Here is a 57,671-nt window from a genome sequence, read left to right as displayed (position 1 = left end):
ACAACGGTGGTTGTAAAGGATGCAACAGCCCCAACAAAGCCTGCTGTTCATGAAGTAACCGACCAAGATACGGCGGTAACAGGAAAGGCAGAAGCAGGTGCAACGATCGAGGTTAAAGCGGGCAGTAAGCTTCTTGGAAGTGGAGAAGCAAAGGCTGACGGAACATTTAGTATAACGATTTCAAAGCAAGTAGCTGGAACGAACTTAACCATAACAGCAACAGATGCTTCAGGTAATAGAAGTGAAAATGCGACAATCACCGTAAAACAAGTGAAAAAATCGGGCTGGTCCTATGAAAACAACAAGTGGTACTTCTACGATTTAACGACAGGAGATTTAAAGAAAGGCTGGCTAAATGACGGAGGCACTTGGTACTATTTCAATCATCAAGGAATCATGCAAACCGGATGGGTTCAAGACGGTGCCGTTTGGTATTACTTTACGAGCTCAGGTGCGATGAAGACTGGTTGGTCTCAAATTGGCTCTACCTGGTATTATTTTGCAGGCTCAGGAGCGATGAAGACCGGTTGGGTATATGATGGTGGAAGCTGGTATTATATGAAAGCCAGCGGTGCGATGTCGGCTGGTTGGGTTCAAGTAGGCTCCAGCTGGTATTATTTTGCAAACTCAGGCGTAATGAAGACTGGCTGGGTTTATGATGGACGAAGCTGGTATTATATGAAATCCAGTGGTGCGATGGCGACCGGTTGGGCGAAGGTAGGCTCCAGTTGGTATTATTTTGCAAGTTCTGGAGTCATGAAAACAGGCTGGCTATTAGAGGGTAGGACCTGGTATTACATGGATGCAGGTGGTGCCATGAGAACCGGTTGGGTGTTAATCGGCGGCAAATGGTATTACTTTAATGCAAGTGGAGTTTGGGTAAGTTAATGATAAAAATGAAAGGCTCATTTCTAAAAGATTGTTGCTTCTATAAAAAGCGCGAACCATGTTGATGGAAGCGGAAGATGGCGACTCTTCGAAATTGAATTCGTATTTTCTTCGTGCGTGGTCTTTTTTTAAGGAAGATATTCAAAGTCCTGCGGTAAAGCGTGAGACTTGAGATCCCACTGGAGTGAAAGTGACGAGGAGACTCAAGCCACGCCCGCGGAAAGCGTCCGCCTCCTGTAAAATGCATTCGCATTTTCTTCGTGCGGTGCAAATTCAAGGAAGAATTTTCAAAATGCAGCGGAAATCAACCGTGTGTAAAAAGCAACAAAGCTTGCGAAAACAGCCAAATGAAAAGACGGTGTCTCCCCAAGGGAGGACCGTCTTTTTGCATATAAAAAAACTGACTAAGCCTCTGCTTAGCCAGTTCTTTTATATTAATTAGCGAATCCAAGCACCGTTTGCTCCAAGCTTGTATCCTTGAATTGTAGTGTTTGCTGCCATAGCACCACTGTTGTATAAATAGTACCAAGTACCATTAATATTTTCCCAACCAGTTTGCATAGCACCGCTGCTAGCAAAGTAGTACCAAGCACCACCAATGTATTCCCAACCAGTTTGCATAGCACCACTATTAGCGAAGTAGTACCAAGTACCATTAACATTTTCCCAACCGGTTTGCATAGTACCGTTACCAGCGAAGTAGTACCAAGTACCATTACTATTTTCCCAACCAGTTTGCATAGCACCGTTACTAGCAAAGTAGTACCAAGCTCCACCAATGTATTCCCAACCAGTTTGCATAGCACCGCTACTTGCGAGGTAGTACCAAGTACCATTACTATTGTTCCAACCAGTTTGCATAGCACCGTTAGTTGCGAGATAGTACCAAGTACCATTAACATTTTCCCAACCAGTTTGCATTACGCCACTATTATTAAAGAAGTACCATTGACCACCAGTAGATGCCCAACCTTTTTGCATAGCGCCATCGTTACCTAGTAAGTACCAAGTACCATAGTTGCTTAACCAGCCTTTTTGCATAGCTCCACTATTAGCAAAGTAATACCATTTACCTGTGCTGTCTTGTGCCCAGCCTTTTTGCATAGCTCCATCGTTATCGAAGAGGTACCATTGTCCACCACTGTAAACCCAATCGGTTTGCATGAGGCCAACATTGTTAAAGAAATACCATTTTCCATTATTATAGAACCAATCAATTTGTGCAGCACCGCTATTAGTGAAGTAGTACCAGTCAGAACCAAGCTCTACCCAACCTTTATTGTACATAGCTCCATTTTCATTAAAGTAATACGTTTTATTAGCGATAATTTTAAGACCTACAGCCATTTCACCGCTATAAGGATTTAGGTAATACCAGTTACCATTGTCAAGCCAACCAGTTTGCATAGCGCCATCTTGTTTTGCGTCAAGATAATACCATTTACCTCCATCATCGTACCAACCAGTAACTTTGTTGCCTGAATGGTCATATACGAACCATTTACCGTCTTCCTTAGACCAGCCTTCGCTCTTGATTGTTAAAGTGATGGCTGATTGATTTCCATCCGCATCTGCAACGAAACCATTAAATACATTTGATAGATTCAAGTGTAAAAGATCACGGATTTCTTGGACTGTTGTAATATACATCAGCTCTTCAACAGGAATACCGAGTTCATCAGCTAATTCCTGATAATCTTCAACATTGATGTTTAATTTTTCTAAATCGATTGTTGCCACACCATCAACAAATGTTAAGTCAGCTTCATCTTTATAAAGATATGAATCCTTCGTAAAGATAGACGCAGTTGCTGCATTATCGGAATATAACTGGATTTCGTCAATTTGCGTGTTTCCAGGGATTCCTACAAGATTAAGTGTAAAATGATTATTTGCGCCAGTAGCTACAATGTTATCACCAGTATTAGTAACGAGTGTAATTCCACTAAGGCTAACCTGACCATTATCTGAAATCTCGGGTGAATAGTTTTGTGAAATACTAAATCCTAGTATATCTAGGCTTTCGTTTTCATATGTAACAGTAACTTCTCCAAATGCTTGATTTCCAATAGGATACAATAGCTGACGAAGGTTGCTGATTGCAATGCCATCTTGACCCTTGTCATATTCCCCTAAATTTTCGCTAATGATATATTCCGCTTTATTATTAACAAGCTCCACATCTTTAGTAAGTAAAACTCCGCCTAAGGTACCAAAATTGAAGGAAGCTTTTTCTGCACCCTCAGGAACAGTTACGGAAATTTTTTCAAGCTTATCGTTTTCTTGAATTTCATTTTCGCTAATAAATTTGTCTACATCAAAATTGAATATATTACTACCATCGTTCGCGATTGTGAATTCTTGCCCACTAACCGTGACAGAAATGGTAGGAAGTGTATTTGCGCTACTTACTTGTGGTGCAACAAGTACTAGTAAGAGAGCGAATACGGTGAATAAGACACCAAGCTGTTTTTTCATACGAATCCCTCCTAATAAATTTTTTAGTTGTTAATCTAGCTAAATATAAGTAGCAGATTACTAGATTTAGACAGTACCTATTCATTTTACAAAATTCTACAGTTTTTTACAAAGGATTTTAGAAAATATTTCAAGTTAATTAGGAGTTTTTTCCTAGTAACCTATTTTAAGTGTGCCATTGCCTTTGATAGGAGAGCATCGCGACGGGATTCTTTTGAGCTATTGTATTGATCAAGATATGGTTTTGCATAACTTTTATCTAATCCATTTGCTACTAATTCATTTGTTAATGCCTTGTAAACAGTTTGAAAGGCTTCATCTGTCTTAGCTTCAAGTACATTTCCTGCACGAGAATACTTTGAATAGAAATAGAAATAGGAAACATCCTCATCATTGCTTTTCTTTGTCTTGTATTCTTCAATTCCAATAGAAATTAACGAATCTATTTTTTGAATTGCTTGTGTTTCTATTTCCCTAAAAGAGGCCTCATATTTTGACGTAATGGAAGTTGCCGGGTTGGTATCTTCTTTTTGGGTATCCGTTTGAGCTGTCTTTTTATCTTGATTCTTTGTTTGAGTTCCGTTTGAAGTCGTGTTCGTTTGAGTTGAGTTCGATTGAATAGGGTTTGTTTGTTCTTCCTGATTCTGGCTGTTGACCACTTCGTTTTCTTCATCTATTGTATGGCTAGATTCTAAGTTTGTTTCTTTGTTAGTCGCTTGTTCATTTGAGTTTTCTGCTTCATTATCTATTTGCGGATTTTGAGCAGGAAGTGAGATCTCATATTCGGTAGCTATGATTTTATCGACATTTTCATCGGCTGTATCGTACTCTTTTACTTCCAATAAGTAATAGAGTATGCCTCCAGCTACAACTAATAATACAATGATAGATAAAATTAACTTTTTTTTCATGCTTACGTATGCCTCCAAGATTTCGACAAGATTTTTTGTATATCGATAGTACCACAAAAACGATGATTTGAGGCTTTTAATATTAATTAAAATGTGAAAGGTCATTTTATATAGATTGTTAATTTCTAAAAAAAATGGTAATTTCATAGACATTTTGTCGTATTTTTGCTTAAATTTTTATAAGAGATAACTAGTTTGGGAGGGGGGAATTCTGTTGTTCAAGAAATATTTTATCGTTATCGCGGTTCTGACTATGCTTCTATCAGCGATACCATTAAATTTGGCACAGGGAGCAACGCGTGTTGGCTGGAGTTATCAAAATAACGAATGGTATTACTATCAAAGTAATGGATCGTTGGCAAAAGGCTGGCTCTATAATCAGGGTGCTTGGTATTACATGGATAGTTGGGGAACGATGGAAACTGGCTGGGCTTATCTTGGCGGTAAGTGGTACTATCTCTATCCGAATGGGAAAATGGCAACCGGCTGGGTGCTTAATCAAGGAAAATGGTATTATATGCATCAAAGCGGAGTGATGGCAACCGGCTGGGTGAAGGACCAAGGGAAATGGTACTACATGCATCAAAGCGGAGTGATGGCAACCGGCTGGGTGCTGGATAAAGGAAAATGGTATTACATGTATCCAAGTGGAGTGATGGCAACTGGCTGGGTACTGGACAAAGGAAAATGGTATTACATGTATCCAGGTGGGGAGATGGCAACTGGCTGGGTGCTGGACAAAGGAAAATGGTATTATCAGGATTCAAGTGGAAAGATGCTTACCGGCTGGGTCACAGTAGGAAATAGTAAATATTATTTACATTCAGATGGTACGATGGCAACCGGCTGGTTTGAAGATGATAACAAGAAGTATTTTTTACAATCAAGCGGAGCAATGAGAACGGGTTGGTTATGGTATGAAAATCATTGGTATTATTTTGATCAAAACGGTCACATGCAAACCGGCTGGATCATGGATAAACAAGACTATTACTTTTTAAATAATGATGGAGTTATGCAGAAAGGATGGCTCGAGCACGAGGATTCAACGTATTATCTGACTGATAGTGGGATAAGGGTTTCTGGAAATGTGTTAATTGATGGAAAGCCGTATACATTTTCTGATGAAGGTGTGCTATTGGGCAACGAGGTTGTAGGTTGGTTTGAGTATCAGGATCATCTCTACTATTTTGATGAAAACGGAATAATGAAGACGGGCCTTACAGAAATCGAGAACAAGCTTTATTATTTTGACGAAAACGGGAAGATGTCCATTGGACTGATCCAGGTTGAAACGGACTATTATTATTTTGCTGAAGATGGACAAGCTGTTATTGGCTTGCATCAAATCGGAGAGGACCTCTATTACTTTGACCAAACAGGAGCAGCGAAAAAAGGCTTGCACCGAGTAGAAGAGAATCTCTATTATTTTGGTGACAATGGAGTAGCGGTAAAAGGCTTCTATCAGGTAGGTGAAAAACATTACTATTTTGACGGAAACGGCAAAGCAGTAACTGGTTGGCAACAAATCGGAGAGGACCTCTATTACTTCGACCAAACAGGAGCAGCGAAAAAGGGCTTGTACCAAGAAGGAGAGAACCTCTATTATTTCGGTGACAATGGAGCAGCGGTAAAAGGCTTCTATCAAGTAGGTGAAAAACATTACTATTTTGACGGAAACGGCAAAGCAGTAACTGGTTGGCAACAAATTGGTAGTCACTATTATTATTTTGATGAAAGTCATGCTATGGTGATAGGCTGGCTACTCGAGAATGGAAAATGGTACTTTTTTAATACAAATGGCGAAATGGCGACGGGGTGGGTCACTGAAAAAGGAAAAACCTATTATTTACTAGGTAGTGGTGTGATGCACACGGGTTGGCTATTTAGGGATGGGTATTGGTACTATTTTGCTAATAGCGGTGCGATGCTAACAGGCTGGTATGAGGAAGAGGGCAAGAAATATTATCTTCATAATGATGGAAAGATGGCTATCGGAGAAGTAGAGATTGACGGTGTCACCTATTATTTCTTAAGTAGTGGTGCCCTTGTATCCGGTCCTGTGATTACCTACACACAATACAATTATTCGATTGAGGAAATACTGGATATTCAGTTTGGGTTAAATCCACCACCACAAACTGATAAATATCGGAATGATAAATCCTATGTTCATGGGGATTATCTACAATTTGATGAAAAAAATCCGAATCTGGCGATCGTGACAACAACTAAGCTCAATGTACGTGAAGGTCCTAGTACAGATTATCGAAAAGTAGGATCGTTCAAATACAATGATCAGGTAAAGGTTCTTGCAAAGTCTGGTGATTGGTATGAGGTTGCCTACGGTCCATGGAAGGATGCAACAAGAGACGATGCACGATACTATGTTGATCCGGGAAACTTCAAGAAGGATCACTTTCAGTTCCTTCAGCTATCTAAGTCAGCAGGAATTTCTGCTGAGACAATTGATTCGAAGATACTGTCTGATAAAGGGATTTTAAAGGGCATGGGGAAATATTTCGTTCAGGCTGGTAAGGATTACCAAATCAATGAAATCTACTTACTTGCTCATGCCATTCACGAAACCGGCAATGGGACCTCATCGTTAGCGAAAGGTGTACTTGTAACCGAGGTTGATGGTAAGCCAGTTGAACCAAAAACGGTTTATAATATGTTTGGATGGAAAGCATATGATTGGTGTGCGCTAAAATGTGGCTCTGAGGCGGCTTATAAATTGGGGTGGTTTAGTCCTGAAGAGGCCATTTTAGGTGGTGCTAAGCTGATTGCCAATGACTATGTTCATCATTCAACCTATAAGCAGGACACGCTTTATAAAATGAGATGGAACCCTGCCAAACCAGGTAATCACCAATATGCATCAGATATGGGTTGGGCTGTCAAACAGATTAACAACATTCAAAATCTGTATAACTTACTCGATAAAGGAACGTATACACTATTTTTTGATGTTCCGGTATATAAATAGAAATTAAACCAATTGGTGTCTCATTATGAGGCACCAATTTTCCATTCTTTACAAAGTCTTAAAAAAGATTTTACAATCGTAATTTTTGTTGATAACATAAATACGCTAACACATTCAAATAGTGAATATGAATTATATATAGATAGTAGGTGTTCAAATGGATTCCAAGTTTAGAATCCTTGAGGTCATTAATCAACAGTCTAATCTTAGTCAAAAGAGAATCGGTGAACTATGTGAAATCTCCTCGGGAAAGGTGAATTTCATTATAAATCAATTAATAAATAAAGGTTATCTTATAAGTAAAAAACACGGACGAAAAACCAATTACTTTCTTACGGACAGTGGGCTGAAATATTTAACACAAGGCATCGAGTCCTACCAGAATAAAAAGGTTAATATTCATATCGAACCAAAGCTGGATATTAAACAAGCAGTTATTTTGGCTGCAGGTCAAACTAAGGATTTTGACATTCCCGTAAGCTTGCTTCCATTGGGTGAGCAAAACCTATTGAATCGGAATCTGACCTACCTAAGAAAATATGGCATTGAGAAAATTGTGCTTGTGACCGGCTATAAAAAAGAAGCATTTGATTTTTTACGTGATGTCCATGACGTTTGCATTGCTGAGAATAAAAAATATAAATGGACTGGCTCCATGGCGTCCCTCGCAAGCGCATATGAATTTATTTCAGAAGACTTCCTATTAATTGAACATGATATCTTAATAGAGGAGGATGCCTTTAAACAATTGATAGAATTCCCAAACCGGGATTGTATCCTTTTGACAATGGAAAGTGGTTCTGGTGATGAGGCATTTGTTGAATTAAGAGACGGATATCTTTACAAAATCTCGAAGGATATTCACCAGTTTAATCGAATTGACGGCGAAATGGTTGGAATTAGTAAGCTATCTTATGAGGTTTTTACGAAAATGATGGAGGCTTATAAAGATAATAAAAATCCTTATTTGAATTATGAGTATCTGTTATTGGATGTTGCTAGACAATATAATATCGGCCATATAAAAATTCATGATCTCGTCTGGGCGGATATTGATATAAAAGAGCATTATGAGCGTATTGTCGAAACAACTTTTCCACGTTTGCGGCGGAAAGAAGCAGAGTTTACGAAAAATACGATTAAGGGTCTTTTCGCAAATGGATTGTCGATTGATACAAATGAGATTGTTAGTATCGAGCCATTTGGCGGGATGACGAATAAGAGCTATCGGGTGAAGCTATCCAATCAAAAGGAATACGTTTTACGTACCCCTGGCGAAGGTACAGAAAAAATGATCAATAGATATGAAGAAAAATACAATTCAAGCCTGGCGAGTTCACTTGGAATCGATGCAGAGCTTCTATATTTTAATGAAGCAACAGGAGTGAAAATTTCCGCGCTCATTCCAAATGCAGAGGCACTTAATCCAAAGACGGCAAGACGTGAAGATATTATGTTGTATTCCACCAACATTCTACGCACCCTTCACAACTCAGGGGTTAAGATGAAAAATGAATTTGATGTTTTTCAAAAGATAGAAGAGTATGAACAATTTGCGATTGAAGCAAACGGAGAGTTTTATCCAAATTACCATGAAGTAAAAAAACAAGTGATGAAAATAAAAGAAATGTTCACAAAAATGGAAGTTCCAATTGTACCATGTCATATTGACCTTGCCCCTGAGAATTTAGTGAAGAGTGGAGAGGACAAGCTGTACTTAATTGACTGGGAATACTCAGGAATGAATGACCCAATGTGGGATATAGCTTCTCACTCATTGGAATGTTCTTTTACTCCAGAGGATGAGGAATTGTTCCTGTCATACTATTTCGAACAGCAGGAACCAACAAGTGAACAGAAGCTCCGCATTCTTATGCATAAAATTCTCCAGGACTTCCTGTGGAGCACATGGACGGTTATCAAGGAAGCTAGAGGAGTAACATTCGGAAACTATGGGATTGATCGTTATAACCGCGCAATCAAAAATATCAATTTGCTATTTGACCAAGCGAGAATCCATAACTAAGGATGTTACAAAAAGGTGTAAAACGAAAGTGTTTTACACCTTTTTTATGTTGAAGGACAATTCATTCTCGTCGGGGGAATGAAGACCCAATCGTCCTTGACTTCGAAGGGAAAAGCCCTTCATCGGGGTTATTAAGACCCAATCGTCCTTGATTTCGAAGTAAAAAGTCCTTCATCGGGGTTATGAAGACCCAATCAACTTTGATTTCGAAGGAAAAAGTCCTTCAACGGGGTTATGAAGACCAAATCAACTTTGATTTCGAAGGAAAAAGTCCTTCATCGGGGTTATGAAGACCCAATCGTCCTTGATTTCGAAGGAAAAAGTCCTTCAACGGAGTTATGAAGACCCAATCGACTTTGATTTCGAAGGAAAAAGTCCTTCATCGGGGTTATGAAGACCAAATCGTCCTTGATTTCGAAGGAAAAAGTCCTTCATCGGGGTTATGAAGACCAAATCGTCCTTGATTTCGAAGGAAAAAGTCCTTCATCGGGGTTATGAAGACCCAATCAACTTTGATTTCGAAAGGAAAAGTCCTTCATCAGGGTTATGAAGGACTTTTCGTATGTGTTTATTATGAAGTTATTGCATAGCTCCGCTTTCGCCGAGTTTGTAGCCTTCAATGGTTGTGTTTTTAGCCATGACACCATTGGAATAGAAGTAATACCAGTTGCCGCTGATTAGCCTCCAGCCAGTAACCATGCCACCCCAATTCTCTAAATAGTACCAGGTGTTACCCTCAAGTAACCAGCCTTTTGCCATTCCATTAGAAGTTAAATAGTACCAAGTGCTTCCGTCAAAGAACCAGCCAGTTTTTATTAGACCATTTGAAGTGAAGTAATACCATTTGCTATCAATTTGCTTCCAAGTGTTTGACAGCATTTCTCCCGCATTATTTAAATAATACCAACCACCATCATAAACCCAGCCGGTATGCATTCCATGGTCGGTCATATAATACCATGTGCCGTTTGAAAATACCCAGCCATTACGTAAATCACCGTTTGAGTTAAAATAGTACCATGTACCGTCAATTAATTTCCATCCTGTTGTCATTGCGTTAAAGTAGGATGGATTCAAGTAATACCAGGCACCTTGCTTGGACCAGCCTGAAATAGATTTTCCGTACGAATCATATAAGAACCAGGTACCATCAAAGTTTTTCCAGCCTTTTTGAATCGTTTTATCAAAGTCCTCAGCTAAATAGTAGAGATCGATTTGTTTATAATCTAGTAAATACACGATCATTTCCTCTGCCTTTGCATTCAAAGGGTTGTTTTCAATCGCCAAACCTTCTAGAACAGGCATCGTTAAAAATGGTTCAACTGACGATATCTTGTTATTGTCAAAGATTGCAAATTTTAACGACGGATGATTTTTTAACGGTTTGACTGATGTTATTTGATTATAAGCAATGGTCATCATTTCTAATTTAGGTACGTTTGCTAGTGGTGAAACATCGCGGACCTGATTACCATCAAGAGACAAAAATTCTAACGCCGGTAAGCCGGATAGTGGTGCGAGGTTTGAGATTTTATTACCATCAGCTACGAGTCCAGCGAGTTTATTTAGGTTTTTTAACGGAGTAAGATCCGAAATTGGATTCTCACTAATATATAAAGCGAGCAGTTCTGACAAATTTTCAAGACCAGCTAGGTCAGAAATATTATTCCTATCAAGGTAAAGACCCTGTAGATTTGTTAAACCTGAAAGAGGCTTAAGGTTGGAAATATTGTGTCCTTGGAGCGATAAATACTTTAAATTTGTAGCGTGTTCAATCCCTTTTAGAGAAGAAATTTTTCCATTCGTTTGGACATTGTAGCTTAAAGAAGTCAGCTGTAGTAAATCATCTTTTGTTAAAGCACGACCTTCAATCTTTAATTGTTTTTTAATTGCTAGTTCAAGGACTGGATCCTCAATGACGGCTGAAGCAGCAGATGCGGATCCCACTATCCCTTTTCCGGAAATTGGGAATAGTAATGCAAATACCATTAATAGACTAGTAAGTAATAGTAACTTTCTCAAAAAAATAATCCTCCTTTTAATAGATTCCAAAGTCTATTATACTCTTGAGAGCCTTGGTTGTATGATACATTTAACATATATGTAAAAAATAGTAAAAAGGTTGTAGGGCTTCAGTATGGCTTTACTGATGGAAGTTTCTCTTTATGTCCAAGAATGTTATAATGGGGTGAATATAACAATGTAGGTGAATAATTATGACTGAACGTATTAAAGTAATGACCATTTTTGGAACGAGACCAGAAGCGATTAAAATGGCTCCACTTGTACTCGAGTTAAATAAATATCCTGATGAAATAGAATCAATTGTGACTGTTACCGCTCAGCATCGCCAAATGCTAGACCAAGTATTAGAGATTTTTGAGATTAAGCCTGACCATGATTTAAATATTATGCAGGACAGGCAAACACTGACAGATGTAACGACCCGTGCGCTTGAGGGATTAGACCGTGTGATGAAAGAGGTTAAGCCTGATTTAGTTCTTGTTCATGGAGATACGACAACGACCTTTGTCGCTGGCTTGGCAGCCTTTTATAATCAAATTGCTGTAGGACATGTTGAAGCGGGATTACGTACGTGGAATAAGTATTCTCCATTCCCAGAAGAGGTGAATCGTCAGATCACGGGCGTTATCGCTGATTTGCATTTTTCACCAACTATTCAATCCAAAAACAATCTATTAAATGAAAACAAAAAGGCAGAAACTATATTTGTTACTGGAAACACTGCGATTGATGCACTGAACACAACCGTTTCTGAAAGCTATTCTCATCCAGTGCTTGATAGGGTAGGCGATGACCGCTTATTATTGGTGACAGCACACCGCCGTGAGAATTTGGGTGAGCCAATGCGAAATATGTTTAAAGCAATAAAGCGAATTGTAACCGAGCATGACGATGTGCAAGTCGTCTATCCTGTACACTTGAACCCTGTTGTTAGAGAACTTGCCGATGAGATCTTAGGAAATGATGAGCGAATTCAATTAATCGAACCACTTGGTGTGCTGGATTTCCATAACTTCGCATCAAAAGCTTGTTTGATTCTGACCGATTCAGGCGGTGTTCAAGAGGAAGCACCTTCATTAGGGGTGCCCGTACTTGTGCTTCGGGATACAACTGAACGTCCTGAAGGAATTGAAGCTGGAACATTGAAACTAGCTGGAACCGATGAAGAAACAATTTATTCGTTAGCGAAGGAATTGTTAACAGACCCGCATGAGTATGAAAAAATGGCGAAGGCCTCCAATCCATATGGAGACGGAAAGGCATCAAAACGAATTGTTGAAGCAATCCTGTACCACTTTGGAAAACGTGAAACAGTGCCCGAAAATTTTAGTTAACAAAAAAAGCGACCCATTTGGGTCGTTTTTTTGTTGTTGGAGTATTTAAAAATTTTGATATCGTCAAAAAGTTTAGCGGCATTTTGTGTCTAATTTTGTTATGAAAGTATGAAAAAATAATCGGACGTTGTCAAAATTTGTGTTATGATATGAAATAGAATTATAGAGATACTTATAAAAACTAGATTCAAAGGAGTTGTAATCTAACTTGGGGAAAGCTTCATTACGCGTTCTATTTTTAAGTATATTAACCCTATTGTTCCTGTGTCAAACTGCATTGGCGAACGGGAATGTAACCTATGTGGCAACCGGGAAATTGCCTCTTTATCGAACTCTCGATGAATTAAAGGATTATCGTCAGCACTTATCGTATTATAACCCAGGCTATACGAGATTAGGAGAATTGTATTTTGGTAATCAGGTTACGATTCTTCAAGAGGATCAATATGCTGTAAAAGTTCGTACTACAGATGGCCAGGAGGGCTGGGTGCAAAAGGATTACCTTAGTCAAAATCCTACCAGTCACGATTGGTTGGTAAAGGATGAACGTGCTCTAAAAAGCGAACCTTATATGAAAGCTTCTACCATTGCAACAGTACCTTCAAAATCAAAAGTAAAAGTACTAGATTTTAAGTTTATTAGTACTGAACAATATAAAGATTGGTATAAGGTTCAGACTGCAAATGGAAGTGTGGGCTGGATTTGGGGAGCTCATTATATTGATAGCGATTGGGTGAATCGCGGCAGCAACATTATTCGCTATGAATTTGAAAAGAGCGGGACAATTTCCAATTGGCTTTCTGTTTTTGCTCCTTTAAATACGTATGCCAACATCACTGCAGGGGAACTAAATGCATTCATTGCTTCCAAAGCAAATGGAAGCAACACTCTTATGACAGGAATGGGTTCCTCCTTCATTGAAGCGCAAAACACGACGGGCTTAAATGCCATTTACTTAATGGCCCACGCGGGTCACGAAACTGGTTGGGGTAAATCGGCTATTTCTCAAAATAAATATAATTATTACGGAATTGGTGCGATTGATTCCAAGCCTGCTCAAGGCGCATACACATTTAACAATCCGCATGAAGGGATTGTGGCTGGTGCGATTTGGATTGGCGAAAACTATATTATCCGAGGTTGGGATACTGACCGTAATTATCCATTTTATCAATCAACCCTGGATAATATGAAAAATGACAATGGTGGCTGGCATCAATATGCAACTGATGAAGCATGGGCTGTCAAAATTGGTAACTTCATTGATCAGTACTATGCCTTTACGTATCCAAATGGCTTTGCCATGAAAAAAGGCTGGTACCAAGAAGGTACTGAATATTATTATTTTGATTCCAATGGAAAAATGGTAACAGGATGGCTTCCATGGAATGGCATCTGGTATTACTTGAAACAGAATGGTTATATGGCAAAAGGCTGGGCCTGGGATAAAGGTTCTTGGTACTACTTTAATGCAGATGGAGCCATGCAAACAGGTTGGGTACTAGATAAAGGTATTTGGTACTATATTAAGCCTGATGGCAAGATGATGAGTAACCAATGGTATTATCAAAATGGAAATTGGTACTATATGAAAAAAGATGGTGCGATGAACACAGGCTGGGTACATGATGGTGTTGCTTGGTATTATCATAACCAAAATGGCTACATGCAAACAGGCTGGATTAAAGATAAAGGACTTTGGTATTATTTAAAGCCTGATGGTAAGATGATGAGTAACCAATGGTATTATCAAAATGGAAATTGGTACTATATGAAAAAAGATGGTGTGATGAGTACTGGCTGGTTAAATGATGGTGCCAATTGGTATTATCATAACCAAGATGGTTATATGCAAACAGGCTGGACTAAAGTTAATGGTACTTGGTATTTCATGAATGGTAGTGGTGTGATGAAAACCGGCTGGCTTTATGATGGTGCTAATTGGTATTACCTATCAGGCGGCGGTGCAATGCAAACAGGCTGGAAGTATATTGGCGGTAACTGGTATTACTTCCACAGTAGTGGAAGCATGGCTGCTAATACGACAATCGATGGATTTCGATTAGGCAGTAGCGGTGCTTGGATTCAATAAGAAAACACAAAAAAGTGAGCTCTGTTTTTAAGCTCACTTTTTTTGTTGACCAGAATAATTATTTACGGTTATATGATGTTAGTGGAACCCTCTGTCCTTGGATGTAGTTGTTGACTTTTTGGTAGTCGTCGACGGAGTCGATTTCGAACCAGTCGTCTGATTCGATGGGTGAGACGAGTATGTTTAGGTTTTTTAGGTTTTGTTTTACGATGTCGTCCCAGTATAGGTCTTTGAATTGGCCGTTATTTATGACTTCTTCTAGTTTTTCTGTTATGAATTGGCCATCTTTTTTTGACCAGTAGGAAACGCCGGACATGATATAGTCTGTTCCGCTGCCAATGATTATTTCAGTTACCTTTTTATTCGTATCAAACTGAAGAATCCATTCGTCTTCGAAGTCCGTTTTTACACCAGTGAAGTACGTCGAGTTCTCTAAATCAGTTCGGAAGAAATTACGATTCATATAAACATCTGCTTCTGTTATAATCGCATCCTCAAGATACTCTCTCACTAAGTACATCGTATATACATTGTTATAGATGTCATATTTGTCATTATGGATGAGCTTCACACCGTATTTTTCTTCTAGGTAATTGAACTTTTCATGTAGATAGCCTGTTACAACGATGATATCTTTAATTCCTTTTTCATGTAGGAACCTGATTTGTCTTTCGGCCATTGGTTCGCCGCCAACCTCGACTAACGATTTTGGTGTATGTGTGGTTAAGGGTCTTAGTCGTGTTCCCATGCCAGCTGCTAGGATAATTGCTCTCATTATATTCTCAACCTTTCTTATACCTTTACATGTATACTATACCAAATAAAAAACTAGAAATTATAGTAATTTCTAGTTTTTTTATCTACTTGTTATGCTATTTTTCCCTCTAGATCTTTAATCGATACGAGTTCTTTTGGATTACCAGCGACAAGTACAGCTCCTACGATTACGATAAGGGAACCAGCAATAAGCTGTAATCCGACAGGTGTGCTCATGAAGATTATTTGTAGGATAATTGCCCAAACCACATATGTGATATTTAAGGAAGTACTTCTTGCTGCACCAATTGTATTAATTGCTTTATAGTAACAAATATAGGAAATTGTACCAACTAAGGCCGTTACAGCAATAAGTATACCTATAGGTGAAGCCACAACACTTAGTGCCAAATCATATCCGTTAATAAAAGGAATAATAACGATTGCATATAATAATCCTGATGTTGCTTGACGAATGTTGATTGCATGTTCAGGGTTCATATCTCCATCTTTCATCCCTAATGCACAAATAATTCCCTCAAGGCTCCATGCAAAAACTGTACCAATGGCAAACATTAAACCTAATGTAAAGCTGCTTCCGATTGAAAACTCTGAAGGCATATACCCTAGAACAAATACACCAACTACACTTAGTCCAATTCCTAGCCATACCCTTGCATTGATTTTTTCCTTCAAAATGGCCCCTGCAAGCAACGCACTTACAGCAGGAAATACAGCCGTAATGGCAGCGGTATAGGCAGGGCCAATATATTTAACACTTAATAAATAACATGTCATCCCAACAGGCCCACCAATAAGGGCACCTAGTACGATAACTCCTCCATTTTTTGTTTTTAATGATTGAAGTACATTTTTAAACTGCCCTTTGATGATCATATACAGAGTTGCCCAAAGTGCAGAGAAAAAGTCATGCATAAAAGTAGCCACAAATGGTGCTAAGAAAATGGCCTCAGTTGAGGTAATAAATGGAGTGCTTGCCATGATAATTCCAACCAATACTGTATCGACGCCCCATGTTGCACCGGCAATAAGTCCATTACCCAATCCTAATTTTGCGTCCCTAAGGCTGTTAATTTTCAAAAGAATTTCCCCTTTGTATTTATGTTTTTGTTTTATAAAAATTCTTAGACGTTAGCTTTTTGTTCAAGTAACTGGTATTCCTTCACGAACCCCTTCGTTCTGTTAAAACGGCCCATCGCATAGGAATAGAAGTCATAGCCAGTTGCTACTTTCATTAATCCCCAAAGTGTCCATAAGAAATCAACGAATATCTTATTCATTAATAATCTTTTTGCAGTTATAGTGTCCATTTCTCCATTAAAGTATTGGAGTACAAACAATCTTTCTTCTGCAGGCGATAGCTCTGATTCAATAATAAAGGCTGCAATGTCCCAGAATGCATCGTTCATCCCGCCATATTCCCAGTCAATCAGATACATTTTGTTTGCTCCACTTTTTACAAAGTTTTCAGAAAGTGGATCAATGTGACAAGGTGATAGGGGAACATTCATTGAAAGATACTGATTCTCGAGTTCAAGAACCTGTTCTTTCAAATCGGAATAATCTTCAGGTAATGTTACATTCCCACTTGCTATCACATCTTCATATTCTGTTATTTTTTCAAATACATCAAAACGATCTTTAAAATCTACTCCTGAGTCATGCAATTTTCTAAATATGTCTGCAATCATAATCAGGTTTTCTTCCCTTTTTCCGGTCTTCGGATTGAGCGTCTCCGCTTCAGGGATATACTCAACAATTTTCAAACCTGTGTGTTCATCAAAAAAGAGGATTGGAGGGTTAATCCCCAGTTCACTGACTGTTTCTGAAATCAGCTTTTCCGTTGAACGATTAAGGAATTTTTCTGTTCCTTTGCCCGGGAAACGCACCGCATAATCTTTACCGTCAATCGTAATTTTGTAATTTCGATTTGTTAACCCACCAAGGGATTGGATTGTTGTGATTAGATCTTTATCAATTTGTAAAGCATTTGAAATGGTTTCCTTTATTTCATTTACCTTAATTTCTTCCTCTTTCACCTTAAGTAACGGGAAGATTTTATCGACGACTTTAAAATAATCCGCATAATTATCGACTTCGGCCCAGATAATATTTGGTAATTTTAAGAAGCCAAGATTCACTGTGCGTCCGACATCAAGAAGGGTATACTCATAATTAATATAAGGATTTTGGTTATCCTTAAAGATATTTAGCATCTCCTGATAAACTTCACAGGAAATTTTTGTAATTCCGACCATTTCTCCATCAATGCGGTTTAAGCGATGTATATCCTTTGAAATTTGATAAATTTGGTCGTTTCTAATTTCTACAAATGCCTCGTCGCCTGAGCCGCTTTCCTTTGTCATTAGAATGCAATCTCTCTCGCCAGTCTCCAAAAGTTCTTCAATTGCAGCCTGCTCGATTAATATATCATCCTCTATCAAAATGAAATCATCTGTAATGTAATCGGAGGCTAACGCAAGAGAAGCCATGCTTCCAGTCCATAAATAGCGAGTATTCTCGACAAACGAAACGGTTCCCTTTCCTTTTAGGACCTCGGATTGCTCAAGCATTTCTTTCAGATATCCTGTTACAATCACGATTTTTTCAATGCCATTTTCTTCAAGAATGTTAACTGTTCTCTCGAGTAACGTAGTGCCGTGGATATCAAGTAAACCTATAGGTCGATCAAAAGATTTTCTTTCTCCCGCAGCAAGAATAACTGCTTGTGTGATTGGTTTGTATTCATTCTTATATAATGACACTTTTGTTTCTTGTAATTTTTCTAGTTCTTTGATTAAATAATCTTTTCCTTTTTCGGATACAAAGTAATGTATTGTGCTTCCCGTTTTTTTAGTTTCAATAAAATTTTCTTCTATTAATTTATTAATTGTATAATTTACTTTGCCGATTGAAATTTTGCAAATTTTTGCCAATGTTCTTTGAGTAATTTCTGGATTCCTTGAAATTTCCGCTAAAATATCGAACATGTACAAGTATCATCACTCCTCTGTTCAATTTTTGAACAACGTAATATTAACACTAATATAATCATTTGTAAATATATTGTAACAATATATTTTAATTTTATGAAAAGTGAAAGAGGTTGAGCGATTGAACTAAGCTGTTAAGAAAAAGAAGGACTACTTAGTGTGCTTGGATTCACTAAGAATATACAAAAAAAGTGAGCATTTCAGCTCACTTTTTGTTATCTTTTAGTATTCACCTATATATTCTTCTAAAGTAAGTCCACTTTGAGTAATACTTTTTGCTAAGTTAACTCCGACGTAGCGGAAATGCCATGGTTCATATTTGTATCCAGTAATATGTTCCTTCCCTTGAGGATATCGAAGGATAAAACCATAATACTGTGCATTGCCTGCTAACCATTTTCCCTCTGACGTATAGGCAAATTCGTCCTCAGCCCATAGTGAAGAATTGCTCCCGCCAATATCAAATGCTAATCCGGTTTGATGTTCGCTTTTTCCAGGTTTTGCAGAGAATGTATCTGCTGCTGTTTGGCCGTAATTGGACACATATCGGTTATATAAAGTAGATTGATAGCTATACGAACGATAGGTGCTAAATGCACTCAATGTTAGTCCTTGCTTTTTTGCATCAGCTTTCATTGCTTCAAATGCACTACGAGCCTCTGCATTCTCTCCAGGGTTATAAGTGGAAGGTAATGAATGAACCTTATTCACAACGAGGATGCCGTTCTTATAGTGATAGCCAGTTGTCGGCTCAATCCATGCACCATCTTTATTCACATACGACCCATTAATCATTGTGCTTGTTGCCAATATTCCACTTGAGAAGGAATAATACCATTTAGAATTTACTTGATACCATCCAGTCATCATTTCACCAGAAGACTTGAGATAATACCACTTATTGCTGGATAATTGCCAACCTGTTTTCATTGCACCATTTTGCCCTAATAAGTACCAATTGCGATTTTTATACAACCATCCCGTATTCATAACACCATAATCATTAAGATGGTACCATTTATTCTGGTCAAATACCCAGCCCGTTTTCATCCTACCGGTATGGTCAAGGAAGTACCATTTGTTTTGGTTGTATACCCAACCGGTTTTCATTGCGCCACTTTCGGATAAGAAGTACCAGTTGCTATCGTATACCCAACCCGTTTTCATAGCACCTGAACCGGTTAAGAAATACCATTTATTTTGGTTGAATACCCAGCCAGTTCGCATTGCGCCACTTTTATTAAGGAAGTACCATTTGTTTTTATCTAAGACCCAGTCTGTCTGCATAATTCCATCTTGATCAAGGAAGTACCAATTATAATTATCAAGAATCCAGCCGCTTTCTCTGGCACCAGATTCTTTATTAAAATAATACCATTTCCCATCAATGAGCTCCCAGCCAACCACTTTTTGATTATGTTCATCGTAATAGAACCAGGAATTGTCTACTTGCTCCCAGCCAAGCTTCAGCTCGGGTAATTGAGCTGGGGTTTCTTCCTCATCAGTAACTTCTTCCCTATGTAGGATTTCTTCACTATTTGAAAAAGCTATGAGAGGGATAATAAATATGAGTAATAGAAATGCAATCAGTTTTTTCATAGAATAACTCCTTATTAAAATAATAGAATAATATTATTATAGCAGAATAACTTGAGTGATTTAATGCTTTTGATAGATAAATTGGAAAACTACTTCAAAAATTATAGGTAAAAGGTCTATTCATATACTTTTTACGGATAAGAATTTCTAGTATACTTATAGCGGTATCGACAATGATCGGGAAATATAAAGTGTTTGTCGAAGATAAAAATTCAGGTGGTGCCGGGCACCGTTTTGGAGGATATATATGAAGTGGTTTGTTTTTGTGTTCGTTTCGATTGTGTTCTTGGTGTCACCGTATTTTACAGGACTTTATTCAAATTCTAGTTTTTATAGCTTGGGACTGTTACTATTTACGCTTTTTCTAATTGTCGTGATGACGCTCCTATTTAAGAGGGAGATTAATCAATTAAAACAGGTTACGGTTGTGCTCTTATTGCCAGTTTGTTATATCCTTTCACTTCCAATGGCCGAAAATCCTTTAGGGGCATGGGATTCGATTATTCAATGGTTTACCTTTAGTACTTTTTTTATTTTAGTATATTGGTGCTCGTTGACACCCAAGATTCGAAAGTGGCTACCTATTGTATTTCAAACAACTGGGGTTTGGATTGTTATCTATTCAATGTTACTTTGTTTAGATTTCATTCAACTTCATAATGGGTTTATAGCGGGAAGATTAGGAAGTATTTTTAAGTATCCGAATACCTTTGGAATGGTGATGATCGTTTTCTTTTTCTTTTCGTTGATAATGAGTTTACGAGATCATCAGTCCAGTAAAGAAAAAATACTCTACTCGGCACCTTTAGTCGTGTATTTATTAGGTTTCTTTCTTTCTTATTCTCGAGGAATGATGATTGTCTTTCCAATTGTTTGGCTGGTAGGGATTTTAATGGTAGCTTCAAAAAAACAGGTGAAATACCTTCTATACTCAATGGTCACTGTCGGGGGGGCTTTGTTCACATTTGTTGGATTAGAGAATATGAACGGTACCTATTCAAAAACGGCTCTCATTCTAGGAGCGATTATTGGTTCGGTTGCACTATATCTTGTCTTAGATAAGCTGCTTAATAAATGGAAAGAAAAATTAGAGTTTCTTCAAAAACGAAAGCTTTATCAATTGTTGATTCCGATTACGATAATTGTGATAGGTCTTTTAACAATTTTGGATTTTGCGAATCAGGGGCTTGTTTTTAAGCAATTGCCGGCTAGTTTGCAGGAGCGAATTGAGAGTATTGATATTTATAGCGGAACGGCAAAGGAAAGGCTCATTTTTAATGAAGATGCTTTAGAGATGAGTAAAGGCTCGCCAATCCTTGGCTTAGGGGGAGAGGCCTTCCGAGTTTTATATAAGAAATACCAACAGCTTCCTTACCAATCCAATAAAATCCATAATGGGTATGCAGAATGGCTCGTAGATACGGGATGGGTAGGTTTATTGATTCTCTTATTTGTGATTTTTTATTTGTATAGTCAGGTTATAAAGGGATATCAAGAGGAAACGGGAAGAGAGCCACGTGTGGCTGTTATTTTAGCAACACTTGTGATTTTTATCCATAGCTTTCTTGATTTTAACTTTTCATATGGAACAATTTGGTTTCTTGTATTTTGGTTATTTGCAATCGGGATTACAATGAATACCCATACGCTTCATGGCAAAAAGAAAGAAAAAACGAAACAAATTCGACCAAAACAAAATCAAGCACTGCTACTTATTTATAGTATCTTTTCAATATTGGTTTTGTGCTGTGCCGTTTTTTCCTATCGGTTTATGGAAGCAGATCGGTTGAGTCGAGTGTCAGCGCAGTTAAAGGATCCAAATGAAAAGCAACAAACTTTAGAGAAGGCAATTGCCCTTCATCCAACTCAAGTAGAGTATTGGAAGGATTTAAGTGATGTCCTTTTAATAAATGATAGGGAAAACAGAGAAGGAATCAAGGCGATTATCGCTCATATTCTAGCTTTAGAGCCCAATAATCCAGATAGCTATCTGAAAGCTGGTTTTTTATCAGAAGAAGTAGAGGACCCTGTTTCCGCAATTCGATATTATTCAAAAGCCTTAGAGCTAGACCATTTCAATTCTTCGTTATATGTAACAACAATTAAAGTGAAGGTCTTATTTGCTCTTGAACATAAGGATTCTCAAGATTATTTAAAATCGGCCATTCGTGATTATGAACGAAACACAAGATTATATCAGAAATTTATGAGTCTGCCCCTTGATAACCATGCTGCTTTTAATGGAAGAGATTTTTCAGTTAGGTTTGAATCTCACTATTATGCTGCTTTAGCTTATTTTCTTTTAGACGATTACAACCGAGTCGTTGAGTTATATAGACTCATTGATCATGATCCAGAAGGGAAGTTTACAGCGTTGAACATTGTGGCACTTGAAAAAATAGGCTCATACCAAGACTCTCTTGACTTGTACAACGAATCGAAGGATGATTATGAGAACCTTTTCGAACTGGTTGAAACTATTAAGACAGATTATGGGACGATTGGAGAACAATATGAATCGAACAATCATTAGTTTATCTTTGCTTCTGTTTTTTTTCTTATCCGGATGTAGCCAAGATTCTCAATATGAAATGGAATATAAGGATGGATTGGATCGGCACATCGTTGAGCAAATAAATCATCTTAGCCTTGAGGAAAAAATGGGCCCAATGCTGATGTCGTGATGACAGCCCATATTTTATTGCCAAAGCTCTATGCGTCGAACCCGGCAACGATGTCAAAAGCCGTGATTACGGAGCTTTTGCGTAAAGAATTGGGTTTTGAAGGAGTCGTCATTACAGATGATTTAACAATGGGAGCAATTGCAAAACATAATACGGTAGGACAGGCAGCGGTGAAATCTGTATTTGCTGGAAGTGATATTCTCTTAATTGCCCATCATCAGCCAAAGGCAAAAGAAGCGATTGAAGCATTGGGAAAGGCTGTTGCGGATGGAGTGATTTCTGAGGAGCGGATTAATGAGAGTGTGTATCGAATCTTAGCACTTAAGAAAAAATACAAGCTTGATGAAAAACAAAACCAATCTTCGACATTAGAGGAAATCAATCAAAAAATTGATGAGGTTGTAAGGAAGTATTTTTAGGGGTGGGACAGGGAACCTGTCCCCGTGTCCCATTAATACCCTTCCGGATTTTCTGACTGCCATTTCCAGGAGTCTTGGCACATTTCTTCAATTCCTTTTTCTGCAACCCAGCCAAGCTCTTCTTTTGCTTTTGTTGGATCTGCATAGCAAACAGCAATATCACCAGGTCTGCGATCCACAATTTTGTATGGAATTGTCTTTCCAGCCGCTTTTTGAAAGGCAGCTACCATTTCGAGTACACTGTAGCCGCTACCGGTTCCAAGGTTATAGGCTTCTACTCCTGTAGTAGACATGATTTTCTCAAGTGCTTTCAAGTGTCCTTTCGCTAGGTCTACGACATGAATATAATCCCTTACACCCGTCCCATCAACAGTCGGATAGTCGTTACCAAATACACGTAGTTCCTTAAGTTTACCAATTGCAACCTGTGTAATATAAGGCATTAAGTTATTAGGTAGCCCATTTGGATCTTCCCCGATTCGTCCACTATGATGGGCACCAATTGGGTTGAAGTAACGTAATAATGAAACACTCCACTCTTGATCTGAAACATACAAATCACGGAGGATCTCTTCAATCATTAACTTCGTGCGTCCATAAGGATTAGTCGCACTTAATGGGAAATCTTCTGAAATGGGTACCCGGTCTGGCATTCCATATACAGTTGCCGAGGAACTGAAGACCATCCTCTTGACTCCAAATGCTTTCATTACCTCACATAACACCAAAGTCCCCGACAAATTATTACGGTAATAATGTAATGGAATTTCTACTGATTCTCCAACCGCCTTCAAGCCAGCGAAATGGATAACAGCTTCAATTTTATGATCGGAAAATACAGATTCCAAACAGCCTTTATCTAATAAATCTATTTGATAAAATGGAAAGTCCTTGCCGGTAATTTCTTTTACTCGCGTTAAGGAATCTATTTTGCTATTTGATAGATTATCTACTACAACAATCTCATAACCAGCATGTAATAGCTCCACACAAGTGTGACTGCCGATATAGCCGGCTCCACCAGTTATTAATACAGCCATGATGGTACCCCCTTATTGTGCCTTTATATATTTCCCTTACACAATCTTTTTATATCCACTAGTTTATCATATTTTGAAAAATGGTGAAATGACAGGAATCGTCTACATTGAGGGAGAAAAATCTGAAATATTGGTGAGGTTGTAGGAAGGATTTAGGGGGGACAGTGAACCTGTCCCCTTGTCCCACCGGAGGACAGCCCATTGTTCCGTTTATATGTGCTTGTTGACTAGTTCGGTTAGGTAGCGAAGGAGATCCGGGCGGATTTCTTCGTTTTGTAGTGCGAATTCGATGGTTGTTTCGATAAATCCGAGTTTTTCCCCGACATCATAGCGTGTTCCTTCAAATTGGTAGGCAAATACTCGCTGGATTTCATTAAGCCTTTGAATGGCGTCTGTTAATTGAATTTCTCCACCCGCACCGACTTCTTGGTCCTCCAAATACATGAAAATTTGAGGTGTTAAAATATATCTGCCAATAATCGCTAGGTTGGAAGGTGCTGTACCTTGTTTTGGTTTTTCAACGAATTGATTGACTTGATAGAGTCGGTCCCGATTTGTTGATGGTTCAATAATTCCATAGCGATGGGTTTGATTTTCAGGTACTTGTTGAATCCCAATTACAGATGATAATGTTTTTTCGTATTGATCCATTAATTGGCGAAGACATGGGGTTTCGGCCTGTACAATATCATCGCCGAGCAATACAGCAAATGGTTCATCCCCGATAAAATTACGTGCACACCAGATGGCATGTCCTAATCCTTTTGGCTCCTTTTGACGTATATAATGAATATCAACCATATTTGTGGATGCCTGTACCTTTTCAAGTAAGTCAAATTTCTCTTTTTCGATTAAGCTCTGTTCAAGTTCAAATGCATGGTCGAAATGATCCTCAATGGATCTTTTTCCTTTCCCAGTGACAATAATAATATCCTCAATTCCAGATTGAATTGCTTCTTCTACGATATACTGAATCGTTGGCTTATCAACAATTGGAAGCATTTCTTTCGGCATTGCTTTAGTTGCAGGTAAAAAGCGTGTTCCTAAACCTGCAGCGGGAATAATAGCTTTTCGAATTTTCTTCATTTGAATGCTCCTTTTCATTTAACAAACAAAAAGCAAGAATCATGTTGTTTCGAGATTTTAAGAATTATAAACATGAATGGTTTTATCAATCATGTTCGTTTCAGTAAATAGTTTGTTAAAATGTCGTTTTCCATTCTCTGAAAACATTTTGTAAATATCATGATTTTGAATTAGAAAGACAATTTTTTCTGCAAGCTGCTTCGTATCACCATAATTCACAATATACCCTGTTTCGCCATCTACAACAATCTCAGGGATCCCACCCACATTTGTCCCGATAACAGGAATGCCATAGGCAATCGCCTCTATCCCAACATACGGAAGAGCATCATTGTTCGATGGAAGGACGACAATATCGGTATTTACATACATTTCATCTTTGTTAGACACATGTCCTTTAAAGTGAACTCTTTCATCCATTCCCAATTCACGGCTGGAATTCTTTAGTTCTTCCATCAAAGGTCCTTCTCCGAAAAGATTACATTGCCATTCTAGTTCCGGATGCTCTCTTTGAATATAAGCTAAACTTTCTAACAGGAACGCATGTCCTTTCTCTTCCGTAAACCTACCAATGACGGAAAGAACGGGAATCTTAGAGGTCGTATCATTTCTTTGAATAGACGGCTGTTGAATCCCGTTATATATAAGCTTTACTACTTTTTTGGATACACCTTTATTCGTAATTTGATTTTCCATGAACTTTGAAACTGTAATGACTGCTTTGTTATAGCTTGTCATCATTCTGTTTAATAACTGTAAGGTTGAGTTCATAGGAACATCTACATGGTATGTCCAAATAACCTTTATTCGGGCTCCAATCAATTTAGCTAAGATTGCTATATAATTTTCCCTTAGAAACTGTGCATGGACGATATCAATCTTCTCATTACGAATAATTGTTTTGATCGCTTTTGCAGCTTTTATATCAAAAGGATGATTCATATGAACTTGATACATTTTAATGTTTAATGATTTAAATCTATCAATCCCTGGACCATCTTCAGAATATACTAAAACACAATTTTCTGGTCCAATTGCATTCATTAAGTGAAACACATAATTTTCTGTACCACCATTTCCTACATAATTAAGCATATACATGATTTTATTCAAAATGAATCTCTCCGATATATAAAATATTTAAAAACAACTTATCTTTTCCTTAGCTTATTCAAAACCCTACTTATCATATCCTGAAGCAGATCATCTTTACTAATTAATAGTAATAGTACATATAGTCCTACATTAACGGTAATTAAGAGTACAAACTGAGTAAAAATCCCTGAAACAAAGTGTTTGATGATCATTGACACAGGGAAGAACGATAAAGAAAACAATAAGTATTTTAGGTTTTGAAAAGACAGGATTCGAAAAGGAACTCGAAGTTTCTTTCTTATATAAATATATTCCATTATAACCAATACGAAGGTGGAAATGGCTGTGGTTAAAATAGCTGTTTCCGGACTAAAGATACCGAAATAAACGCAGCCAATATTCAATATTAAATTCAATAGACCACTAATGAAAATAAATCGTACAAGTATGTTTTCTTTTTTCTTTATGTAAATAACTTGATTGGAGAAAATGGAATCAATCCCTAGTAGGACCATATAAAAGGAAAAAATAGATAAAACAGGTCCTGCGGCGGCAAATTCTTTCCCACCGTAAACCACTACACCGATATCGGATATAATAAATAACCCTACTGCGGCAGGGAATAATACCAAGAAGTAAACCCTGGCAACCCTATGAATGAGTAGTAGATACGATTCTTCATCCTCACTGCCCAGCATATGTGACAGACGAGGAATTGTAACCTGGACTATACTTAATAGCAGTGTGCTAATAATCATCATCATTTGCTGGGACATAATATAGAAAGAAACCGAGGCTTCTGATACAAAACGTCCAAGCATAAATATATCAAGCTGGGTATATAAAATATTCCCGTTCATAAAGATAACGACTAAAAACATAGGCTTAATATGAGGCAGTATTTCAATTTCTTTGAAATTAAATGCAATTTTCTTTTTAACGTACACAAAACTAATGATGTTATTTAGAAAAGTCGAAATAACAAGTAATACCGCAAACCACATATAATCATCTGAGTTTTTAATAAATGAGATCAAAAGTATGACATATATAAGTTTAACAGCGATTGTTTTAATTGTAATAAAGTCATAGCTTTCGAAGGCTTCATTCATCCACTCTACGTAAAAAACATTTAGGACGAAGTTAATCCCAAAGATAAGGAGGACAGGGAAGATAACATCTTGACCAAAACCCATAAAAGATACTAAGACAAAAATCGCAAAAACAATAAGGTTGGTAAGCAAACTAATAGTAAATAAACTCGTGAATACCTTAGTAACCTTCTGTTTGTCATGCTTGATTCTACTAATTTCCCTTAAACCATATTGATATACCCCGAATGAAGCAAAGATGAAAAAATAATTGAAAATGGACTCCGCATATTTTACTCTTCCAATTGATTCAGAACCAAGTACACGGAATACATATGGACCAATTAATAGCGGGATAACTAGATTAAAGAAATTTAACGTGATTTTATATAGTGCATTTTTTAAGATTGATTTTTTCATTCGCTAAATCCCTTTTATAATTATTTGTAAACAAAAATCACCTCTAAAAGAGGTGTTTGTAATCATTAAATAAACTCTTTCACGGAAATCACATCGTCTAAAAGTTGAATGTTTTTAGGTGAACTTCCTGTAACCCAACTCTTATCCACTACCATGTAGGTTTCTCCATAATTATCGATTAAATACTCAACATAATTTTTGGGAATATGGAATTCTTCACCTTTAAATAAATACGTGGTTAGACCATCAAATCGGTTTGTTACTTTATGGTTAATATAACCAACAGTAAGTTGATAATTTTCATGATTTTCAAAACTCATGTTGGTGCCTATATCACAGAAATAACACCATATTTTCCCCTCATCGCCATGGTGGTAATAAAATATGTCGATGTGAGCACCCTTATAATTATATGCTTCTTCAATAATTTTACCATTCAATTCATACTGTTTGTGCTTCGTAAACCCTTTTTTTAGCAGAATTTTTTCTAATTCCTTCTTTTTATCATCAGGAAATTCAAATGTTCCAATATCAAGGTCTTTATCATGTCCAATAAAGTCTTTTTCACGAACAGCACCTAACAAGGTACCGTAATCTAACCAAAACTCATGTCCGATTTCTTCAAAAGCTTCTCTCATTAAAGTCAGCGTCTGAAGTCCATAGACATGAACATTTGCTTGAGCCTTACTAAACTCTTTCTGATCATAACGATCCTTAATTAATCTTAAAACTTTATTTGTTTTAATTGCATCGTATATCTTTAGTGTTCTAACATATTTAAGTGTTGAATTTACGAACGGTTTCATTTGACGTTCCCCTTCATTCTAAATTAATAGTCAATATTATACCAAACAGACACTTTACTTTCAATTTCGACATTGCTTATTTAAAAAATTGTAGAGATTTGTCTTTTAATCGGATTTTTCATACTATTCTTCATTGATTTATACAAAAAGAAACGTTATAATTCCTAAGTGTTGTCTGTCGAAAAATAACAATTAAATTACTATAAAATAAAAATTCTTATTTCACAAATACAGATTCGAGGTAAAAGATATGAAATTTTCAACTAAGGATATATTATTACTCGCTTTTACTTTAATTTTGGTAGCTTTATCATTGATAATTGGTAATAAATACGTTGGTATTTTTGTTGTTGTAATCCTGTCACTAATTGCATTATACAAAAAAGAATTAGGACTATATATGCTTCTATTATATGTTCCAGTGAGACCGTTTCTTACTTCAGTAAATCCTGGTCTTAAAATCATTAGTGATTTAATTATCTTTTCTTTATTAATAAGAACTATTTATGAAAATAGAACGAATATAAAATCATTATTAAAATTTGATCTGTTTGAAATAGCTTTATTTATCTATCTAGCTATCGGTACAATTTCGGGACTTATCACTGGAGTTAGCATAGTTTCAATCATCTTTCAAATTAGAGCTTATATCTTATTGTATTTTGTTTACTACGTCGTGAAAAGAATGATGATTTCTCAAGAAACTTTAAATAAAATATCAATTATAACTTTTATCACTGCAGTAATTATTTCTTTACACGGTTTTATCGAAAAAATATCTGATAAAACATGGTTGATGCCTCTTGAATGGCAAAATTGGGGGCTGGCGCCGACAAACCAAGTAAGGGTTTATGGGTTATTAAAAGGTCCAAATGAATTGGCACTTTACTTAATTGTTTCATTCTTAATATCGCTCTATCTACTTAAAGTGATTAAAGGAAACAAAATTTGGCTGATATACATTGGTCTATCGATTATAGGAGCAACATTTGTATTAACTTATTCAAGAGGAGCTTCTTTAGCTTTAATAACATTTGTGCTGATCTATCTTGTTCTGTTCCGAACTCTTAAAGGATTTAAAAAGCTATTACTAATTGCAGGTGCATCATGTCTTTTGTTTTTCGGTGTGACAAGCGCAGCTGGTTTGTATGAGGATTATGTTACTTCAGTGGAACAAAATGAAGATAATGCTCAAAATGGTTCAACTAATAAGGGGCAAACTGGCTTTAGTGGCGGCAAAAAATCAGAGGGTGCCAACCGTTTTAAAGAAGCTTTTTCCGAGGATACAGTTGAACTAAGTAGTCAAGATGGACGTATTTACTATGTGACAAAAGCAATAGAAGTTTTTAAAGATTATCCTATCATTGGTGCTGGATTTGGTACTTTTGGTGGTGCGGCGACACTTGCATACTCGTCACCTATCTATAAAAATTATGGTATCCAAACAGATTTTTACTCAGATAATCAGTATATTTTAACTCTTGCTGAAACGGGTATAATAGGGGTTCTAATTCTTTCAGTATTTGTCTTTAGCCTGTTGTTCATTACAATAATGATCTTTAAGAGAAAAGAAATTGAATACTCAATCCTAGCTTTATTTTTCTTCATCACAATGATAGTAGGAGGATTGGTGTATAATATATTAGAAATTGATACCTTTATGATGTATTATTTCTTATTGCTTGGGATAATTTACCCTCGTATAAAAGCAGAAAAAATATAATAATTAGTTCATAAGCCCTGCATATACATGGTCAGGGCTTATTTTTTTGGAGACAAATATAACCATAGAATTACGAATTAAGATATGATAACGTATTTATGTTATTCGAAAGGAGTTTTGTTATGTTACTTGGGGAAAACAAACCAATATCCAAACTCATTTATTATTTAATATTACTATTTATTCCTTTCTTCACATTGTTCATTTTGGAGACAATTCATAGGGGCTCACCAACTGCTTTCACATCTTGGGTATTATCTAGCCCTGTGTCTGTATTGGTGACTTATCTGTTTTTATTGTTCATAACAGGGATCCTGTTTTTATTACCAAGAAGAGTTTTTTTACTGACGATGATTATTCAATTATTCATCTGGGCTCTGATTGCTTTTATAAGTTATAAAAAGTACCAACTAAGAGGGGATTACCTTTCTCCGTATGATTTTTATTTAATAAAAGAAGCAGCAGGTATAACAGAAAACATGGGTGGCCTTATTTCGGTAAAGTGGCTGATTGCGGGTATCGTTTTCGTTGTAGTGAGCATACTGTCTTACATTCTACTCAATCGGATAAGCATAACCGTTTCTTTAAAAAAGAGACTAATTATTGCGATTGTTGGGGTCTTAGGTTTAGTCTTGTTTTTTTATAAACCAACGATATTAAGCAGTGGGGCAAGCGAAGAAGGTACGTTACAAACAAAATATGAAAAACTAGGCTTTATTGGTGGATTTCTAACGATTCTTAATCAAAATCGCCTCGCAGAAGAGTTAGATACTGAAAGTATTAGAAACGTATTGCATTCTGATAAATATAAAGTAGATAATTACGAAGTAGACCCCGACTTTAAACCAAACGTTATTGTGGTTTTAGCCGAAGCATTATGGGATCCACTTTTATTAACAAATATAAAATTCGAAGAAGACCCTATCCCTTATACGCGCAGTTTAATGGAGAATTATACGTCTGGTGAATTGGTAACGCATATTTTTGGAGGAGGAACGATTAATTCGGAGCTCGAAACCTTGACTGGATTATCTACTCGATTTTTACCAGAAGGTGCAGAAACCTATAACCATTATATTAATCGTCCTATTGATTCCTTAGCACACAATTTTAGAAATCAAGGCTATCATACTACTGCAGTTCATACATTTAAAAATTGGTTCTACGACCGAAATAAAACGTATGAGTATCTAGGCTTTGAAAAGTATGTCAGTATGGAATTCTTTAATAACCCTGAGATGGTTGGTCCTTATATTGATGACCGAGAACTGATGAGACAAAGCTTAAGTGAGATAAGTAAAACGGATGGCCCGGATTTCCTTAATGTCGCTACAGTTGCAAGTCATGGACCATATGATGACATTCGATATGAAGAGAAGTTGGAGTATACAACTGAGGGAAATTTAACAGAAGTTCCTGAGTATATTTTGAATTTATATCTAAGAGTACTAAATGAACTGGATGATTCCATTAAGCTATTAATAGATGGCATTAACGAATTAGATGAACCGACTATGGTGGTTATTTACGGTGATCATCTGCCTATGCTTGGTTATGATTATGCTGTATATCGAGAGGCTGAATATTTTTCCGATTTTAATTCATTTGAGGACTATAAAAAAATGTACACAACGCCTTTAATTGTTTGGGATAATTTCTCTGCTCCTGAAGATAAGGAAGACCTTCGTATGACTCCAAACTTTTTAGGTTCCTATATACTTGAACATGCAAAAAAAGAAAAGTCACCGATATTTAAAGTATCTGGTCATGTATACGATAGTGGTTTAACGGTCATTCCGCAAAAACAATTTTGGGGGAATGAAGGTGTTAATGAGACTGAGCTAGTAGACTACCAAATATTGCAGCAAGATATCCTATTTGGAAAGCAAAAATCCTATGAGGAATATCCTGTAGAAGTGGCGCCAGGTTATTTTCTAGGAAGCGAAAAGATGAAAATAAAAGACATTTCTATAGGGAAAAACAACAAGGGAAAACCGGCATATATTCTAAAAGGAAAAGGTTTCGTATCTAACGCAAAAGTATATGTTAACGGAAAAGCTCAACAATCAGTTTTCAAGAGTTCTTCGGAAATTATATGTGATATACCTAAAGATCTGATTGGCAAAGATAAAGAAGTAACGATTGAAGTAAAACTTATTGATGATGAGGATCATGTTATCGCTGAAAGTGAATATACGAAGAAGAAATAAATAAGGCAATTCATGTATTTGTTACAAACGGCTATCACGAAAGTTGGTAAAAACCGACTATCTTGATAGTCGTTTTTATATTAAGGAGAAGTATGTTTTCAAATGTGTGGACAATATTATTATATAAATTGAACTCCTTCATACTTAAATGATATATTAACAAGGGAGATAGGGAAACGATGGAATTTAAGGAGAATAATATGGATAACCGACATGTTGATATATTAGGTGTACATTTTACAAAAACAACTGAGCAGCAATTAGTAAGCGAATTAACCGACCGGATCACATCTCAACAAAAAACATTTGTTGTGACTGCAAATCCTGAAATCGTCATGTATAGCTTGAATGATGAAGAATATAAGACCATTTTAGATAAAGCTTCCTATGTCATTGCAGACGGAATTGGTGTTGTAAAGGCTGCAGCCATGTTAAACGACCCACTGCCTGAGAGAATTGCTGGATTTGATTTAATGGTGAAGATATTAGAGGTCGCAAACGAAAAAAAATGGAAGATCTTCCTGCTAGGCAGCCAAGAGCATGTATTAGAAAAGACGGTGGAGCATATTAATCAACATTATCCCGGCTGTACAATCGGCGGATATCATCACGGCTTCTTTGATTGGAGCAATAATGAAATTGCTGACAAAATTGCAGAGGCTAGCCCAGATATCGTGCTTGTTGCATTAGGAGTTCCGAAACAAGAACAATGGATTTCTCAAAATATAGAACGTTTTGAGAAAGGACTATTCATGGGTATAGGCGGCAGCTTTGATGTTTTAGCGGGTACAGTAAAAAGAGCCCCAGAGGTATGGCAAAAATTAAATGTGGAGTGGCTCTATCGTCTTATCAAACAACCATGGCGCTGGAAACGAATGATGTCGATACCGGTATTTGTGATGAAGGTAATCGGACAAAAGACAAAAGGGTAAAGTAAAGGAGTTTTGTTATGAAGGTTCTTCACTTAAATGCGGGAGCTGAAACGGGTGGTGGAATGATACATATTCTCTCCCTGCTAGACCAATTAAACCGCGAAGAATTTATATTAGGTGTGTTCGAAGAAGGAGAAATGTCAAAGCGTGCCAGGGAAAAGGGGATCCAAGTTGAAGTATTTCAGCAAACATCCCGATATGACTTGTCCATTTTAAAAAGAATCATCGATTATATAAAATTGAACAACATCGATATTGTTCATACACATGGGCCCAGGGCTAATTTATATGCTGTTCTGTTAAAGCCCTTTACGAGCTGTAAATGGGTGACAACCATCCATAGTGATCCTCGTGATGACTTTTTAAACGGCGGCTTCAAGGGGACTGTCTTTACAAAGCTAAATTTCTTTTCATATAAAAGGATGGATCACTTCTTTGCGATATCAAACCGATTTAAGGACATGCTCATTGAATTCGGAATCAAAGAAAATTCAATTACGACTATTTATAATGGAATAAGCTTTACTGAACCAAGGTATGAACGAGTGACAAGGGAAGAATTAGGTCTCACCAATAATGATTTTGTCATCATCATGATCGCGCGATTACATCCAGTTAAAGGACATACGATTGCATTTGAAGCAGTAAAAGAACTAAAACGTGATCATCCAAATGTGAGGCTAATGCTTGTTGGGGATGGACTAATCAGACAGGAATTAGAACAAAAAACAGCAGAATTAGGGATAGAAAATGAAGTCATGTTTTTGGGCCATCAGGAAAATATTCATGGGTTATTACTGAATGCCGATGCCGAAATACTTGTATCCTTTAGCGAAAGCTTTCCATTGGTTATTCTTGAAGCTGCTAGAGCGCATGTCCCAGTTATTTCAACCGATGTTGGTGGGGTGAAGGATTTAATATCAGACTATAGCTTAGGCAGGGTTATTCCTTCAAATGATGCCCAAGCCTTAGTCTCGGCATTAAAGGAATATATGTCTTTACAAAAATCAAATCAGCTACATGAAATTGCCGAAAAACTATATGAAAAAGCATCAACCAAGTACTCAATTGAAAACTTTAGCCAAAGCGTTTACAATGCTTACAAAAAAATCTTATAAAATAATTGCGGGTAAATCCTAAGGATTTCTCGCATTTTTTTAAATTTATTCAGGAAAAGACCTCATTATGGACTTTGTAAAGAGTAAGTAATATTTGTTAAATGGATTTTATGTAAAAAAACTTTTAGTTCTTGTAACCAAATCCGTTCTTCATACGTCTATATTCTTGGAATCTATTATTATTGTAATGTAAAAAAATCTTGTTATACAATTTCGATAGATTGTGATATAATCCACTTTGAGTGTTTACCTTATGGACAAAATCTTTACAATGAAATCGAATAAATTTTACAAAAGATATTTAGAAAAGAGATAAAATGGTTAAAGTAAGGATGAGGAGGATAATATTCTATGCTATATATCATTTCGTTGGTCTGTTTCATTGCTTCTATCCTCATAACCCCATTTGTTATCAAGCTTGCAATTAAAATTGGGGCGACAGATCAACCGAATCAACGAAAAGTACATCAAAAGGTAATGCCTCGACTTGGAGGATTAGCAATATTTATTAGTTTTGTCATTGGATTTTTAATCTTACAGCCCGAAAGTGAATATAAATGGCCAATCTTGATAGGCAGTTTTATTATTATTATAACTGGGATATTAGATGACTTGTTTGAGCTATCTGCAAAGTGGAAGTTATTTGGTCAGATATTAGCTGCATTTGTTGTTATTTTTAACGGTGTAGATCTTGAAATGGTTAACTTGCCATTCGGTGCAGGACAGCTTGAGCTTGGATATTTGACAATCCCACTGACTATTATCTGGATAGTCGGTATTACGAATGCCATTAATTTAATTGATGGTCTAGATGGGTTGGCTGCGGGTGTATCTTCAATTGCACTTATGACACTGTCTGGAATGGCCATTATTAAGGGCGACGTGTTTGTTGTAAGTATTGGCGTGCTATTGTTATTTAGTACATTAGGCTTTTTAATTTATAATTTTCACCCAGCTAAGATTTTCATGGGTGATACAGGTGCTTTATTCTTAGGTTATATGATTGCCGTCCTATCTTTGTTAGGATTCAAAAACGTTACCTTAATTTCGTTCATTGTGCCGGTTATTATTTTAGGAGTTCCAATTTCCGATACATTCTTTGCAATTATTCGCAGGATTGTTAACAAACAGCCATTATCTGCTCCGGATAAGTCACATCTTCACCACTGTTTATTACGCTTAGGCTATAGCCATCGTAAAACAGTGTTAATGATTTACGGTATGAGTGCAATCTTTGGTCTAGCTGCTGTGGTTTTCTCACAAGCAACTGTGTGGGGTTCGCTTGTTGTGATTATCGTATTATTAATAGGAATCGAGCTGATTGTAGAAAAAATTGGCTTAGTCGGCAAAGAATATCGACCACTGCTTAATATGTTCAGCATCATTAAGGTCCAACAAAGAATGAAATAAAAGAAGTAAGAAGGCTGTCTGCAAAAGTCGTTATTCATGACTTAGCGGTCAGCCTTTTTTGTAGATCCATAACACAAAAAAAGCAAGAATGCATGGCACATTCTTGCTTTTTTTTAATTTGTTTTAAACGTTAAATCATCTTCTTTAATGGAATCTGAACTATCATCAATACGCTGTCCAGTTGCAGTGATTTCTAAATGCTCCTTTAATGATTGCGAAAGAAGCTGTAATTTGTTTTTATCAAGCCTATAATAGTAGCCATGGTCTGACCACCAATCACTGCCTTCTAATACTAATGATTCGATTTGCAGCTGTTGTCCTGACGCTGCGTAATCATACAAGCTAAGCATTTCTCCAAATGAAAGGTTTGTGGCAATGTTATTTCCTAAAGCATCAATTACACTTCCATATTTTGTGATTGATCCAACTGAAATAGCTTTATCAATTATTGCCTTAACGACCAATTGTTGTCTTTTACCACGTTCAATATCACTATCAATTTTTCTTGTTCGTGCTAAGGCTAGTGCTTGTTCACCATTTAAATGCTGGAACCCTTTTTCTAAATGAATTGCATCTGCTCGGTCCTTGCTGTCTTGTTCGGAGAAGGAAACAGGAACATCAACTTCAATACCATCAAGTGCTTCAACAACATCAATAAAAGCTTCAAAGTTCATTTTCACAAAATAATCAACGGGTATATCGAATAATTCCTCAACAGTTTTTATTGTACCTTCGTCCCCATAATAATGGGCATGGTTTATTTTATCTTCTTTCTTTTTATCTGGAATATAAACAAGTGAGTCACGTGGAATACTTACCATTTTAACTGATTTATCTTTTTCATTAAGTGTTGCAAGGATTAAGGCATCGGTACGTGTTGCCGTTCCCATATTACGAGTTTCACTATCATCAATCCCCATGAATAGAATTGAAATGTTATCATGTTTCGGATCAACAGGTTCAACACGCTTTTCTGACTTTTCTCCCCTGCTTAATTCAGTCTTCGAATCAGCAACCGCATTGGAGGCTTTGTTTACAAGGTAACCGCCATATAAAGCCACACCTGCTACAATTATCAATAACGGAATAAAAATATACAAAAGTACTCTTTTTTTACGTTTCTTTTTCTTTAAGTGATATCGATTATTTGCCATTTTTTTGCTCCTCAAATGTAATTAAAATACGTCTTTTTCTAAATATGTCGTATCCCCGAATGAAATTTGACCCTGTCCATTTGTTAGCTCGGTCATCCATTCGGTGAATTGTGGTGTTTGGCTTTCTTCTACATAGGTTTCTATTTCTACAACATCAATATACTTGATTTCTTTAATTTGGTAAATAGACGAGCGAAGTTCGTTCTCTACTTTGCCAAGCCAGGTATAATCAATTTTTGTATGCATCACTCTCATGAGTTTACGTTCAACAATACCAGTTGCATGAAGGCCTTCTGAGGTTGATTTGCCGTAAGCACGGATAAGTCCCCCTGCACCTAATTTTATTCCTCCAAAGTACCTAGTTATGACAACAACCGTGTCTTTAAGGTGTTTTTTCTTTAAGACTTCAAGAATTGGCACTCCGGCAGTTCCGCTCGGTTCACCGTCATCGTTTGCTTTTTGGATTTGATCGTTTTCTCCGATGAGATATGCGGAACAATTGTGGGTTGCGTCCCAGTTTTGCTTTTTTATTTTTTGAATGAATTCCTGCGCTTCCTCTTCGGTTGTAGCGCGGTCAATATATGCGATAAAGCGTGATTTTTGAATATTTATTTCATGCTCGCCATACCCTTTTACTGTATAATAGGAATGAAGCATTACGTAATACCTCCTAACGGGGCTCTTACGAAAAGGCTAGTGCGACTAAATTCGACACTGACCGACTTTTTCAATAAAAATTTTTGCCCATTCTTCTATTATAAAACGACATAATTTTTACATCAATGGTTTGTTTTTGGTATAGGTAATATGTAATACAAATGTAAATGATATGAAATGCTGTGAAAAACAAATCAGTATATAATTTAGATGGAGGTGGAAAACATGGCCACCAAAGGGCTTGATATTAAAGTTCTTGATTCAATATTGGAAAAAATGGTACACACCGTTGATCATAGCAAAGAAGAAATTTTCCGGATTGGTGAGCAATCTCGCAATGAATTTGTAACCTTAACGGATGAGTTAAAGGATATCAAGGAACGTGTTGGAACGATTATCGATGAGGTGGACCGTTTGGAAAACCACTCTCGTTTTGCAAGAAAGCGGCTTTCTGAGGTGAGCAGCCATTTTAAAAAGTATTCAGAAGAAGAAATTCGGAATGCGTATGAGAAGGCTCACGACTTGCAGATGCAGTTAACTGTAATACGGCAGGAGGAGAAGCAACTGCGTGAACGTCGTGATGAGCTTGAACGACGATTAGTTGGTTTAAATGAGACAATTGAACGTGCAGATCATCTTGTTGGTCAAATTTCCGTTGTTCTCAATTATTTAAATAGTGATTTCAAGATGGTTGGGGAAATGATCGAGGACGCAAAGCAAAAGCAGGCGTTTGGTCTGAAGATTATTGAGGCGCAAGAAGAGGAACGTCGTAAGCTTTCACGTGAAATCCATGATGGACCAGCTCAGATGCTTGCGAATGTGATGCTTCGCTCGCAAATTATTGATAAGGTCTACCGAGAGAGTCCAGATCAGGGTGTAAAGGAAATTCATGATTTACGTAAAATGGTTCGTTCCGCGTTGTATGAAGTGCGTCGGATCATATATGACCTGCGTCCAATGGCACTGGATGATCTTGGATTAGTTCCGACCCTCAAAAAGTACCTATCTACCATCGAAGAATATAATGGCGACACTACGATTTCATTTAGTTTTATAGGTTCGGAGAAAAGGATTCCGTCAAAATTTGAGGTGGCTTTATTCCGAATGGTACAAGAAGCCGTCCAAAATGCCTTGAAGCATGCGGAAGCACGAGAAATTGTCGTTAAGCTTGAGATAAGTAGAAATCATGTAACAGTTATCGTAAAAGACAATGGAAAAGGCTTTGATATTCGAGAGAAGAAAAAAGACTCGTTTGGGTTAATTGGAATGCGTGAACGAGTAGATTTACTCGATGGAAATTTAACGATTGATTCTAGTGTTGGTGCAGGAACAATTGTGATGATTCAGGTGCCGATTGAGGTTTAACTATATCAGCCCAGGCTAAATTAGGCTAAAGCCTTCGGAGAATGCCACGATTTTTCAGTGGAAACTTTTTGATTGTGCTTTAAAAGAATCGGGCTTAATACGCTAAGGAGCATTTAAATATTTATCCCTTTTCTATCTGTGAGAATATTTCGGTTATTCGATGATACGTTACAAGAAATGGTTAAACTACTATATGCTACTTATTTATATAGGAAAAATAAGAATAATCTTACAAACATGTTCTGTTAATACTGCTTATGGAGTATTGACCGAAATTGCCTCGATTGTCAAAATGAAAGGGGGAGGCGTTATTCATGAAAACAAGCATAGTTATAATTGATGATCACCAATTATTTCGCGAGGGTGTAAAACGAATACTAGATTTTGAACCAACCTTTCAAGTGGTAGCAGAGGGTGACGATGGGGAACAGGCGGTGGCGCTAATTGAGCAGCATAAGCCTGATGTTGTCATCATGGATATCAACATGCCTAACTTGAACGGAATTGAAGCAACTAAACAATTAATTGACACTTACCCTGATACGAAGGTTATTATTTTATCGATTCACGATGATGAAAGCTATGTGACGCATGCCCTTAAAACTGGAGCAACTGGTTATTTATTAAAAGAAATGGATGCGGATTCTCTAGTCGAAGCGGTAAAAGTCGTTGCAGAAGGTGGATCATACTTGCATCCAAGAGTCACACATAATTTAGTGAAGGAATTCCGTCGCCTTGCCGTCGCAAGTGGACAATCCGGAGCATCACATTCACATTTAGCAACGGAAGTTCGTCGTCCACTACATCTGTTAACAAGAAGAGAGTGCGAAGTTCTTCAACTGTTAACGGACGGAAGAAGCAACCGCGGCATTGGTGATGATCTATATATCAGTGAAAAAACGGTTAAAAACCACGTAAGTAATATCTTGCAAAAAATGAACGTAAACGATCGTACCCAGGCTGTTGTTGTAGCTATTAAGAATGGTTGGGTAGAGGTTAGATAAATTAATAGATTGATTGGAAGCTGAGTTCTCTAATGGGGGCTTGGCTTTTTGTGTTTTTATGGGAATGCATCCAAGTTTATAGTAAAATTTAGCTACTAGAAATTAGGAAGTGATAATCGAATGAAGAATAGTATATATCATTTTATTGGAGATTTTTCTAGCCAATTAGAGGAGTTGGCATTACGGGTTGAGGCGCTTTTATGGGATCAACCACAAGCGGCGATGACACAGGCGCGCTTGTTTGGAGAGCTATTGGTTAATATGATTTTTGAGCAAGAAAATATGAGTGAAGTGTATCCGCTGAAATTAGTAGAAAAGATAAATCGATTATATCGACATGATGTGATTCAAGATGATATTTATAAAAAACTAGAATTCTTAAGGAAAAATGGTAACATTGCCTCTCATAAAGTGTTAGAAATGGACCAAGAAGTGGCGAAGGAAGCACATCGAGCCATTTTTGATTTAGGTGTATGGTATTCAGAAGTCTATGTTAGCCATACCTTCAGTGCACCTAGATATGAATTACCTTCTAAACAAAATCAAGATCTTGATGTTATGAAACAATGGATGGATGCGTACATAAAAGAAACGCAGGCTAGGATTTCGGAAATAGAAGAACAGTTGAGTCAGTTGAAGGAAGAAAAGAAACAGCACCCTGTTGTTAAGGAGAAGAGGATTTCTACCCAAAACCGGGCTAAAAACAGAATTGTTCCTTTAGAACGTTTCCAATCAACCTTTGAAAATGCAAACTTTATTTATAGGAACCTTTCAAAAAAGGCTGCAGAATTTCAATTCGAAAATTTTAAAACTGGGTATGTTTATTTATTAGATAATGTTACGCCTACTATTGTCATCCATCCCTGGTTGGTGGAGCAAACAAAGTTATTTGGAGAGGTGGAGATAAAGCCAACTAGAAGTACTGCATTAAGAAAATTTCCTAGACCAGATGAAGACGGGCAACTTAAGTCCAATTATGGATATCCGTTCACATTCCAAACGAAAGGTGAACTTGAGGTTTTATTGCAACGAATTGCAGAAGAATATGAATCTAAATATATAATTAAATAGTATTACCTTAGGCTAACTTCCAGAAGGAGGTTGGCTTTTTTGTTGGTTTGGATGGTAAAGTAATTGTCAATCTTTTCAACTTAAACATCCCTATAAGTATGCCGATAGAATAATAGGGAGCATATAGTGCGCAACGAGATATAGCTTGTTGTGCTTTTCTTTATTGGTTTACTTGAATTATAAATTAGAAAGGAAATCATCTATGAAAAACAACCAAGAAAAACGTAAAAGAAAGAGTTTATTTAATTTTACTATTGGTAAGAGGTTGTACATAACCTTTATCTTAATCATCCTATTACCAAGTTTTATGATTGGTTTTATGTCTTACAATAATGCACAAAAGGAAATTAAAAGCCAGATACTTGCAAGCTCAACAGCAAGTGTAAATCTTCTAGATGGTTATATTACAGATAACTTATCTTCAAAATATAATGATGTTGAGTATTTCGCATCCAAGCTAAATGCCGGGGCCTTTGCTGAATCAGAAACATCAAACACAATTAAGACATTTACACAATATTCGCTGCTTCATCCTGATATCGTGACGATCTTTTCAGGAACCAAAGATGGAAAAATGTTTTTGTATCCTCAAGCAAATCTACCAGAAGATTTTGATCCGAGAGAGAGGGACTGGTATAAACAAGCCATTGCTAACCCAGGAAAAGCGATTATTACAGAGCCATATGAGGATTTGGCTACCGGTGGCATCTTAGTGACCGTAGCGCAAACGATAAAGGATGGTTCAGGGGTTATCGGTTTAGACATTAATTTAGAATCTCTAAAGAAAACCACATCGAGTGTGAAAATCGGTGAGAAGGGTTATGCGTTTATTCTTACTGCAGAGAGAAAATATTTAGTCGATCCAGTTCAAGAAATTGGTTCTGTTCCACAAGGGGAAACCTACAGCAAATTAATATTTGAAAAACAAAGTGGAATTCTCCATGATGAATTTCAAGGTAATGAATATGAAACTGCCTTTGTGACGAATGAACTTACTGGGTGGAAAATTGCAGGTGTAATGGAACAAAACGAGATTAATGTAGCCACTCAAGGAATTCTTCTTTCAACATTTTGGGTAGTAGCTATTTTTATTGTGATTGGAATTGTCATTGCCATCTTAATTGTTAGAAGCATTACGAAACCTCTGAATACATTAGTGGAGGTTACAGACAAAGTAAGTAATGGAGACCTTACTCAATCTATAAAAGTAAAAAACAATGATGAGGTCGGACAATTAGGGAATAGCTTTAATAAAATGTTGGAATCATTGAGGGAACTATTAACACATGTAGAAGAAAAATCACAGACCTTGGCTGCATCCTCTGAGCAATTAACTGCAAGCTCAGAACAAAACACCAAGGCGACTGAACAGGTGGCAAATGCGATCCAAGAGGTTGCGGTCGGAACTGAACAGCAGACGGAAATGGTAAGAAAAACGACTGAGGTCGTAACAGAAATGAATATTGGCATTCAACAAATTGAAGTGAATGCTCAAACTGTTTCCCGTACTTCAGTTGAAGCGCTAGGTATTGTAGAGAATGGTGAACAAGCAATCAAGGAATCTATTCAACAGATGCAAAATATTAATACGTCTGTATCAGATTTAGGAAAAATCATTTATTCATTAGGAGAACGCTCCGAAGAAATTAATCAGATTGTAAATGTGATTTCAGATATCGCGAGTCAGACGAATCTTTTAGCGTTGAATGCAGCGATCGAAGCAGCAAGAGCGGGAGAGCATGGAAAAGGCTTTGCGGTTGTAGCAGATGAAGTAAGGAAGTTAGCTGAGCAGTCAGCAAAATCGACTGAAAGCATTCGCCAACTGATCGCGACGATCCAAGAAGATACAAAACAAGCGGTAGAGTCGATGAATCATGGAACAGAAGAGACCGAAAAGGGAATAAAAGTGGTTAACAATGCTGGTTCATCCTTTAAGCAAATTCAACAATTTGTAGACGATGTATCTTCACAAATACAAGAAGTTTCAGCGTCAATTGCACAAATGACACAAGGTGCGCAACAAGTAGTTGAAGCAGTAAGTGAAATTGATGAGATTGCGAGAAAGACAACTGGACAGGGCCAAGAGGTATCAGTAGCCACAGAAGAACAATTAGCTTCTATGCAAGAAATTGCGTCTTCAGCTGCATCGTTATCCTTTATGGCAGAAGAGTTACAAGATGCGGTTAGGAAGTTTAGGTTGTGATAATTAACATGGCTTTACGTAAATGTATTCTAAATAGATAAATGTAGATTTCCATACAGCGGGTTGCTTAACAGCAGCTCGTTGTTTTTTTTTGAATTAGGATAAATTACCTATGATTAATAGCGGAATTTTCGAATAATTATTGACCGATGGTTTCTTAATGTTTAAAATCTATGACATAAGACCTAAGAAGGTGGATATAAATTGAAAATCGAAAGCGCTGTCCGTTTGGTTAACATAATGGTTTCTGAAAAAAATTACCCTAATGCCAGAAGAATGATAATAAATGAATGGAATCGATTAACAGAGGCTCAAAATTATGTTCTGTTAAATTCTAATGCACAACAGTTTTTAAAAATAATTAAAGAGGAACTAGAGCAAGGTACCTTTGGAACTCTAACGGACTCAGATAAAAAAGTCTTGATTTTGGTCAACAGGTACATTAAAGATCTCCAGTTCCGTACTGCAAAAAGGATATGCGAAGAACACCAAGCACTACTGGAAAGACCTGAAGCCCAACAATGGCTTACGTCAGAGGCTAGGTACATATATGAGGTTTGGAAAAAATCTGTCTAGGAATATTTGGAGATAATCGTAGAATGGAATTTTAAAAGCTTTCTCAATTATTAATGAAAATTTGGATCTGAGAATTCAAACACTTCCCTCTGTATAAACACTTATCTATAAACAAGTGACATCCCCGTCCATTTCATTTAAAATGGAAATTATAAAGAATCAGGACAGGATGGTAAAAACTATGAAAACGGCGATTGTAACTGATAGTACAGCTTACATACCAAAGGAACTTCGTGAAAAACTTAATATACATATGATTCCGCTAAGTGTTGTATTTGGCGAAGAAACCTATCGTGAGGAAGTCGATATTACGGCAGAGGCATTCTATGACGAGCTTAAGGTTCGTAAAGATTTGCCGACCACATCTCAGCCTCCGATTGGTGAGTTTGTTGAGCTTTTTGAAAAACTAGGTCAAGAGTACGATGCTGTCATTAGTATTCACTTATCTAGTGGTATAAGTGGGACCTATCAGGGATCTGTAACAGCTGGCGATATGGTCGAGGGTGTAAAGGTGTATCCGTTCGACTCTGAAATTAGCTGTATTGTACAAGGCTTCTATGCGCTCGAAGCCGCTGAGATGGCGAATGAAGGAAAATCAGTTGAAGAGATTTTGGCAAGGTTAGAAGAGATGAAAATGTCAATGAGAGCCTATTTTATGGTGGATGATCTCACAAACCTTCAGCGCGGGGGTCGCTTGAGTGGTGCTGCTGCTTTTGTAGGTAGTTTGTTACAAGTGAAGCCAATCCTAAACTTTGAAGACAAAGTGATTGTTCCTTTTGAAAAAATTCGTACACGTAAAAAAGCATTGAACCGCGTGTTTGAATTGTTTGATGAGGATGCAAGTCGAGGTATGCCAATGCGTGCAGCGTTGATCCATGCTAATATCGAGGAAGAAGCTTTAGAATTGAAAGCAGAATTAGAAAAGAAATACCCACATGTTGAATTTTTGCTAAGCTATTTCGGGCCTGTTATTGGGACCCATCTTGGTGAAGGTGCGATTGGGTTAGGTTGGTATAAAAAGTAATATTGAGCGCCGTGCCTTGGGTGCGGTGCTGTTTTTAGGCAAAAAAAGAAATTAGGATTTACTCCTAATTTTTTAATAATTGTTCATTTTGAGGGGTTTCATCTTTTTTTTCTTCTACAGGAGCTTTTCTGTACTCATAGCTACTGTACAGGCTGAGAACCACAAAATATAGTAACAACAGAACTGTCCAAGTTGAGGACGTAATTTGAATTTTCTCCTGAAATAAAACTGCCATTGCTCCAATGAGTAGAATCGAACCGATGCAAAGCAATAACCCATGCTTTATAACCCATTTCATCATGTCCATCCCTACCTTTCACTATCTAATCTCCCCAATAAATGGATTCCTAAACATGAAATAGAAAGAATGTTTTTAAATTGTTCTTGAATACTTTATTAATAAAATTTTGGAGGTCATTCATGCGATTTTTCCTAGAAAGTGAAATATTAATCCCCGAACCATTTTTGGCCAAGCCTGGTGCCAAGCGTATAACTGATTTTGAATCATGCTACCCACAGCCACTGAATCCCACATTTGATTACCCCTCTGAACTCCAACATCTACTCTACGGCAAACAACTCCTACTTGAAGAAATTCCATTTTCGCTTGAAGACATACATCTACACTATTTGAATGGCTATTTACAATATCAAAAATGCATCTCCAAAACGAAGGACGGTTACTCGTGTGTTCGGTGTGGAAATTTTGATCAAAAGCTTTTCGCTTCGTTTGGATGTGCAAGGTGCAAAAATGAATGTACATACTGCAGGAAGTGCATCAATATGGGGAGGATGAGTGAATGTTCGGTTTTGGTGAGTTGGACCGGTCCTAGTCCGAAAGTTGAGATTCCGGATAAGCCACTCGTGTGGGAAGGAACGCTTTCTCCAGGACAACAAAGGGCTTCTACAGAACTAATAATGGCTGTTCAAACTAATGACCAGTTGCTTATCTGGGCGGTCTGTGGAGCAGGAAAAACGGAAATTCTTTTTGAAGGGATCGAAACTGCACTTCAAACCGGTAAAAAGGTTTGCCTCGCTACACCAAGAACTGATGTTGTAATAGAGCTAGCTCCACGGATAAAATCTGCATTTCCAGGAATTGATGTCATCGCCTTATATGGTGGAAGCGAGGACCGCGACAAAACAGCCCCCATCACACTTGCCACAACCCACCAGCTGCTTCGTTTTTATAAAGCCTTCGATATGATCATAATCGATGAAGTCGACGCCTTCCCATATTCAGTTGAGCCAATGCTACAATATGCCGTTAACCAAGCGAAAAAGGATATCTCCTCGACCATCTACCTTACCGCAACACCCAATCAAACCTGGAAAAAGGAAATCCATGCGGGGAAAAGAAAGGCAGTAACGATTCCTGCGCGTTACCATCGTCATGCATTACCGATTCCGGAGTTTATATGGTGTGGGAATTGGGAGAAGATATTGAAAAAGAAGAGGCTTCCGCGGAATGTGCTGGCGTGGATTAAGGAGCATCTTGATATTGGCAAACAAGCCTTCTTGTTTGTGCCAAGAGTTATCTATCTAGAAAGCATCGTAGAAATTTTACGAACTCTCGACCTAGGAATTGAAGGTGTCCATGCCGAGGACCCGGACCGAAAAGACAAGGTAGCACGCTTTCGCTCTGGTGAAATCCCCATTCTTGTGACAACAACGATTTTAGAAAGAGGCGTAACCGTCCCAAATATTGATGTCGCTGTCTTAGGCGCAGAGGATAAAATTTTTACAGAAAGTGCCTTAGTCCAGATTTCGGGCCGTGTTGGCCGTAGTGCCCAATTTCCAACCGGCGAGATTTTATTTTTCCATTACGGCAGAACAAGAGAAATGATTAAGGCAAAAAAGCATATCGAAAATATGAACAAAGAAGCCATTCAAAACGGCTTCATTGATTGATTTCACAATCTATTTTGATTATGATAAAAAGTAACAGATAAAGAACGGATAAGGCGGTGATTCCAGTGAAAAAGGTTGTTTATACAATTGCACTATTATTCATCATCGGCGGTGTTTCATTAACAGGTTACTCGATTTTTCAAATTTGGGATTCGAATCAGGCACAAAAAGAAGCATTGGTTCAAGCAGAAGAACTCATTTCCATACCTCCAACCAAGGAGAAAATTGAAAAGGAAATTGTCATTCCTGTCTTTGAGAAGGGCGAAACAATGGGTGTTTTAGAGGTTCCGAAGCTCGGTGAGAAAATGCCAATCGTCGAAGGAACGGATGAAGAGGAGTTAGCAAAAGGGGTAGGACATTACCTTGGCACCGCGCTACCGAATCAAAATGATCAAATCGTCCTCTCAGGTCACCGCGATACCCTATTTAAACGATTTGATGAGCTGGAAATAGGCGACACCTTTGTTGTGAAATTAGAATACGGCGACTTTATCTATGAAATTGTCGATACAAAAATCGTGGATGCGGACGATCGAACCATCATTAAATCAACCGCGCCAAACGAGGAGCTTGTTGTAACCACCTGTTATCCATTCGGATACCTTGGTGACGCACCATATCGATACATTTTTTATGGAAAAAAAGTAGAATAAATTGTGACCCCTAGGTTGGACGAAGAATCCAGCTTAGGGGTTTTATGTAGTACAAAGGTATTATTGGTCATAGGGTGAAAGGGGAATTTACAATTGTTTTAAATCTATTAATGTTAATGATGGGATAAGTAAAAAAATATTTCCAAATTATGTTTATTATGTGATAATAAAAGAAGAAAGAGAGAATGGAGAGGTTCGTGTGAAGGTTTTTAATGCAATGGAGCCGCTAGTGGCTGAAGCTATCAATGAAAACTGGTCTGAATACAACTTACCCTGCAAATGTGAACAATGCAAAAATGATGTATTTGCCCTCACGCTAAATAATCTACCACCGCGTTATGTATCGAAGGAAAATGGAGTGGCGTATGTCCGCGCCCAATATTTTAATAAACAAATGATGGCCAATATCTACGTGAAAATCGCAGAGGCTGTGAACATCGTCGCGAAAAACCCTCAATGCGATCATTTCAAAAGGAGCTGAAGTATGTCTACATGCCTACTTTGCCACACTTATTTTGAAGATGTGGATTCCTGGTCGACATTGTTTTCGTTGACCGAACCGGATCCACTCTGTTCTACCTGTAGTGAAAAATTTGAAAAGGTGGATGGTGAGCTTTGTGAAATTTGCGGTCGACCATTTTCGGAGTTGTCCGACGAGTATCGCGAAGGCAACCTCTGCTACGACTGTGTTCGCTGGGAAAAAGAAACGGAATGGCAGGGTGTACTCACAAAGAACCGGTCAATTTACCTCTATAATGACTTTGCAAAAGATGTAATTTCCCTCTATAAATTCCGTGGCGACTACGCGATTTCTTCTGTTTTTAAAACACCTCTAAAAAAAGCTTTCAAAACTCATTTTAATTCTTGCTATTTTGTTGTTCCAATCCCTTTAAGTGACGAGCGTTTGTATGAACGAGGGTTTAACCAGGCTAAGGCACTAGCGGTATTTTTAGATGTGCCTGCACATGAAGTTTTGGAACGAACTCATTTGGAAAAACAATCGAAAAAGAGCCGGGATGAACGGATCTCAGGAGAAAATGTATTCCGAGTGATTGATATTGTTCAGGACAAGGATATTTTATTAGTAGATGATATCTATACGACGGGTTCTACTTTACGACATGCGGGTAAGGTGCTGACAGATGCGGGGGCGAAGTCGGTATCATCGTTGACGTTGATTAGAGGATAGTTATTTCAAAAATCTGTCACTATAAACTCTCCTAAAAACACCGATATAATAGAAAGAAATAAGGTGTTTGAGGAGAGAATTAACATGGGAGAACTAATGAATTGCCCGAATTGCGGTGCTTTATTTGTAAAAACAAATCTTCGTGATGTATGTGAAAAATGCTATAAGGAAGAAAATCAAGCATTCGAAACTGTCTATAAATTTATTCGTAAAAGAGAAAATCGCACAGCGACTATTTACGAAGCTGCAGAGGGGACGGGTGTAGACGAGGAATTAATCATTAAATTCATCCGAACAGGAAAGCTGAAACTGGCTCAATTCCCAAACCTTGGATATCCATGCCAAAAATGTCGCACCATAATACGCGAAGGGATTTTATGTGATGACTGTTCCAAGGACCTTCGCAGTGAATTATCAATTTTTAAACAGGAAGAGGAACGAAAGAAAGAAATACGCGAACGTGAAAAAAGAACGTATTTTGCAGATTAAATTTCTAAACATTTTCATGCCTTTGCCGATATAAAAGAAAAAGACATGAAGTTCGGATAGAAAGTGAGGTTTTAACATGAAAATAAACCAGTTCGGACCCGTTGGAATGAATCCATATAAAAAGCAAATGAACAAGATTACGGCAACAGAAAAGTCAACTCAGACAGACAAGGTTGAAATTTCTTCTGCAGCTAAACAACTACAGGAAACTTCACCGATTACTGTTGCGCGCCAGCAAAAGGTAGAAGCGCTCAAACAACAGATTCAAAGCGGGACCTATAAGGTGAACGTTGAAGACGTTGCGAAAAGCGTTTACGATTTTTATTTAAAAAAGTAATGTGAAAACGGAGGGTCAATATGTCAGCTGATAACTTAGTCGTGTTGCTCAAAAAAATACTTACTTTACATCAAAATTTACTTAAGCTAGCTGAGCGAAAAACAGACATTTTGAAAAAAGGCGACATTGATGCCCTCAACGATCAGATGAAGGAAGAACAGAAATACATTTTAGCAATCAAACAATTGGAAAATGAACGGATTGCACTTGTTGATAAATGGCTTGGATCTCGTGTTAAAGATAAAACATTATCAAAGTGTATTGAGATGGCGAGTGAACCGGTTCGTTCAAAGTTAGAGGAAATACATGAGGAATTGGTTAAAGTGACTCAAGATTTAAAGTCCCTAAACGACTTAAATCAGCAGCTCACACACCAATCCTTGCAATACGTAAACATGTCGTTGGATATGCTTCTCCCACAGGAGCAAAACGCGGGTTACGGCAACCCAGCGGGAACAAAAGGGAAAAAGCAGACTCGCTCTATGTTTGATTCGAAGGCTTAAACAACGGAGGATGGAAAAATGGTATCAACCTTTCATGGATTAGAAACAGCACGTCGTGGCATGGTCACCCAGCAAAGTGCGTTATATACAACGGGACATAACATCGCAAACGCGAATACACCCGGATACACAAGGCAGCGCGTTAATTTCACCCAGACAAATCCATACCCTTCTCCTGGTTTAAATACGGCAAAAATTCCTGGACAGGTTGGAACAGGTGTTGAAGCTGGTACGATTCAACGTGTTCGTGAAAGCTTCTTGGACGTTCAGTTTCGCGGGGAGCAAACAAAAACAAGCTACTGGGAAACACGAGCGAACGCCCTAGGGAAAATGGAAGAAATTATGAATGAACCGTCTGAAACAGGACTTGCGAACACTCTGAACCAATTCTGGCAGTCTTTACAAGACTTAGCTGCTAACCCAGAGGATCAAGGTGCGCGTTCGGTAGTGCGCCAACGTGGCGAAATGGTAGCAAACACATTCAACTATCTATCAAACTCATTAACTGCAATAAAAGATGACTTCGGCAAACAAATCAGTGTAACTGTGAAGGCAGTAAACTCGCTTTCGGACCAAATTAGCAGAATCAATAAGCAAATTTCTGAGATTGAACCGGTTGGATACCTTCCAAATGATTTATACGATGAACGTGATCGACTTATTGATGAGCTTTCAAAATACGTGGAAATTAAGGTTCATCCTCCTAGAAGCAGTGGCGGCGATTCCTTACCAGTTGCAGAAGGTATTTTAGATATATCAATAGTTGGTGACAACGGGATGGAAACCAAGTTGATTGATGGTAGTACATTTAAAAAGCTTTCAGTCGTTCCTGCAACTGATTCCGATGGGGACGGAGTAAATGACCAGCCAACAGGTGCTGTAACTGGTTTTCAATTAGATGGACAGGATATCCCTTTTATTCGTAGTGGAGAAATGAAAGCCTTAGTAGAAGCGTACGGATATGTGGAAAATGGTCAGGAAAAAGGCATATATTCGAAAATGCTAGATGATTTGGATAAAATGGCTTACTCGTTTGCGACAGAGTTTAACAATGTTCATAAACAAGGTTATACGTTGAAAACTTCTACTGATGCTAGTGTAAAAGGTGGAGATTTCTTTAAGCCATTTACAAATGGGTATAAAAATGCAGCTACAATTATTAGTGTTTCCTCTAACATTGATAATCTTAGCCATATTGCAGTTTCGACGATTCAGGGCGAATCTGGAAATGGCTACAATGCAACTAATCTAGCAAATGTGAAAAATACTGATTTCGGTACAATAGCTGGTTTCCCAATTACAGCGGGTAGCATCCAATCATTCTATGAATCTCTCATCGGTTCTATGGGAGTAGATTCACAGGAAGCCTCTCGTATGGCAGATAACTCAGGAGTACTGAAGGATTCAGTAGAAAATCGACGCCAATCTGTAAGCGCGGTTTCCTTAGATGAGGAAATGACAAACATGATTAAGTTCCAGCACGCGTACAACGGATCTGCAAGAATGATTACGGTACTCGATGAAATGCTAGACAGAATCATAAACGGTCTAGGTACTGGTGGAAGGTAGGTGTAAAAAATGCGCGTAACACAATCCATGCTAACTAATAATATGTTACGGAATTTAAGCAACAGCTATGAAAGACTTGGGAAATATCAGGATCAGCTAAATACACAAAAAAAAATTACAAAACCATCTGACGACCCAGTTGTGGCAATTAAGGGTATGCGATATCGTACAGACCTTGCTGAAATTGAACAGTATCAACGAAACCTATCAGAAGCATATACGTGGATGGAATCAGCAGATGATGCGATGGATAAGATGACAAGTGCTCTTCAAAGGGTACGGGAATTGACAGTTCAGGCAAGTACCGGAACAAATGGTCCTGATGAAAAAACGAATATTGCTTTAGAGGTTGATCAATTAAAAGAACATATTGCAACTATTGTTAATACAAAGGTTGGAAATAAGTTTATTTTTAATGGAACAAACACAACAGAAAAACCAGTAGATTTAACTACTAATAATATTCCTATCACTAGTAATGATGTTTTACTTGAAGTTTCTAAAGGGGTCCATATTAATGTCAACGTAAGGTCTACTGACCTTTTAAAAGGTAATAATCCTACTGATATTTTTACAGAGCTTGAGAATTTGGTAAATGATCTCAATAACGATGGCGATATTGGAAAATATCTCGATTCTTTAGATTCACATTTATCAAATGTTGTTGCAAATCGCGCAGATCTTGGCGCAAGATATAATCGTATTGAACTTATTGATGATCGACTTGGCTCACAAGAGGTAATTACAAATAAAATTATTTCTGAAAATGAGGATGCCGAAATGGAAAAGGTTATCATCGGTTTAACAACCGCTGAAGCTGTCCATCGTGCAGCCCTGGGGGCTGGATCTAAAATTATTCAACCAACACTTATGGACTTTTTACGTTAAGCTATCTTTTTATGAGATAGCTTTTTTGATAGGAGAGATTTGATGGAACTTGCTCAAATACGGCTAGAATCTCAAAATGCTAAAAGAGGAATTCATACAATCAAAGCTGTTCAAGAAATACAACAACCGAAAGCAGAACTATCGATTGAACAGCCAAATGCTGAATTAACGATAAAGACAACACCTGGGAAGCTAACGATTGATCAAACTGAGGCTTGGGCAGATATGGACTTAAAACATATCTCTCGCCGAATAGCTGAAGCTGCCGACAAAGGTTACCAGGATTCACTTGAAGGAATAGCAAGGAGAGCACAAGAAGGAAACGAACTACTGAGGATTGAAAATGGTGGAAACCCAATTGCTCAAATTGCAAAAAGAAAAAGTGATGGACCCGAGCTTCAATTTAATATTGGATGGATACCGTCATACTTTAGTGTCAAGACTAATTATGTCCCAGCAGAGGTGGATATCCAAGTAAAGGTGAATAAGCCAATCATTAATGCTGGCATTAATAAACCAATTCATGAATATACACCTGGAAATGTAGACATATATTTAGATCAAAGACAGTCTCTAAAAATTGACTTTGCTAATTTGAAATATAAAGGCATAAACTATGAGCAGGAGATTTAAATTATAAGGTTGTGAAAAAATGAAAATTGATACGAAATATCATGGCGAGATACATATTGATGAAAATGAAGTTATTTCTTTTATAAATGGAATTCCTGGCTTTTTAGATGAAAAGAAATTTGTTATTCTTCCATTTGGCGAAGATACAGGAATTTCAATTATGCAGTCAGTAGGCAATGCTCAATTAGCGTTTGTTGTGACAAATCCATTTCTTTTTTATAAGCAATACCATTTTATTATTGATGACCAGGTGGTTGAACAGCTTCAATTAGAATCCGAACAGGATGTTTTGGTTTATGTGATTTTAACTGTACAAGATCCGTTTGAGAAAACAACAGCTAACTTACAAGCACCCGTGGTTATAAATAACAAAAAGAACCTTGGTAAACAGGTGATATTAACGAACACGCTATATCAAACAAGACATAATGTTTTTGAAAATGTGTCTTCAAAATAGGAGGTGGGAGAATGCTTGTTTTAACAAGAAAAATGAACGAATCAATCATAATTGATGGAGATATAGAAATCACCATTTTATCGGTAAGTGGAGATCAAATAAAAATCGGAGTTGACGCACCAAAACATGTTGAAATTCACAGGAAAGAGATTTATCTAGAAATCCAAAATGAAAACAACCAAGCCTCCCAGACTCCAAAGGATTTATTGAAACAAATTAATATTAACTTAAAGAATACCCGTTAATCTAAAAAGATTTTCGGGTATTTTTATAAGCAATAAATATGTAGAAAAAAATCGGAAAATCTATTAAACAATTTCAAAACGTGTCGATATAAAGTATGTAAAACAAATAAGTACAAAAGGCGGCCGACTTTCGTGCTATTTGTCAATATATCAAAATTCCACAAGGAAGTGGAATTTCAAAACTCAAGGAGGAAATAAAAAATGAGAATTAATCACAATATTGCAGCACTTAATACTTATCGTCAATTAAACACTGCTACAGGTGCACAATCAAAATCAATGGAAAAATTATCTTCTGGACTACGTATTAATCGTGCCGGAGATGACGCAGCAGGTCTAGCAATTTCAGAAAAAATGCGTGGACAAATTCGTGGATTAGATATGGCTGCAAAGAATGCGCAGGACGGCATTTCATTAATCCAAACAGCTGAAGGTGCGTTAAACGAAACACATGATATTCTACAACGTATGAGAGAATTAGCAGTACAATCTGCTAGTGATACAAATACTGATGACGATCGTGCTGAATTACAACGTGAAGTAGCTCAGTTAATTGAAGAAGTAGACCGTATCGGTAAAAATACTCAATTTAATACTCAAGATATCTTAGCAGCTGATCAAACACTAGATATCAACATTGGTTCAAACTCAGGACAAGCATTATCAATTACATGGAAAGCTCAAACTAAAGCAGCTTTAGGGGAAGATGCAGTGGCTATTGATGCAGTTACTGTTGCAACTAAAACTGATGCACAAGCTGCAATTGATACAATGGATGAAGCAATTGCATCTGTATCAAAATCACGTTCTCAAATGGGTGCATACCAAAACCGATTAGAACATTCTATCAATAATCTAAATACATCTTCTGAAAACCTAACAGCTGCCGAATCTCGTATCCGTGACGTAGATATGGCGAAAGAAATGATGGAACAAACTAAAAACTCTATCCTTTCTCAAGCTGCTCAAGCTATGCTGGCTCAAGCAAATCAACAGCCGCAAGGAGTTCTTCAGTTACTTCGTTAATGGAAGAATTTTTAGCTTAAGACCTCACTAAATAGTGAGGTCTTTTTTAGTAAATAAGTTTTTGAGAAGGGGATTTTATGAAAAAGATAAGGAAATTATTGATTTTATTAGTAGTATGTCTGCTTTTTGTAAATTTAAGTAGCGGCTTTGCTTATTATGGAAACCAAAATGTTTCTAATGAATTTATTGAAATTGCAGTAAATGATACCGGACGATTTACAATAGGAACGACAGGCGGGGATATTGAGAATTTACAGGATGATAATAAAAAACTTTTATATGGGCATCCTTCACCTAATACTTCCTACACAACAGTTAGGATAAATGGTACAGACTATTATTTTTCAGGTAATGTCCAAAGTCCGGTTTCTAATGGTTTCTATAAAAATATTATAACTGAAGGAACGTTTTCGGGTATAAAGGTAAAACAAATCCTTTCAATTGTTAAAAATAATACTACACAATTAAAGGACACAGTAGAGGTTAGGTATATAGTATCCAATACAAGCAGTGTTGCTAAAAATACAGGTATAAGAATAATGATGGATACAATGTTAGGAAATAACGATAGTGCACCATTTAGGATCCCTGGGATAGGTGAGGTAACAACTGAGACTGAGTTTGTTGGGGAAGAAATACCCCCTTATTGGCAGGCGTTTGATAATTTAAATAACCCTACAGTTATTGCACATGGAAGTTTATTAAATGTACCAAATAAACCTGATAAAGTGCAGTTTACAAATTGGGGTAGAACTTATAATTCTCCATGGAACTTTTATATAATGCCTGGTTCCCCTAATGGAGATAGTGCTGTTAATATATATTGGAATGAAAAAGCCCTTGAACCTGGGGAAACAAGAGAGTATGTAACTTATTATGGATTAAGTAATTTTATTTCAGAACAAAATCCTCCGGTAAGTTTGAGTATAGCAGGACCATCTGAGATTAACTTTGATGGCGATGTATTTATGCCTAATCCGATGACCCTTACTAGCTACATACAAAATATTAGTGATGTGCAAGCTGAAAATTTGCAATTGGAATTAAAGCTTCCAGAGGGAGTTACCCTAGTTACAGGTGAGGCGGTAACGGAAATAGGAGATTTAACGCCTAATCAAGAAAAAATGTATTCTTGGGATATAAAAATTGAAGATCTGAAGGATAATGATGAATTTATTATCGAAACTGTGTTGACTGGCTCAAATATTGAAGAAAAAAGTGTATCAAAAACTATTCATATAAATGATATTAGCAATCCTGTACTAGAGGATATTCAAATTATCCCGAATGAAGTAACTATATTTAAGGGACAAAAAAGAAGCATAAATGTCCTTGGTTATTACTCAAATCAAAGCATCAAAGATCTTACTTCAGCTGAATCTGGAACCACTTACTCGATAGATAATGGACAAGTGGCTTCGGTCAATGATGAGGGTGTAATTGACGTACCGATTAATTCTTCTGGTGGATCTGTGCAATTAACAGTTTCAAATGGGGAACTTTCTGCTACAGCTACAATTATTGTTGAAGAAAATATAGAGGATACACCGAATGAAATTATTGTTTTGCCTGGTGAAATCAGCTTAGAAAAGGATCAATACTATCAATTAGAGGTATTTGCTTACTATGAAAATGGAACTAGGGAAAATATCACATTCAAGGAGAATATTCAATATTCAAGTTTGGATGAAAGTGTTACTAAAGTTAACAATGAAGGACTAATAACAACGTTTGGATCGATACCTGGTGAAACCAGGATAAACATTGAGTATATGGGTCTTTCTAAAGATGTGATAGTAAAGGTGCTTGGAGAGCCTGTCCTTTCTCAAATAGAAGTTTCCCATCAATACATAGAATTGGATAAAGGGGAAAGTGAGCAATTATTTGTTAATGCAGTTTTATCAAATGGAGAAAGATTAGATATTACTGATGATGATAAGATTACATATCAAAGTTATGACAATAATCGTGTACATGTAACTAATGCTGGCTTTATTCAGGTTTTGCCTGATGCTCCTTTAGGTGAAGTCGGGATTCGCATTGCGTATGAGGGGAAGACAAAAAATATTACTATCAAAGTGATTAATAGTGGTCCTACACTTAATGATATTGAGGTGACACCAGAAAAAATAGAACTAGAACGTGGGAAAACAGCACAAATAGGTGTGACAGCATTAATGTCAAATGGAGAAACAAAAGAAGTAACGGCGGATGAAGGCACGGTATATAAAAGTTATGACTTGAACCGAGCAGTTGTTAGCGAAGATGGTTCAATCCAGGTGCCAATAAATGCTCCATTAGGAGATGTAGGAATACGTGTGACCCATGGAGGGAAGTCGAAGACAGTAACAGTGACAATCCTAAGTGGCCCAACGTTAAATAGTTTAGAGGTGACACCAGAAAAAATAGAACTAGAACGTGGGAAAACAGCACAAATAGGTGTGACAGCATTAATGTCAAATGGAGAAACAAAAGAAGTAACGGCGGATGAAGGCACGGTATATAAAAGTTATGACTTGAACCGAGCAGTTGTTAGCGAAGATGGTTCAATCCAGGTGCCAATAAATGCTC

The 57,671-nt window shown here is 37.2% G+C and carries 48 protein-coding genes and 1 pseudogene (1 of these 49 running past the window's edge); 34 read left to right on the top strand and 15 right to left on the bottom strand.

What is annotated here, in order from left to right; genetic code table 11:
- Positions 1-888 carry part of the coding region annotated (locus DZB84_RS21415) for an Ig-like domain-containing protein (protein WP_223254530.1) on the top strand (this coding region is incomplete at its 5' end). The annotated region extends 1,454 nt beyond the left edge of the window, so 888 of the 2,342 annotated nt are shown.
- A 438-nt stretch (positions 889-1,326) separates the two neighbouring features.
- Here DZB84_RS21415 and DZB84_RS21410 read toward each other — a convergent pair.
- Both DZB84_RS21410 and DZB84_RS21405 read right to left on the bottom strand, forming a co-directional pair.
- Complete coding sequence (locus tag DZB84_RS21410; RefSeq protein WP_116354336.1) at positions 1,327-3,366, bottom strand: hypothetical protein; 2,040 nt, start codon at positions 3,364-3,366, stop codon at positions 1,327-1,329.
- Between the two features lie 161 nt (positions 3,367-3,527).
- Positions 3,528-4,277, bottom strand: a complete 750-nt coding sequence (locus DZB84_RS21405; protein ID WP_116354335.1) for a hypothetical protein — start codon at positions 4,275-4,277, stop codon at positions 3,528-3,530.
- Between the two features lie 214 nt (positions 4,278-4,491).
- Between DZB84_RS21405 and DZB84_RS21400 the strand changes: the two genes are divergently transcribed.
- Positions 4,492-7,266, top strand: a complete 2,775-nt coding sequence (locus DZB84_RS21400) for a glucosaminidase domain-containing protein (protein ID WP_116354334.1) — start codon at positions 4,492-4,494, stop codon at positions 7,264-7,266.
- Positions 7,267-7,423: 157 nt separating this feature from the next.
- Positions 7,424-9,292 (top strand): phosphocholine cytidylyltransferase/choline kinase family protein, encoded by a 1,869-nt coding sequence (locus DZB84_RS21395; RefSeq protein WP_116354333.1) that lies wholly within the window; start codon positions 7,424-7,426, stop codon positions 9,290-9,292.
- A 579-nt stretch (positions 9,293-9,871) separates the two neighbouring features.
- Here DZB84_RS21395 and DZB84_RS21390 read toward each other — a convergent pair.
- Positions 9,872-11,314, bottom strand: a complete 1,443-nt coding sequence (locus tag DZB84_RS21390) for a leucine-rich repeat domain-containing protein (RefSeq protein ID WP_116354332.1) — start codon at positions 11,312-11,314, stop codon at positions 9,872-9,874.
- A gap of 194 nt (positions 11,315-11,508) precedes the next feature.
- On the opposite strand from DZB84_RS21390, the gene wecB reads away from it, so the two are divergent.
- Both wecB and DZB84_RS21380 read left to right on the top strand, forming a co-directional pair.
- On the top strand, positions 11,509-12,651 hold the full coding sequence (gene wecB, locus DZB84_RS21385) for a non-hydrolyzing UDP-N-acetylglucosamine 2-epimerase (protein WP_116354331.1): 1,143 nt from the start codon (positions 11,509-11,511) through the stop codon (positions 12,649-12,651).
- 208 nt (positions 12,652-12,859) lie between these two features.
- The gene (locus tag DZB84_RS21380; RefSeq protein WP_116354330.1) at positions 12,860-14,743 is read left to right on the top strand and encodes a glucosaminidase domain-containing protein; all 1,884 of its coding nucleotides are present in this window, start codon (positions 12,860-12,862) and stop codon (positions 14,741-14,743) included.
- 58 nt (positions 14,744-14,801) lie between these two features.
- Here DZB84_RS21380 and DZB84_RS21375 read toward each other — a convergent pair whose 3' ends face one another.
- The 4 genes from DZB84_RS21375 to DZB84_RS21360 form a co-directional block, all read right to left on the bottom strand.
- On the bottom strand, positions 14,802-15,518 hold the full coding sequence (locus DZB84_RS21375; protein ID WP_116354329.1) for a sugar phosphate nucleotidyltransferase: 717 nt from the start codon (positions 15,516-15,518) through the stop codon (positions 14,802-14,804).
- 92 nt (positions 15,519-15,610) lie between these two features.
- Positions 15,611-16,600, bottom strand: coding sequence for a DMT family transporter (locus DZB84_RS21370; RefSeq protein WP_116354328.1), 990 nt, complete (start codon positions 16,598-16,600; stop codon positions 15,611-15,613).
- Between the two features lie 44 nt (positions 16,601-16,644).
- Positions 16,645-18,510 carry an NTP transferase domain-containing protein gene (locus DZB84_RS21365; protein ID WP_116354339.1) on the bottom strand — a complete coding sequence of 622 codons (1,866 nt, stop codon included), beginning with the start codon at positions 18,508-18,510 and terminating at the stop codon, positions 16,645-16,647.
- A gap of 225 nt (positions 18,511-18,735) precedes the next feature.
- The gene (locus DZB84_RS21360; protein ID WP_116354327.1) at positions 18,736-20,112 is read right to left on the bottom strand and encodes a D-alanyl-D-alanine carboxypeptidase family protein; all 1,377 of its coding nucleotides are present in this window, start codon (positions 20,110-20,112) and stop codon (positions 18,736-18,738) included.
- A gap of 247 nt (positions 20,113-20,359) precedes the next feature.
- Here DZB84_RS21360 and DZB84_RS21355 point away from each other — a divergent pair, with 247 nt between their 5' ends.
- From DZB84_RS21355 to DZB84_RS21350, 3 genes are read left to right on the top strand one after another with little or no spacing between them, the layout of a single operon-like run.
- Positions 20,360-22,645, top strand: a complete 2,286-nt coding sequence (locus DZB84_RS21355) for an O-antigen ligase family protein (RefSeq protein ID WP_116354326.1) — start codon at positions 20,360-20,362, stop codon at positions 22,643-22,645.
- Positions 22,626-22,796 (top strand): hypothetical protein, encoded by a 171-nt coding sequence (locus DZB84_RS25070; protein WP_189655337.1) that lies wholly within the window; start codon positions 22,626-22,628, stop codon positions 22,794-22,796. Before DZB84_RS21355 ends, DZB84_RS25070 begins: the two co-directional genes overlap by 20 nt.
- Positions 22,796-23,215, top strand: coding sequence for a glycoside hydrolase family 3 N-terminal domain-containing protein (locus tag DZB84_RS21350; protein WP_116354325.1), 420 nt, complete (start codon positions 22,796-22,798; stop codon positions 23,213-23,215). Before DZB84_RS25070 ends, DZB84_RS21350 begins: the two co-directional genes overlap by 1 nt.
- Before the next feature lie 32 nt (positions 23,216-23,247).
- Here the strand turns inward: DZB84_RS21350 and galE are convergent, their stop codons facing one another.
- From galE to DZB84_RS21325, 5 genes are all read right to left on the bottom strand, one after another.
- Positions 23,248-24,255 (bottom strand): UDP-glucose 4-epimerase GalE, encoded by a 1,008-nt coding sequence (gene galE / locus DZB84_RS21345; RefSeq protein ID WP_116354324.1) that lies wholly within the window; start codon positions 24,253-24,255, stop codon positions 23,248-23,250.
- 210 nt (positions 24,256-24,465) lie between these two features.
- Positions 24,466-25,341 (bottom strand): UTP--glucose-1-phosphate uridylyltransferase GalU, encoded by an 876-nt coding sequence (galU, locus tag DZB84_RS21340; protein ID WP_116354323.1) that lies wholly within the window; start codon positions 25,339-25,341, stop codon positions 24,466-24,468.
- A 57-nt stretch (positions 25,342-25,398) separates the two neighbouring features.
- Complete coding sequence (locus DZB84_RS21335) at positions 25,399-26,454, bottom strand: glycosyltransferase (RefSeq protein WP_116354322.1); 1,056 nt, start codon at positions 26,452-26,454, stop codon at positions 25,399-25,401.
- Positions 26,455-26,492: 38 nt separating this feature from the next.
- On the bottom strand, positions 26,493-27,947 hold the full coding sequence (locus DZB84_RS21330; protein ID WP_116354321.1) for an oligosaccharide flippase family protein: 1,455 nt from the start codon (positions 27,945-27,947) through the stop codon (positions 26,493-26,495).
- Between the two features lie 65 nt (positions 27,948-28,012).
- Positions 28,013-28,753: a LicD family protein gene (locus DZB84_RS21325; RefSeq protein ID WP_116354320.1), complete on the bottom strand. Its 741-nt coding sequence runs from the start codon at positions 28,751-28,753 to the stop codon at positions 28,013-28,015.
- A 250-nt stretch (positions 28,754-29,003) separates the two neighbouring features.
- Between DZB84_RS21325 and DZB84_RS21320 the strand changes: the two genes are divergently transcribed.
- From DZB84_RS21320 to DZB84_RS21300, 5 genes are all read left to right on the top strand, one after another.
- A complete protein-coding gene (locus DZB84_RS21320; protein WP_116354319.1) occupies positions 29,004-30,476 on the top strand; it encodes an O-antigen ligase family protein in 1,473 nt (490 codons plus the stop codon).
- 122 nt (positions 30,477-30,598) lie between these two features.
- Entirely contained in the window at positions 30,599-32,686 is a 2,088-nt protein-coding gene (locus DZB84_RS21315; RefSeq protein WP_189655336.1) for a sulfatase-like hydrolase/transferase, read from the top strand.
- 179 nt (positions 32,687-32,865) lie between these two features.
- Entirely contained in the window at positions 32,866-33,618 is a 753-nt protein-coding gene (locus DZB84_RS21310) for a WecB/TagA/CpsF family glycosyltransferase (RefSeq protein WP_223254529.1), read from the top strand.
- Positions 33,619-33,635: 17 nt separating this feature from the next.
- Positions 33,636-34,736: a glycosyltransferase family 4 protein gene (locus DZB84_RS21305; RefSeq protein WP_116354317.1), complete on the top strand. Its 1,101-nt coding sequence runs from the start codon at positions 33,636-33,638 to the stop codon at positions 34,734-34,736.
- 351 nt (positions 34,737-35,087) lie between these two features.
- Entirely contained in the window at positions 35,088-36,146 is a 1,059-nt protein-coding gene (locus DZB84_RS21300; protein WP_116354316.1) for a glycosyltransferase family 4 protein, read from the top strand.
- 113 nt (positions 36,147-36,259) lie between these two features.
- Here the strand turns inward: DZB84_RS21300 and DZB84_RS21295 are convergent, their stop codons facing one another.
- Together DZB84_RS21295 and DZB84_RS21290 are read right to left on the bottom strand one after the other, a co-directional pair.
- A complete protein-coding gene (locus DZB84_RS21295) occupies positions 36,260-37,300 on the bottom strand; it encodes an LCP family protein (RefSeq protein ID WP_116354315.1) in 1,041 nt (346 codons plus the stop codon).
- Positions 37,301-37,321: 21 nt separating this feature from the next.
- Positions 37,322-37,957 (bottom strand): YigZ family protein, encoded by a 636-nt coding sequence (locus tag DZB84_RS21290; protein WP_116354314.1) that lies wholly within the window; start codon positions 37,955-37,957, stop codon positions 37,322-37,324.
- Between the two features lie 225 nt (positions 37,958-38,182).
- Here DZB84_RS21290 and DZB84_RS21285 point away from each other — a divergent pair, with 225 nt between their 5' ends.
- The 7 genes and pseudogenes from DZB84_RS21285 to DZB84_RS21260 all read left to right on the top strand — a co-directional run bounded on the left by DZB84_RS21285 (position 38,183) and on the right by DZB84_RS21260 (position 45,200).
- Complete coding sequence (locus tag DZB84_RS21285; RefSeq protein WP_116354313.1) at positions 38,183-39,322, top strand: sensor histidine kinase; 1,140 nt, start codon at positions 38,183-38,185, stop codon at positions 39,320-39,322.
- A 314-nt stretch (positions 39,323-39,636) separates the two neighbouring features.
- Positions 39,637-40,326, top strand: a complete 690-nt coding sequence (locus DZB84_RS21280) for a response regulator (protein ID WP_116354312.1) — start codon at positions 39,637-39,639, stop codon at positions 40,324-40,326.
- Between the two features lie 120 nt (positions 40,327-40,446).
- Positions 40,447-41,397: a DUF4145 domain-containing protein gene (locus DZB84_RS21275; protein ID WP_116354311.1), complete on the top strand. Its 951-nt coding sequence runs from the start codon at positions 40,447-40,449 to the stop codon at positions 41,395-41,397.
- 202 nt (positions 41,398-41,599) lie between these two features.
- Positions 41,600-42,661, top strand: a pseudogene (locus tag DZB84_RS25690) (cache domain-containing protein); the annotation flags it as partial.
- Positions 42,653-43,600: a methyl-accepting chemotaxis protein gene (locus tag DZB84_RS25685; RefSeq protein ID WP_411266282.1), complete on the top strand. Its 948-nt coding sequence runs from the start codon at positions 42,653-42,655 to the stop codon at positions 43,598-43,600. The pseudogene DZB84_RS25690 and the gene DZB84_RS25685, both read left to right, overlap by 9 nt.
- A 204-nt stretch (positions 43,601-43,804) precedes the next feature.
- Positions 43,805-44,176, top strand: coding sequence for a hypothetical protein (locus DZB84_RS21265; protein ID WP_116354309.1), 372 nt, complete (start codon positions 43,805-43,807; stop codon positions 44,174-44,176).
- Positions 44,177-44,357: 181 nt separating this feature from the next.
- Entirely contained in the window at positions 44,358-45,200 is an 843-nt protein-coding gene (locus tag DZB84_RS21260; RefSeq protein ID WP_116354308.1) for a DegV family protein, read from the top strand.
- Positions 45,201-45,264: 64 nt separating this feature from the next.
- Here the strand turns inward: DZB84_RS21260 and DZB84_RS21255 are convergent, their stop codons facing one another.
- On the bottom strand, positions 45,265-45,501 hold the full coding sequence (locus DZB84_RS21255; protein ID WP_116354307.1) for a hypothetical protein: 237 nt from the start codon (positions 45,499-45,501) through the stop codon (positions 45,265-45,267).
- Positions 45,502-45,620: 119 nt separating this feature from the next.
- Between DZB84_RS21255 and DZB84_RS21250 the strand changes: the two genes are divergently transcribed.
- The 14 genes from DZB84_RS21250 to DZB84_RS21185 all read left to right on the top strand — a co-directional run.
- Positions 45,621-47,111 carry an ATP-dependent helicase ComFA gene (locus DZB84_RS21250; protein WP_116354306.1) on the top strand — a complete coding sequence of 497 codons (1,491 nt, stop codon included), beginning with the start codon at positions 45,621-45,623 and terminating at the stop codon, positions 47,109-47,111.
- Positions 47,112-47,176: 65 nt separating this feature from the next.
- A complete protein-coding gene (locus DZB84_RS21245) occupies positions 47,177-47,764 on the top strand; it encodes a class D sortase (RefSeq protein ID WP_116354305.1) in 588 nt (195 codons plus the stop codon).
- A 199-nt stretch (positions 47,765-47,963) separates the two neighbouring features.
- On the top strand, positions 47,964-48,245 hold the full coding sequence (locus tag DZB84_RS21240; protein ID WP_223254528.1) for a late competence development ComFB family protein: 282 nt from the start codon (positions 47,964-47,966) through the stop codon (positions 48,243-48,245).
- 3 nt (positions 48,246-48,248) lie between these two features.
- On the top strand, positions 48,249-48,953 hold the full coding sequence (locus DZB84_RS21235) for a ComFC family protein (RefSeq protein WP_116354304.1): 705 nt from the start codon (positions 48,249-48,251) through the stop codon (positions 48,951-48,953).
- Between the two features lie 84 nt (positions 48,954-49,037).
- On the top strand, positions 49,038-49,442 hold the full coding sequence (locus DZB84_RS21230) for a TIGR03826 family flagellar region protein (protein WP_116354303.1): 405 nt from the start codon (positions 49,038-49,040) through the stop codon (positions 49,440-49,442).
- A gap of 76 nt (positions 49,443-49,518) precedes the next feature.
- On the top strand, positions 49,519-49,779 hold the full coding sequence (flgM, locus tag DZB84_RS21225; RefSeq protein ID WP_116354302.1) for a flagellar biosynthesis anti-sigma factor FlgM: 261 nt from the start codon (positions 49,519-49,521) through the stop codon (positions 49,777-49,779).
- Between the two features lie 20 nt (positions 49,780-49,799).
- Positions 49,800-50,282 (top strand): flagellar protein FlgN, encoded by a 483-nt coding sequence (locus DZB84_RS21220; RefSeq protein ID WP_116354301.1) that lies wholly within the window; start codon positions 49,800-49,802, stop codon positions 50,280-50,282.
- An 18-nt stretch (positions 50,283-50,300) separates the two neighbouring features.
- Complete coding sequence (gene flgK / locus DZB84_RS21215) at positions 50,301-51,851, top strand: flagellar hook-associated protein FlgK (protein ID WP_116354300.1); 1,551 nt, start codon at positions 50,301-50,303, stop codon at positions 51,849-51,851.
- Between the two features lie 9 nt (positions 51,852-51,860).
- Positions 51,861-52,739, top strand: a complete 879-nt coding sequence (gene flgL, locus DZB84_RS21210; RefSeq protein WP_116354299.1) for a flagellar hook-associated protein FlgL — start codon at positions 51,861-51,863, stop codon at positions 52,737-52,739.
- Positions 52,740-52,781: 42 nt separating this feature from the next.
- A complete protein-coding gene (locus DZB84_RS21205; RefSeq protein ID WP_116354298.1) occupies positions 52,782-53,372 on the top strand; it encodes a DUF6470 family protein in 591 nt (196 codons plus the stop codon).
- Between the two features lie 19 nt (positions 53,373-53,391).
- Entirely contained in the window at positions 53,392-53,829 is a 438-nt protein-coding gene (gene fliW / locus DZB84_RS21200; protein ID WP_116354297.1) for a flagellar assembly protein FliW, read from the top strand.
- Between the two features lie 11 nt (positions 53,830-53,840).
- Positions 53,841-54,074 (top strand): carbon storage regulator CsrA, encoded by a 234-nt coding sequence (gene csrA, locus DZB84_RS21195; protein WP_116354296.1) that lies wholly within the window; start codon positions 53,841-53,843, stop codon positions 54,072-54,074.
- 201 nt (positions 54,075-54,275) lie between these two features.
- Positions 54,276-55,100 (top strand): flagellin N-terminal helical domain-containing protein, encoded by an 825-nt coding sequence (locus DZB84_RS21190; RefSeq protein ID WP_116354295.1) that lies wholly within the window; start codon positions 54,276-54,278, stop codon positions 55,098-55,100.
- Positions 55,101-55,177: 77 nt separating this feature from the next.
- Positions 55,178-57,671 (top strand): hypothetical protein (locus DZB84_RS21185; protein WP_223254527.1); only part of this gene is annotated, 2,494 nt, incomplete at its 3' end.

It is taken from the genome of Bacillus sp. HNG, from assembly GCF_003400205.1.
Taxonomy (GTDB): Bacteria; Bacillota; Bacilli; order Bacillales; family Bacillaceae_L; genus Ferdinandcohnia.
Note: the sequence above shows the minus strand (reverse complement) of the source record. Positions and strands in the feature narration are given on the sequence as shown.

Excerpts from the sequence above, each read along its gene's own strand:
- DZB84_RS21325 (WP_116354320.1), bottom strand. The coding sequence starts at position 28,753 with ATGAAACCGTTCGTAAATTCAACACTTAAATATGTTAGAACACTAAAG.
- galU (WP_116354323.1), bottom strand. The coding sequence starts at position 25,341 with ATGAAGAAAATTCGAAAAGCTATTATTCCCGCTGCAGGTTTAGGAACA.
- DZB84_RS21255 (WP_116354307.1), bottom strand. The coding sequence starts at position 45,501 with ATGATGAAATGGGTTATAAAGCATGGGTTATTGCTTTGCATCGGTTCG.
- DZB84_RS21320 (WP_116354319.1), top strand. The coding sequence starts at position 29,004 with ATGAAATTTTCAACTAAGGATATATTATTACTCGCTTTTACTTTAATT.
- DZB84_RS21405 (WP_116354335.1), bottom strand. The coding sequence starts at position 4,277 with ATGAAAAAAAAGTTAATTTTATCTATCATTGTATTATTAGTTGTAGCT.
- galE (WP_116354324.1), bottom strand. The coding sequence starts at position 24,255 with ATGGCTGTATTAATAACTGGTGGAGCCGGCTATATCGGCAGTCACACT.
- DZB84_RS21365 (WP_116354339.1), bottom strand. The coding sequence starts at position 18,510 with ATGTTCGATATTTTAGCGGAAATTTCAAGGAATCCAGAAATTACTCAA.
- flgM (WP_116354302.1), top strand. The coding sequence starts at position 49,519 with ATGAAAATAAACCAGTTCGGACCCGTTGGAATGAATCCATATAAAAAG.
- flgK (WP_116354300.1), top strand. The coding sequence starts at position 50,301 with ATGGTATCAACCTTTCATGGATTAGAAACAGCACGTCGTGGCATGGTC.
- DZB84_RS25070 (WP_189655337.1), top strand. The coding sequence starts at position 22,626 with ATGAATCGAACAATCATTAGTTTATCTTTGCTTCTGTTTTTTTTCTTA.
- wecB (WP_116354331.1), top strand. The coding sequence starts at position 11,509 with ATGACTGAACGTATTAAAGTAATGACCATTTTTGGAACGAGACCAGAA.
- DZB84_RS21290 (WP_116354314.1), bottom strand. The coding sequence starts at position 37,957 with ATGCTTCATTCCTATTATACAGTAAAAGGGTATGGCGAGCATGAAATA.
- DZB84_RS21285 (WP_116354313.1), top strand. The coding sequence starts at position 38,183 with ATGGCCACCAAAGGGCTTGATATTAAAGTTCTTGATTCAATATTGGAA.
- flgL (WP_116354299.1), top strand. The coding sequence starts at position 51,861 with ATGCGCGTAACACAATCCATGCTAACTAATAATATGTTACGGAATTTA.
- DZB84_RS21235 (WP_116354304.1), top strand. The coding sequence starts at position 48,249 with ATGTCTACATGCCTACTTTGCCACACTTATTTTGAAGATGTGGATTCC.
- DZB84_RS21260 (WP_116354308.1), top strand. The coding sequence starts at position 44,358 with ATGAAAACGGCGATTGTAACTGATAGTACAGCTTACATACCAAAGGAA.
- DZB84_RS21220 (WP_116354301.1), top strand. The coding sequence starts at position 49,800 with ATGTCAGCTGATAACTTAGTCGTGTTGCTCAAAAAAATACTTACTTTA.
- DZB84_RS21305 (WP_116354317.1), top strand. The coding sequence starts at position 33,636 with ATGAAGGTTCTTCACTTAAATGCGGGAGCTGAAACGGGTGGTGGAATG.
- DZB84_RS21315 (WP_189655336.1), top strand. The coding sequence starts at position 30,599 with ATGTTACTTGGGGAAAACAAACCAATATCCAAACTCATTTATTATTTA.
- DZB84_RS21295 (WP_116354315.1), bottom strand. The coding sequence starts at position 37,300 with ATGGCAAATAATCGATATCACTTAAAGAAAAAGAAACGTAAAAAAAGA.
- DZB84_RS21355 (WP_116354326.1), top strand. The coding sequence starts at position 20,360 with ATGAAGTGGTTTGTTTTTGTGTTCGTTTCGATTGTGTTCTTGGTGTCA.
- fliW (WP_116354297.1), top strand. The coding sequence starts at position 53,392 with ATGAAAATTGATACGAAATATCATGGCGAGATACATATTGATGAAAAT.
- DZB84_RS21350 (WP_116354325.1), top strand. The coding sequence starts at position 22,796 with ATGACAGCCCATATTTTATTGCCAAAGCTCTATGCGTCGAACCCGGCA.
- DZB84_RS21300 (WP_116354316.1), top strand. The coding sequence starts at position 35,088 with ATGCTATATATCATTTCGTTGGTCTGTTTCATTGCTTCTATCCTCATA.
- DZB84_RS21375 (WP_116354329.1), bottom strand. The coding sequence starts at position 15,518 with ATGAGAGCAATTATCCTAGCAGCTGGCATGGGAACACGACTAAGACCC.
- DZB84_RS21230 (WP_116354303.1), top strand. The coding sequence starts at position 49,038 with ATGGGAGAACTAATGAATTGCCCGAATTGCGGTGCTTTATTTGTAAAA.
- DZB84_RS21410 (WP_116354336.1), bottom strand. The coding sequence starts at position 3,366 with ATGAAAAAACAGCTTGGTGTCTTATTCACCGTATTCGCTCTCTTACTA.
- DZB84_RS25685 (WP_411266282.1), top strand. The coding sequence starts at position 42,653 with ATGTTGGAATCATTGAGGGAACTATTAACACATGTAGAAGAAAAATCA.
- DZB84_RS21360 (WP_116354327.1), bottom strand. The coding sequence starts at position 20,112 with ATGAAAAAACTGATTGCATTTCTATTACTCATATTTATTATCCCTCTC.
- DZB84_RS21275 (WP_116354311.1), top strand. The coding sequence starts at position 40,447 with ATGAAGAATAGTATATATCATTTTATTGGAGATTTTTCTAGCCAATTA.
- DZB84_RS21280 (WP_116354312.1), top strand. The coding sequence starts at position 39,637 with ATGAAAACAAGCATAGTTATAATTGATGATCACCAATTATTTCGCGAG.
- DZB84_RS21310 (WP_223254529.1), top strand. The coding sequence starts at position 32,866 with ATGGAATTTAAGGAGAATAATATGGATAACCGACATGTTGATATATTA.
- DZB84_RS21190 (WP_116354295.1), top strand. The coding sequence starts at position 54,276 with ATGAGAATTAATCACAATATTGCAGCACTTAATACTTATCGTCAATTA.
- DZB84_RS21250 (WP_116354306.1), top strand. The coding sequence starts at position 45,621 with ATGCGATTTTTCCTAGAAAGTGAAATATTAATCCCCGAACCATTTTTG.
- DZB84_RS21205 (WP_116354298.1), top strand. The coding sequence starts at position 52,782 with ATGGAACTTGCTCAAATACGGCTAGAATCTCAAAATGCTAAAAGAGGA.
- csrA (WP_116354296.1), top strand. The coding sequence starts at position 53,841 with ATGCTTGTTTTAACAAGAAAAATGAACGAATCAATCATAATTGATGGA.
- DZB84_RS21395 (WP_116354333.1), top strand. The coding sequence starts at position 7,424 with ATGGATTCCAAGTTTAGAATCCTTGAGGTCATTAATCAACAGTCTAAT.
- DZB84_RS21330 (WP_116354321.1), bottom strand. The coding sequence starts at position 27,947 with ATGAAAAAATCAATCTTAAAAAATGCACTATATAAAATCACGTTAAAT.